Genomic DNA, 57516 nt, shown 5'->3' on the forward strand with positions numbered 1-57516 from the left:
TGGATAACTCCAATACCCTGCCTCTTGGGTCGGCGGCTGCGCCGGCGAAAGTACGAACCACTTCCAGCCGTATCAAATCGATTTTCAGCGGCTCTGTCGGCAACATGGTCGAGTGGTATGACTGGTACGTCTACGCCGCTTTCTCGCTGTATTTCGCCAAAGCCTTCTTTCCCAAGGGCGACACCACCGCACAGCTTCTGAATACGGCGGCGATCTTCGCCGTGGGCTTCCTGATGCGTCCGATCGGTGGCTGGCTGATGGGTCTCTACGCCGACCGCGTCGGCCGTAAAGCCGCGTTGATGGCCTCGGTGTATCTGATGTGCTTCGGCTCACTGCTGATCGCCCTGAGCCCGGGTTATGAAACCATCGGTATCGGCGCGCCGATCCTGCTGGTGTTCGCTCGCTTGCTGCAGGGCCTGTCGGTCGGCGGCGAGTACGGCACCTCGGCGACTTACCTCAGCGAAATGGCGACCAAGGAACGTCGCGGCTTCTTCTCCAGTTTCCAGTACGTGACGCTGATCTCCGGCCAGCTCATCGCCCTGGCGGTACTGATCGTGCTGCAACAAACCCTGACCACCGAACAGCTGTACGCCTGGGGCTGGCGCATCCCGTTCGCCATCGGCGCGCTGTGTGCCGTAGTCGCGCTGTACCTGCGTCGCGGCATGGAAGAAACCGAGTCGTTCACCAAGAAAGTGAAGGCCAAGGAAAGCGCGATGCGCACCTTGATGCGCCATCCGAAGGAACTGATGACCGTGGTCGGTCTGACCATGGGCGGTACTCTGGCTTTCTACACCTACACCACTTACATGCAGAAGTACCTGGTGAACACCGTCGGCATGAGCATTTCCGACTCCACCACCATCTCGGCAGCGACGCTGTTCCTGTTCATGTGTCTGCAACCGCTGGTGGGCGGGCTTTCGGATAAAGTCGGGCGGCGGCCAATCCTGATTGCCTTCGGTATTCTCGGGACCCTGTTCACCGTGCCGATCCTCACCACCCTGCACACCGTCCAGACCTGGTGGGGTGCGTTCTTCCTGATCATGGCCGCGCTGATCATCGTCAGCGGCTACACCTCGATCAACGCGGTGGTCAAAGCCGAACTGTTCCCGACCGAAATCCGCGCCCTGGGCGTCGGCCTGCCGTATGCACTGACCGTATCGATCTTCGGCGGCACCGCTGAATACATCGCGCTGTGGTTCAAGAGCATCGGCATGGAAACCGGTTACTACTGGTATGTCACCGCTTGCATCGCGGTTTCGCTGCTGGTCTATATCACCATGAAAGACACCCGCAAACACTCGCGGATCGAGACTGACTAACGCTACAGGCGGTAAAAAGAAGGGGCAGACCTTGCAAGGGTTCTGCCCCTTTTTCATGAGTTTTGGATAGCAGCCCCATCGATTAATGCTCGGTTAATTCCCACCGCGCATCCTCAGCATCAATCGAATTCAAGCAACGCTTATCTATGCCAGTGCGAACCGGCCAAGCAAAGCGCTCGCATAACGCATCTATTAATTCGATAAATATAAGCATTTATTTGCGCTTTTTAATCAATTTAACAAGCGTAACATTCAATCCATACCTAACGCACGCTACGCAAACGAACCGGAGTAACCGCCATGAAAACCAGACTGATCATCGCCCTGACCCTCTCCGTCCTGGCTGCCAACACCTTCGCCGCCGACGGTTATGACCGCACCATCGCTGCTGATGGCTTCGACCGCACCGGCGCTGCCACCCTCGCCGCTGATGGCTTCGACCGCACCGGCGCTGCCACCCTCGCTGCTGATGGCTTCGACCGCACCGGCGCTGCCACCCTCGCCGCTGATGGCTTCGACCGCACCGGCGCTGCCACTCTCGCTGCTGATGGCTTCGATCGCACCGGTTCCGCTTCTATCAGCTAACCCTTGAATGCGGACTCACAGCCCGGCCCTGGCCGGGCTTAGTTGTTTCTGGAGGAAAGGAAAACTCTGAATCGTCATAGAGGCTTCACATTAGAAAGCAGTGCATCAGCCCCACATGTTTTCCACCTGACTGGAATTAACCCCCAACGCCCGGCACTATGACCACCTCCCCCGCCATCCCCCTTCAGGAACCTGCGCGCCATGTCCGACGATATCCATTTTTACGAACCCGCCCAGGGCCATGGCCTGCCCCATGACCCGTTCAATGCCATCGTCGGCCCGCGCCCTATCGGCTGGATTTCCTCGCAGGATGCCGAAGGGCGGTTGAACCTGGCGCCTTACAGCTTTTTCAACGCGTTCAACTACATTCCGCCGATCATTGGGTTTTCCAGCGTCGGGCGCAAAGACAGCCTGAATAACATCGAGCAGACCGGCGAGTTCGCCTGGAACCTGGCGACCCGGCCGTTGGCCGAGCGGATGAACCAGAGTTGCGCCATGGTTGCGCCTGAGGTGAACGAGTTCGAACTGGCCGGGCTGACGCCGGTGGCCTCGAAAGTGATCAACGTGCCACGAGTGGCGGAAAGTCCGGTGTCCTTCGAATGCAAGGTCACGCAGATCATTCAACTGCAACGCGCCGACAAGGAGTTGGTGCCGAGTTGGCTGATACTCGGCGAAGTGGTCGCCGTGCATATCGCCAAGTGGCTGCTCAAGGATGGGATTTACGATACCGCCGCGGCAGAGCCGATTCTGCGCGGCGGCGGGCCGGGGGACTATTTCCAGTTGGGGCCTGAGGCCTTGTTCAAGATGTTCCGCCCGGGGGCGGTCAGGTAGTTTCCCAGGACAATTCGCCGTCTTCAGTCACGTCGATCAGTAGCTCGAGCCGTTGCGCGGCTGCCTGATCGGCGTCATGGGCAGTCTTGAATGTCTGGCCATCGAGCACTTTATGAAAACGCGGGGCACCTGAACCGCCCAAGGCCTTGACGGCGATGGCAGCGCTGTACCCCCCCTCTCCCGGTACAACAGCGGAAACTGCTTCGAACTGCGCAAACTCTTTACGTGCCATGTCGCGGATCCTGGCCAATTGAAAGTCGGCCATTCTAAACCTTCAGCTGGCCAGCTGCTGCATCACAAGCCTGTTGTGTTGCGCGCATTCGCCGTGGGCCTGAACCGCCGAGACATCGCTGAAGGTATGAAAATCGAGGCTTTTGATCACCAGTTCCTCCACCAGCTCAGCAAAGATATCCATGGCCGGGGTGCTGAAGTACTCGGTCATCGCTTGCTGGTTGACCCAGTAACCCGAGACCAGCCACAACTCCGGGTCGCACAGTGATTGTTGCAGGGTAAAGTGCAGGCAGCCTGGTGTCCGACGGGTCGGCTCGATCAAGCTGCTCAAACGCGCGCCCAACTCCATCGAGCGTCCGCCGCTGGCCCGAACGAAGGCCATATGACTGACGGGAATTTGCATGGACATATTCGACTCTCCCAAGAGGACTCGATCAGCAGCCGTTAAACCGGCTGCGACAGGATCCAAGATTAAGCTCCGGGTGCATTGGCCGTTAGTCAATTCCTGCCGGCTTATTGCACAATCCTGCGCCAACGCTCCCGTTGCACAGTTCGGCGCAGAAATCACGACATGCAGATGACAGTCGTGTTTCAAGCAACTTTTCCAACGCCGAACCCGTTGTATCTTCGTTGTTCTTCGTCTCCAGGCAGAATCAGGCAAGTTTTATGCAGCAATTGCCTACCTCCCGGCCTTGCACATACTTAAGCTGTACCGATCCGACAAGCCGCGCAGAGGATGCAAGTCCATGTCATCACTCGATCACACCCAAGCCCCGCTGGGCGCCGACATGGAAAAACAGCGCGCAGAACTCTGCACCATCATCGGGCGTAACACCGGCGAGGATGGCAACTACGCGACGGCCATCGGCTCGTTGTTTCTGTCGCGGTATGGCTGCTCCCACGACTTTGCTCCGGTACTCGCACAGCCGGCATTGTGCATCCTTGCCCAAGGGCGCAAGGAAGTGCGTCTGGCGGACGAGTACTTCAACTACGATCCGCTCAATTATCTGGTGGTTTCGGTTTCTATGCCGCTGAGCGGACGGGTGGTGGATGTTTCGCCAGAACATCCGATCCTGGCCTTGCGCCTGGATATCGACCCGACCGAGATCACCTCGCTGATTGCCGATGCTGGCCCCTTGGGTGTGCCCAGCCGGGCCTCGGGCCGCGGCCTTTATGTAGAGCGGCTCGACCAGCCGATGCTAGATGCGGTGTTGCGTTTGGCCCGTCTGCTCGAACACCCGAAAGATATCGCCATGCTGGCACCGCTGATTCGTCGAGAAATTCTTTACCGATTGTTGCGAAGCCACCAGGGTCATCGGCTGTATGAAATTGCCATCGCCAATAGCCAGGGCCATCGGATCAGCCAGGCGATCAAGTGGCTCAACGGTAACTTCGAGCAGCCCTTGCGCATTGATGATCTGGCGAAAGAAGTGAACCTCAGCGTGTCGACCCTGCATCACCGTTTCAAGGCGATGACGGCCATGAGTCCCCTGCAATACCAGAAGCAACTGCGCCTGCAAGAGGCGCGGCGCTTGATGCTGGCTGAAGGGCTGGATGCGTCGGCGGCGGGCTATCGGGTGGGTTATGAAAGCCCGTCGCAATTCAGTCGTGAATACAGCCGGTTGTTTGGTGCACCACCGTTGCGGGATCTGGCGCGGTTGCGGTTGAGTGTCTAGCTGAGTTTGCAGGGCTGTGCCGGCCTCATCGCGAGCAAGCTCGCTCCCACAGGTTGTGCGCGGTCCTTGTGGGAGCGTGGCTTGCCCGCGATGGGCTGCGCAGCAGCCCCAAAACCAGACATCGAAATTCTTCAGATAGAATGCGTCAGCTGGTTTTGGGCCTGCTGCGCAGGCCAGCGGGAGCAAGCTCCCTCGCCACAAGGGATCAGTGTCGCAAGTTAAGCCCCCAACACCCGGCAAGCCTCGGCCGGAATGGTCACCGACACCGGATTGCCGATGCTCAAGCCGAAGCCCTGACTCGGCGTGCTCAATGCGGTAAACGAAACCCCGGAACACTCGACCGTGGTTTCGATGGTCGCGCCGATATCCCGAACGAAGGTCACCTTGCCCAGCAGGCGGTTGCCTGCCGTTGCCAGGGGCTGCGACAGTTGCAAGTCCTCGGGACGCACCAGCATTTTGATCTTCTCGCCGACCACGATGCTGCTGCAAATCGGTACATCAATCGCATCGCCACCCGGCAAACTGATCTGACCATTGCCCAAGGCTGTGGCCGGGAAAATATTCCCTGAACCGATAAAATCGGCGACAAACTCGTTGGCCGGATGCCGATAGATTTCAATCGGCGTCCCCACCTGCTGCACCCGATGTTCACCCAACACCACCACGATATCGGCCATGGTCATGGCTTCGCGCTGGTCATGGGTAACCAGGATGGTGGTGATGTTCAGGCGTTGCTGCAGTTGGCGGATTTCCACCTGCATCGATTCACGCAGCTTGGCGTCCAGTGCCGACAGCGGTTCGTCGAGCAGGAGAATTTTCGGGTGCGAGGCAATCGCCCGGGCAATCGCCACGCGCTGGCGCTGGCCACCGGAGAGTTTCGACACCGGCCGGTCGACCATTTGCTGCAACTGGATCAGTTGCAGCAATTCGGTGACCCGCGTTTGCTGGTCGGCCTTGCTGACTCCACGCAGTTTCAGTGGATAGGCAATGTTTTCGCCTACGGTCATGTGCGGAAACAACGCCAGGGACTGGAAGACCATGCCAAAGTTGCGCTGGTGCGCCGGGGTATGGCCAATGTCCTCACCGTCCAGCCGAATTTCGCCGCCCGACAGGGTCTCCAGGCCGGCGATCATCCGCAGTAAGGTGGTCTTGCCGCAACCCGAAGGGCCGAGGAAACACACCAGTTTGCCCTCGGGCAAATGCAGGTTGACGTCCTTTACCGCGCAGGCCGAGCCGTAAAATTTCTCGACGTTTTCCAGAATCAGTCCAGTCATGTTGCACCTCACAATCAAAAGGAAACGCCACCTTCGCCAACCAGCTTCTCCAGCGCCCAGATCAGGACGAAGTCGATCAGCACGATCAGCACGGCAAACGAGAAAACGGTCGGGTCGAGCGACGACACGGTGCGGCTGTACATCCAGATCGGCACGGTCATCACATCAATGGTGTAGAGGAAATAGGTCACGGTGAATTCGTTGAACGAGACGATAAAGGCCAGCAGCATCCCGGCAAGAATCCCAGATTTCATCAACGGCACCACCACATCGATAATCGCCCGCAGTGGTGAGGCGCCGAGCATTTGCGCGGCCTCTTCCACTTCGCTGCCGATGGACAGCATCGCCGCCGTGCAGTTTTTCACCACGAACGGGAGCGCGAGGATTACGTGGGCAATCACCAACCGCGAGGTGTTCATCTGGAACGGCAGGCTATCGAACACCAGCAGCAACGCCAGCCCCAACACCACCATCGGGAACACCAAGGGCAAAGACATAAGCTGCAGCGCCACGGCCTTGCCACGGAATTCGCAACGGGTCAGTGCATAGGCTGCCGGTACCGCGATAATGGTCGCAAAGACCATGGTCAGGCACGCCACCATCAGGCTGGTGGTCATGGCTTTGCCCAGGCTCAGCACATCGCTGCTGTCCGGTGAAACAAAGGTATTCCAGGCGGCCTTGTACCATTGCAGGCTGTAGCTGCTGGGTGGGAAGTCCAGGTTCGACGCGCCGCTGAAGGACATGACGATCATGGTCAGGATCGGCAACACCGCCAGCAGCAGAATGAAGCCTGAAAGGATCCCGGCAAACCGCCCGGTTTCGCCAGGCAGCAGCGACTGACGCTTCTTGATTAGCGTGCTCATTGCGAAGCCTCCAGCATGCGCCGACGACGGCCCGTGATGTATTCGGAGAGGGTCATGATGGCCAGCGTGGTGACGATCAACACCACCCCTGCGGCTGACGCGGCCGGCCAGTTCATCAACGGCGCGATCTGGTCATGGACCATCACCGCGAGCATCGGCACCCGCCGACCGCCGAGCAGCAAAGGCACCACGAAGCTGCTGGCGTTGTAGGCAAACACCAGGGTCGCGCCGGTGATGATTCCCGGCAGGCTCATGGGCAAGACCACCTGGCGGAACACCTGCAAGCGGCTGGCACCCAGGGTTGCTGCGGCCTCTTCGTAAGTGCGGGCGACGCCGCGCATGGCGCTGGCAATCGGCAGCACCGCCAATGGGAACGCGGTCTGCACCAGCCCCATCAACACGCCGTTCTGGTTGTACAGCATCATGATCGGGCGTTTGATCAGGCCCATGCCCATCAACGCCTGGTTGAGCATCCCGCCGGGGCCGAGGATCACCAGCCAGCCATAACTCTGCAGCAGCAGGTTGACCAGTAACGGCAAGAGCACTGCAGCGAGAAATACCCGCCGCACAAAGGGTGAAGTCAGGCGCGACATGGTGTAAGCCACCGGGATCGCCAACACCACCGCGATCACCGCGCTGATCAAGGCCAGGCGCAAGGTCAGCAGCAATGACTTCAGGTAATAGGGTTCCAGCAATTGGGCGTAACTGGCCAGGCTGAAGCCGGTCCATTCCGCGCCCTTGGTGCCCACGCTCATGCGCAGTACCAGCAGGCTGGCGGCAATCAGCACACCGAGAAACAGCATCGACGGCGTCAGGAAAAACCAGGCGCGGGTCGTTGGCGATATACCGCGGCGTGGGCGCGGTGCAGCGGCGCCAACGGGGTGGGTCAGGGGTTGGTGTTCCATAGCAATGGTCTCGTCAATGGAAGATCAGAAATATCCGCACGCCCGGCCCCTGTAGGAGCTGCCGCAGGTTGCGATCTTTTGATCTTTTCAGAGCCGCCGAAGAGCACGATCAAAAGATCGCAACCTTCGGCAGCTCCTACGGATCAGGAAGAAAAGATTTCCGTGTAACGACGAATCCACTGGTCGTGCACCGACGCCAGGAAGGCGTTGTCGTGCATGATCGCTTTCTCGGCAATCTGCTCTGGCGTCAGGATGTACGGGCTCTTGCGCGCTTCGGCGGAGATGATCGCCTTGGAGTTGACCGGACCGTTGTAGATGTCTTCGGCCATCTTGCCCTGTACCAGCGGGTCGAGAGAGTGGTTGATAAAGGCATAGGCCAGATCAGTATCGCCGGGACGATTTTTCGGCATGACCGAGAGCATCAGGTCAGTGTAGAAGCCTTCCTTCATGCCGAAGGTGGCGCCCAGGCCGTAGGCCGGATCCCGGATCTGTTTAGGGAAAAACGCCGGGGCGTAAAGGCCGCCCATATCCAGCGAGCCGGTGCGGAACAGTTCGGCGATCTGGTTAGGGTTTTCACCCAGGGTGATCACACGATCCTTGAGTTCTGCGAGTTTCTTGAAGCCCGGCTCAATGTTGTGTTCGTCACCACCGGCCAGTTTGGCGGCGATGATGATCAGGTCCATGGCCTCGGTCCAGTTCGGCGGCGGCAGGAAGATGTTCGGCGCCAGGTCCGCGTCCCACAAAGCTGCGTAGCTGTTCGGCGCTTCCTTCACGGTGCGGGTGCTGTAGACCAGACTGTTGCACCACAACAGGTAACCGATGCCGTGACCGTTGGCGCCGGTGCGGTATTGCTCCGGCACGTCGACCAGGTTGGGAATGCGATTCAGATCGGGTTTTTCCAGCAGCCCGGCGGCGGCCAGGCCTTCAGCGCCGACCCCGGCCAGGGTGATGATGTCGTATTGTGGGCGATCACCGGCAGCCTTGAGCTTGGCGACCATTTCCGAGGTGCTACCGGTACGGTCAGCGATGACCTTGGCACCGGTCTTGGCTTCGAAGGTCGCGGCGATGTTGCGCAGCGCTGCCAGCCCGGTGTCATCCGACCAGGTCAGCAGGCGCAGGGTCTTGCCCTGGAACCGCGTGTCGCTGGCATTGGCCCGGATAAAGGGCATGCTCATGGCCGCCGCGGCTACCGAAGCGACGCCTACCGTTTTGATGAACTGTCTTCTGTTCAGATCATGCTCGCCCATTACGGACTCCCTTTATTCTTGTAGGTATGAGATTGGTCGCATCCCAACGCCCGGTTCGATCTAGCTCTGGCCCCCGCAAACACGGGATGTAGCTGAATCGTTGGTTCATCCTGAGGTCGCGCAGAACGCGCAACAATCGAAAATTTGTCATTGAAGCCATGTGTCCAGCGCATGCCTTGTTTGGAGGCATGCGCGGACCCATTTCGGACCGTCAGACAGCCCGAATCACATGCTTGATTTCCTGAAACGCCTGCAGGCCCCACGGCCCCAGCTCACGGCCGATGCTGCTCTGCTTGTAACCACCCCAGGCCGTCTGCGGGAAGATCACTTGCGGCGAGTTGATCCATACCAGCCCGGCCTGCAAGGCATTGGCGACCCGTTCGGCAGCCTCGCCATCACGGCTGACCACACTGGCGACCAGACCGAATTCGCTGTCATTGGCCAGGGCGATGGCCTCTGCTTCGCTGGCAAAACTGCGGACACAGAGCACTGGGCCGAAGATCTCTTCACACCACAACGCACTGTCGAGGGGCACTTGGGTGAAGATTGTCGGCCGCAAAAAATATCCGCGCGGCAGATCTGCCGGGCGCTCACCGCCGCAAATCAGCTTGGCGCCGGCACTCAGGCCACGATCAATGTGGCCAAGCACCCGTTGGTATTGCGCCTGATTGACCAGCGCGCCCATCTCCACTTCCGGGTCAAACGGGTCGGCCACGCGAATCGCTTCGGCCCGCACCTTGAGCCGCAGCAAAAACTCGTCGGCCAGTGTATCGGCGACCAGCACTCGGCTGGTGGCCGAGCACATCTGCCCGGCGTTGAAGAAGCCACCACCACTGGCCAGCTCTACCGCCAGCTCCAGATCGGCATCGGCGAGCACCAGCAGCGAGGACTTGCCGCCCAGCTCCAGGCTCACACCCTTGACGGTTTCCGCCGCCCGCTGCATGACCTGGACACCCACCGCATTGCTGCCGGTAAAGGAGATCTTCGCTACCCGCGGATCGGCCGCCAGCGGTGCGCCGACTGCCAGGCCGGTACCGCAGACCAGGTTGAATACGCCCTTGGGCAAGCCGCTTTCGGCAATGATCGCCGCCAGTTCCAGCTCCGGCAGCGGCGTGACCTCCGACGGTTTGAGCACCACGCAGCAACCGGCCGCCAGCGCTGGTGCGAGTTTCCAGGCGGTGGTGACCATCGGGAAGTTCCACGGCACGATCAGACCGACCACGCCGCAAGGCTCGCGACGTACACGGGCGGCGAAGTCTTCGCTGGGCAAGGCCACGCTGCGGTCTTGCTGAGCATCCAGACCTTCGGCCAGACCGGCGTAATAGTCGAAGGTGGCGATCACGTCATCGACATCGATGGCCGCTTCAAACAGCGGTTTGCCGTTGTTGCTCGACTGCAACTGCATCAAATGTTCACGGCGCGCCTGCACGCCACTGGCGATCTTGCGCAGTACCGCACCACGCTCGGCACCGCTGGTTTTGGCCCACTGCGAAAACGCCGCGCTGGCGGCATTGACCGCTTGATCGACCGCTTGCTCATTGCCACCGCTGACGCTGGCCAAGGGTTCTTCGGTGGCCGGGTTGATGACCTTTAAGTCTTCGCTGCCGGCGCGCCATTGGCCGTCGATGTACAGGCCATTCAAGGTCGAAGAATTGCTCATGCCTGCACCGCCTTCATCCAGGTGGTCTGGTCGATTTCGATCAGAGTCGGTCCTTGACGATCACTCGCAGCCCGCAAGGCGCTGCGCAGTTGCTCGACACCATTGATGGCTTCAGCGGCACACCCCAGGGCCTTGGCCACGCCAATGAAGTCCGGGGTGTAGATGTCCACGCCGACCGGTTCAATGGCGCGGTTGACCATGTACTTCTTGATCTCTTCGTAACCCTGGTTATTCCATAGCAATACGATGATCGGCGTTTGCGCTTCCACCGCGCAGGCCAGTTCCGACAAGGTGAACTGCAACCCACCGTCACCGATCAGGCACACCACCGGGCCCCGCGCAGCGCGTTCGGAGCCACCGCCGAGCCAGGCGCCAATGGCGGCCGGCAAGGCATAGCCGAGCGTGCCGTAACCGGTGGATGAGTTGAACCAGCGACGTGGTTGCTCAGGATTGAATGTCAGGTTGCCGGTGTACACCGGCTGGGTCGAGTCGCCGACAAACACCGCTTCCGGCAGCTCGTGCAGAACGGTCTCCAGGAACAGCGTCTGGGCGCGGGTCGGGGCGTCCCAGGTGGTCTCGAGCTCGGCACGCAAGGTGGCGGCACGGACCTGGCCCCAGTCGGCGCGACGCTCGGTCAGGGTGTGTCCGGAAAGCTCGGTCAGCAAGGCTTGCGCCGCCGTTTGCGCGTCGGACACCAGCGCCACGTGTGGCGGGTAGTTGCGTACGGTCTGGTCCGGGTCGATATCGACGCGCAACAAGGCACCCGGAATCTCGAAGCCGCCGGCAAAGGTGATGTCGTAATCGGTTTCGGCCAGTTCGGTGCCGATCGCCAGAACCACGTCGGCGTCAGCCACCAGGGCACGGGTCGCGACCAGTGATTGTGTAGAACCGATCAACAGCGGATGGCGCGACGGCAACATGCCCTTGGCGTTGATGGTCAGCGCCACCGGTGCGTCCAGCAATTCGGCCAGCTTGGTCAGTTCTGCCGCCGCATCGATGGCACCGCCACCGGCGAGAATCAACGGACGTTTGGCAGTGGCCAGCAGTTGGCCCATTTGCGCGATGGCTGACGGCGCTGCACCCGCGCGGTTAATGCTGACCGGCTGGCTGGCGAGCAGTTCATCGGCGTCTTCGACCAGTACGTCGAGCGGAATTTCGATATGCACCGGACGCGGACGCCCGGCCTGGAACAAGGCGAACGCCCGCGCCAGCACGCCTGGCAGTTCGGCGGCGGACATCAGCGTATGGGAGAATGCTGCGACTCCACCGACCAGCGCGCTCTGGTTCGGCAGCTCATGCAGCTTGCCGCGACCGCCGCCCAACTGGCTGCGCGATTGCACGCTGGAGATCACCAGCATCGGGATCGAGTCGGCATAGGCCTGGCCCATGGCGGTGGTGATGTTGGTCATGCCTGGGCCGGTGATGATGAAGCACACCCCTGGCTTGCCGCTGGTGCGAGCGTAGCCGTCGGCCATGAAACCGGCGCCCTGTTCGTGGCGTGGCGTCACATGGTTGATGCTCGAGCGGGCTAACCCGCGATACAGCTCAACAGTGTGTACGCCCGGAATGCCGAACACCTGTTCGACGCCATAACCTTCGAGTAACTTGACCAATACTTCGCCGCACGTCGCCATTTCTGCTGCCCTTCTTATTTGTTGGAGCTGCACCCCGATGGCGTTTTCAGGCACGCGTCGGAGCACAAAGGTGACGCAATTGGACCCGTCGGCGTATAGCGGTGACAAACCAAAAATAGTCATACTAGGCATGTCCTCCACTCATGCCTGAGCACCCATGAAACGTCTTCCGCCCTTGCCCGCTCTGCATACATTCATGATCACCGCCCAGTGCTGCAACTTCACTCGGGCGGCGGACCTGCTGCACATCACCCAGGGAGCGGTGAGCCGACAGATCGCCGGGCTGGAGAGCCATCTCGGTTATGCGTTGTTTCAGCGCCAGGCCCGCGGCCTGAGCCTGACGGCACAAGGACGTGAGTTGTATCCGCGCATTCAACAGGTCTTCAACCTGATCGACGAAGCCGTCGAACACGTCGGCGCCAAGCGCGAAGCCCTGCAATTAAAGGCGCCGACCTGCATGATGCGCTGGCTGCTGCCGCGTCTGTTGCAGTGGCAAAAGGAACGCCCGGACGTGCCGGTGGAGCTGACCACCACCGTGCAGCACGCGGTGGATTTTCGGCGCGAAGAGTTCGATGCGGCGGTGGTGTATGGCGCGGCACCGGGCAATGCGGCCTTCCATCACCTGTTCGATGAACAGCTGACGCCGGTCTGCTCCCAGCAACTGCTCAACGGCACAACGCCGCTCAAGACCCTCACCGACCTGGAACAGCACATGTTGCTGCACCCGACTCGCGACGAACGGGATTGGGAAGCCTGGCTCAAGGCCGCCGGAACCCAAGTCCGCAACATCGGCAAGGGGCAGCATTTCGATACCCTGGACCTGGCGATGTCCGTCGCCTCTCAAGGGACAGGCGTGGCGATCGGCGATTGGTCGTTGATCGGCGAAGACCTCAGCGCTGGACGGCTGGTCATGCCCTTTGAACTGAAAGTGCGCACCGGCCAAGCCTATTACCTGGTCTACCCGGAACGGCCGGAGCCGTCGGAACAATTGCGCGAATTGATGGATTGGCTGGTGGAGCAGGCGCAGGAGCGTCAGGTCTGAGCCGACGCGCGACTTGTAGCAGTGATCTAACTGGCTCTCGATCAACCTGCTGAATACCCCATCAATGGCATGGCCTACCTCCATGGCAACTCACTCCAGCTGACCTATGCTGATAGTAATACCCCCGCCCAAGGGGTATTCGTTCAGAGGTCAACGCCATGAACATCAAGACCCGAAGATACCTCGCGATCTTCCTCACCTGCGCCGCGACGCTCGCGCTGTATGGAACCGCTGCCTATCGTGTCGAACAGGCCCGTCAGCAGCCAGGCAGCGCATCAGCCGCCTGCAACTTCGAGCGCTGCATCCCGCACAATGCGACACTGAACGCGCTCAGATAACCAGTGCCTCAGGCCTGGTTATCCTGATCGGCCTTCAACCTGTCCCGAAACGCCTTGGGTGAGATCCCCACTCGTCGGCGGAACAGTCGCGTGAAGTTGGTCGGGTCAGAGAACCCGAGAAGCTCGGACATTTCGTAGATAGTCATGTTGGTGTAGGTCAACAGCCGCTTGGCCTCCAGCAATTGCCGCTCATGCATGATCTGCAAGGCTGGCTGACCGGCCAGCTCACGGCAAGTGCCGTTCAGATGCGAGACGGAAATTCCCAGTTTGTGCGCCAGGTCTTCGACCTTCACGTGCTCGCGATAATGCTCTTCGACCAGCTGGATAAAACCATTGAGGTATTCGCGTGCCCGTTGCGGACGCTGGCTCGCAGCACGCCGCTGGATCACCTGGCGACTGACCCATACCAGGATCACACTGACCAGCGAGTGCATGAGCATTTCTCGCGCTGGCTGATGGCCCACGTATTCGCTTTGCAATGCCGAAAACAGACTATTGAGGTAATGGCTGTCGGCGGCCGCCGGGTAGCTTTCGGCCACCGCCAGCGCATTCACCGAATTGCCCAGCTGCGCCTGAAGGTGCGCCACCAGCGGCGCGGCCAGGGTCACGACATAGCCCTCGACATCTTCTGAAAAACGAAAGCCATGCACTGACAAGGGCGGCAAAATCTGGACCGCCGACTCTGCGAGCAGCGTGCGCTTGCCGTCGATCTCAAGTTCCACTTGCCCCTTGTAAACGAAGAGCAATTGACACAGATCGGCATGCCGGTGGGGTTTGATTTCCCACTGATGTTCACGACTGCGTTTGGAAATGGTTTCACAGTGCAGCAAATCCGGTGTTGGCCAGTCCAGGCTTTCGCCATAGAGTTTGAACAGCGGAATCGAAGGAAGGGCAGGCTTGTTCATAACTGCAGTCCAGGCCTCAATGAGTTGGGCGATAATCGCACTGATTGGCAAAATGTACAGCTATCGGCTCAGTTTTCACCTTCATTTGACGGGCTCTCAAGCGAAAAATGCAAGCACTCAGAGCCCATTCACCGATTTATTCGCGTGAAGTTTGCGAGCCATAAAAATAATGAAAATCCTGAAACCCCAAATTGCCATTATCGGTGCCGGAGTATTTCGTCGACTCCGAAGCCGGTCGCAAACCATTTCGGAAAATGACCTCGGGTTTCCTTACGAGGCTATCGAGTAGGTGCCTATCGAGTACACTGGTAGTACTCCCGCTTGTCCATAAACCTGCGGGTCAACCACTGCTCGCAGGTTTCACCGTGACCAATCTCAATCAGCCTGGCAAACCGGCCATTCGCAGCGTGCTGATCGCCCTGATGCTGGCAATCTTCCTCGGCGCCCTGGACCAGACCATCGTCGCCGTGTCGATGCCGGCCATTTCGGCGCAGTTCAAGGATGTCAGCCTGCTGGCCTGGGTGATCTCCGGCTACATGGTGGCGATGACCGTGGCGGTGCCGATCTACGGCAAGCTCGGCGACCTGTATGGCCGGCGCCGGCTGATGCTGTTCGGCATGGGCCTGTTCACCCTCGCTTCGTTGTTTTGCGGCATGGCCCAGAGCATGGAGCAGCTTGTCCTCGCAAGGATCATCCAGGGCATCGGTGCTGGCGGGATGATTTCGGTCAGTCAGGCGATCATTGGCGACATCGTGCCACCTCGTGAGCGGGGTCGTTATCAAGGCTATTTCAGCAGTATGTATGCGGTGGCCAGTGTCGCCGGCCCGGTGTTCGGCGGTTACATGACTGAGTACCTGTCCTGGCGTTGGGTGTTTCTGATCAACCTGCCGCTGGGCCTTGGGGCCTGGCTGATAGCCAGCCGCACGCTGGTCGGCTTACCCGTGCCACAGCGCAAACCAGTCATCGATTACTTCGGCACGCTGCTGATGATTATCGGCCTGACCGCGCTGTTGCTGGGCATCACCGAAATCGGTCAGGGCCATCATTGGCGCGACACTGAAGTGCTCGGTTTACTGATCGCTGCGGTGGTGGCGCTGACGTTGTTCGTCTGGCATGAACAACGAGCACCCGAACCCCTGCTTCCCATGCATCTGTTCGCCAACCGCAACGCGGTGCTGTGTTGGTGCACGATTTTCTTCACCAGTTTCCAGGCCATCTCATTGATCGTGCTGATGCCGCTGCGCTTTCAGAGTGTCACCGGCGCTGGCGCCGACAGCGCCGCGTTGCACCTGTTGCCACTGGCGATTGGTTTGCCGATCGGTGCCTATTTCGCCGGACGCCAGACCTCGGTGACCGGTCGCTACAAACCGATGATTCTGGCCGGAGCACTGCTTACCCCACTCGCTATTCTCGGCATGGCCTTCAGCCCGCCACAAGCGCTGGTGCTGAGCAGCCTGTTCATGCTGTTGAGCGGGATCGCCTCCGGCATGCAATTCCCGACCTCGCTGGTGGGCACGCAAAATTCGGTGGAGCAACGGGACATCGGCGTGGCAACCAGCACCACTAACCTGTTCCGTTCTTTGGGCGGCGCCATGGGCGTGGCGTTGATGTCAGCGTTGCTGCTGGCCTTGCTGCAAGACTCCAGCTTCGCCCACCTGGCCGGCTCGACGCTGATCGCCGAGGGCAGCTCGGGGAATGTGCTGCTCGATGGTTTGAACGCGGCACCGGGTGACGCGCAGAACGCCTTGCGCGCCGAGTTGTCGCTGACCTTCCGGCATCTGCTGATGGTCAGCGCGGCAGTGTCGCTGCTGGGGTTGGCTGCGGCGATTGCCATGCCGAACAGGGTATTGCGGGGGCGAGAGGATCGTCAGGTTTAATGGATTTGCGTACATCCGACATGTCACCGTGGTCGTGGTAGTAAGCCAAGGCTTTTTCCAGCAGGGCTTTGGCGGCTTGCCCGTCGTCAGCTGCCTGCGCGGCGGCCTGGACCTGGCTGACACACAGCAGCAGGAGCCAGCCCAGCAAGGTAGTTTTGAGAAGAACCCTCATCGCGCATCCCTCGTTTCTGGTGATGACTCAAGAGCGTAGACGGCTTGGGGCTATGTATGAGTATTCAGCAAAGTTCGGGGCAGACGCAGACCTGTGGCGAGGGGGCTTGCCCCCGTTCGGCTGCGAAGCAGTCGTAAAACCGGTACATGCGGTGTGCCTGACAGAACTGGATTTGCAGGTTTTAGGGCCGCTTCGCAGCCCAGCGGGGGCAAGCCCCCTCGCCACTGGAAGCTCCCTCACCACAGGGGTAGGCGCTCGACTCAAAGCGCCTGAAGGCCCATCAAGGACGGGCGCTGATCTGCTGTTGCAGGTTGCGGATCTGGCTTTGAAGGGTGTTGATGTTGCGTGTGACCTGGCCACGGAAGGCGTCGAACTCGGCGGTGTTGCTACCCCCCTGAGGCGCAGCCGGACGGTTGTCCTGTTCACTTTTGAGAACAATCATGTCCTGCTCCAGGCGCTCGATGGCGGCGCTTGGGTTGCCTTGTTTCTTCAACGCGGCGATCTCGGCGCTGAGACTTTTGAGTTCCGCGTCGACTTTACTGGTGTCGGCCGGGGTGCTTTTCAGCGCGGCCAACTCACCGGACAGGGCTTTGACCTGGGCTTGCAGCTGAGTATTGGCGGCTTGCTGTTCGGTAGTCTGTGCGGTCATTTGCGCCAGGCGCTTGTCCAGGCTAGTGGCCTGGCCTGCGACGCCCTGCTGTTGCCTGGTCTGCTCAAGCAATTTGCTTTCCAGCTGCTTGATCTGCAGTTTCAGCGCTTCGCTGCCGTTGTTGACGCTGGATTCACTGGCGACCACCTTGCCGGAAATAGCCTGCAGACGCCCCGCCGCTTCCTCGCTGATGCGGGCGAAACTTTCCTGGGTGGCGACCAGTTGCTGCTCCATCAGCGAGATCTGCTGAAAGCTCCACCAGGCAAGGCCGGCGAAAGCAAAAAACATCGCCCCGACCAATGCCCACAGCGGCCCGGTGCTCGGGCCTTTGACCTTGACCAACTGAGTGGGCCGCGAATGCACGCTGGTGCGCTCACGAACGGCGGCAGTATCCGGAAAATCATCGTCCAGAGCATCGGCCCGCAGGCTGGGTACATCATCGAAGTCGTCGTTAGCATCGTTACGCATGGGTCAACCTTTCTGAACCGCAGTGATGGCTTGATCCGGCGAGTATAAACCGCTACTCGCCGCACTGATCGACCCTGAACCCCAAACTCGGTTCAGTGTTTATTTTCAGCGAATGCCCTGAGCCTTCCACCAACCGCAGAACTCATCAAGGGCCGTCCACAGGCTGACCTTCGGGTCATAGTCCAGGTAATGGCGGGCACGGCTGATATCCAGGGTGAAGTTTTTGCTCATCACCTGCATCCCCAGGCGCGACAGCGTTGGCTCCGGACGCCCCGGCCAGAGCTTGCAGAAACCTTCGTTCAGCGCGGCAACGCTATAGGCCAGACCGAAGGAACGGTAGCGGGTGACTTGCGGGACTTGCATCTGGCGCATCACATAATTCACCACATCCCACAGCGGCACCGGCGCGCCGTTGCTGATGTTGTAGGCCTTGCCCAGGGCCGAACCGCTGGCCAGCAAACTGCTGAGCAAAGCCTCATTGAGGTTCTGCACACTGGTGAAATCGACCTTGTTCAGGCCATTGCCGATAATCGCCAGACGCCCTTTGCGCTGCATGTTCAGCAGCCGCGGGAAGATGCTCGTGTCACCGGCACCGGTGACGAAACGCGGGCGCAGGGCCAGCACTTCGAGGCCGAACTCCTGGGCGCCGAAGACCTTTTGCTCGGCCAGGTACTTGGTGGCGGCGTAGGGATGCTTGAAGCGCTTCGGGACCTGCTCTTCAGTCAGCCCCAGATGATCACGACCATCGAAATAGATCGACGGCGAAGACAGATGCACCAACCGCCGAACGCGCTGTTTCAGACAGGCTTCGACCACGTTCTCGGTGACCAGCACGTTGCCTTGATGAAAGTCCTGATAACGTCCCCACAACCCCACCGCGCCAGCACAGTGCACCACCGCGTCGACGTCACGGCACAAACTGCGAACCAGTTGCGGATCACTCAAGTCACCCTGGACAAACTCGGCACCGCGGCGCACCAGATGCTCGACACCCTCGGCCCGACGCCCATTGACCCGCACGTCCAGGCCCTGCTCCAGGGCGAAACGCGAGAAGCGCCCGCCAATGAAGCCGCTTGCGCCGGTGACCAGAATTTTCATGTATTGCTCCGTCTTCTTTCGTTTTTCATGCGTATCGCACTGCGTATTGCCTCAAGCCCTGACGCTTTCAATCACGCCAACGGCACCAACCATTGCTTTGATAATCGCGCCAGATGCTCGGTCAGCTGCCCGAGCAATTGCCCGCCGTTGCGCCAATAATGCCAGTACAGCGGCACATCGATCGGCTTATCTGGCAACAGCTCCACCAACACGCCACGTTCCAGCTGCCCGCGAACCTGCAATTCGGGCACCAGTCCCCAGCCGAGTCCCGCCTCGGCCAAGCGAATAAAGCCCTCGGAAGACGGACATAAATGGTGTTCAAAACCACCGTCGACGCCCAATGAAGCCAGGTAGCGATGCTGCAAAAAGTCATCCGGGCCGAACACCAGGGCCGGCGTGTGCGCCAACTGCTCGGCACGCACGCCCTGCGGAAAATGCCGGGCGATAAAGGCCGGGCTGGCCAGGGCACGATAACGCATGGCCCCCAGCAACAGACTGCGCGCCCCGGCCACCGGTCGCTCGCTGGCACACACACACGCGGCCACTTCACCCGCACGCATACGCTTGAGGCCGACGGTCTGGTCTTCCACTATCAGGTCCAGCAGCAGATGCTGCTCTGCGCAGAAATCACCCACCGCTTCTGCCCACCAGGTCGCCAGGCTGTCGGCGTTGAGCGCAATACGTAGACGTTCCGGCAAGCCTTCTTCATCCAACGCCGGCACCAGCGTTTGCAAATCACGTTCGAGCAAACGCACTTGTTGCACATGGTTGAGCAGACGCCGGCCAATCTCCGTCGGTGCCGGTGGCGTGACCCGTACCAGCACCGGCTGGCCGACCCGAGCCTCCAGTAGTTTGATCCGCTGCGAGATGGCCGATTGCGACAATCCCAATACCTGGGCCGCCCGTTCGAAGCCGGCCTGTTCGACCACTGCGGCGAGGGCGGAAAGCAATTTATAGTCGAACATCAGTTTTCCTAATGGGCGATCAGCAATATTGGTTTTTCTTATACCGCTTCTGCCCGGAGAATAGCCAGCAAGCCTCTTCGATCAAGGACACCTTTCATGGCTGGTGAAACTTCTCTGGCAACCCTGCTGCACGGCATGAGCCCGCAATTGAACGACGGCGAGTACGTATTCTGCAGCATCCGCGACGGCCATCTGCCCAAGGACTGTGACGTCATCGGCAGCTTCCGCGAGCAGGAAGGCCTGACGGTCATCCTCGGGCGCGGGCAAGCCGAAAAAGCCGGTTTCAGTTTCGATTATGTGGCGGCCTGGATCACCTTGAATGTGCATTCGGCACTCGAAGCCGTAGGCCTCACCGCTGCATTCGCCAGCGCCCTGGGCCAGGCCGGGATCAGTTGCAACGTGATTGCCGGCTACTACCACGATCATTTGTTTGTCGGCCAGGCCGATGCCGAGCGCGCCATGACGGTGCTGCGGCAATTGGCGGCGGGCGCGGAGTAAACCCTATGTGGCAAAGCTATGTGAACGGCCTGTTGGTCGCCGCGGGACTGATCATGGCGATCGGCACGCAAAACGCGTTCGTGCTGGCGCAAAGCCTGCGCCGCGAACATCACCTGCCGGTGGCCGCGCTGTGCGTGACCTGCGATGCCTTACTGGTCGCTGCCGGAGTTTTCGGCCTGGCGACCCTGCTGGCGCAAAACCCGCTGCTGCTGGCTGTTGCCCGCTGGGGCGGCGCAGCGTTCCTGCTGTGGTACGCCAGCCTGGCGCTGCGCCGGGCGTGTTCCCGGCAAAGCCTGCAACAGTCCGAAAACCAGACCGTGCGTTCGCTACGTGCAGTGATGCTCAGTGCCCTGGCCGTAACCTTGCTCAACCCCCATGTGTATCTGGACACCGTGTTGCTGATCGGCTCACTCGGGGCCCAGCAAACCGTACCCGGCGCCTACGTGGTCGGCGCGGCCAGCGCCTCGTTGCTGTGGTTTTTCACCCTGGCCTTGGGCGCGGCGTGGCTTGCGCCATGGTTGGCGCGGCCGAGTACCTGGCGAATTCTCGATCTGATGGTAGCGGTCATGATGTTTACCGTAGCGTTCCAGTTAATCAGCGCCGGGTGATTTATTCCAAAAGGCTTAAGGGGGTGCCCTCACTAAATGGCGATCCGCCATTTAGTGAAGGCACCCCCTTAAACCTCTATTCCACACAGTTGTTGCGTGGTTATGCCGCACCCCCGGTGCTATGATCCAAAACCTGCGCCGCAAAGAGTACAAACTCTCCGGCGCTAGTCTGGCCGCCCGTGATCGGCCGTGCGCTCACCGCAACTGACCTGATTAGGAGAATCATCATGGCTTTCGAATTGCCGCCGCTGCCTTACGCACACGATGCCCTGCAGCCGCACATTTCAGAGGAAACTCTGCAGTATCACCACGACAAGCACCACAACACCTACGTCGTGAACCTGAACAACCTGGTGCCAGGCACCGAGTTCGAAGGCAAGACACTGGAAGAAATCGTCAAAACTTCGTCGGGCGGTATCTTCAACAACGCCGCTCAGGTCTGGAACCACACTTTCTACTGGAACTGCCTGGCGCCAAACGCCGGCGGTCAACCAACCGGCGCACTTGGCGACGCCATCAACGCGGCTTTCGGTTCGTTCGACAAGTTCAAAGAAGAATTCAGCAAAACCTCCATCGGCACCTTCGGTTCCGGTTGGGGCTGGCTGGTGAAAAAAGCTGACGGTTCCCTGGCCCTGGCCAGCACCATCGGCGCCGGTAACCCGCTGACCAGCGGCGACACCCCGCTGCTGACCTGCGATGTCTGGGAACACGCCTACTACATCGACTACCGCAACCTTCGTCCAAAGTACGTCGAAGCGTTCTGGAACCTGGTCAACTGGAAATTCGTGGCTGAGCAATTCGAAGGAAAAACCTTCACTGCTTAAGCTTCGCGCCAGTCAAAAAACCCGGCTTTTGCCGGGTTTTTTTATGGACTTTTGGAATGTTGGCTGGCGGCGTTTCAGGGGGCTGAATCTTTTTTGACTGGGTACATATCCGTTACCGCAGAAATGGATATGTACACCGCCCTCAAGAGCGAGGCCGGTTGTCAGGCCGCCTTCGCGACAAAGCCCGCACAAGGAACCAATTTGCCCTTGCCCCAACACCACGGCACGCTAACATCATCCATCTGGGGAAAAACTCCCGCACACCCCTCAAGTTCTACAGGGTTGCTACCGACACAGTACTAATCGCTTGAACAAGCCCGGAATCAGCTCTTTGGCCAAGCAGATAGACAAAATATCCAGTGCTTGATTGTCCCTTTGACTGCCATCACGGGATTGCCAATACTCATGGCAACTTGACGCTACCCGCACGGAACAAGGAATAGCCTTTTGAAGCTGGAACTCAAAAACAGCTTGTCGGTGAAGTTGCTCCGGGTTGTGCTGTTGTCGGCATTGATCGTCGGCGTGGTTCTGAGCTGCGCGCAGATCGTTTTCGATGCCTACAAGACACGGCAAGCGGTGGCCGGCGATGCCCAGCGCATCCTCGACATGTTCCGCGACCCATCGACCCAGGCGGTGTACAGCCTCGATCGGGAAATGGGCATGCAGGTGATCGAAGGCCTGTTTCAGGATGACGCAGTGCGTATGGCGTCCATCGGCCATCCCAATGAAACCATGCTCGCGGAAAAACACCGCGAACTGCAGAAGTCAGCCAGTCGCTGGCTGACCGACCTGATTCTTGGCCAGGAACGCACCTTTACCACGCAACTGGTAGGCCGCGGTCCCTACAGCGAGTATTACGGCGACCTCAGCATCACCCTCGATACCGCCACCTATGGCCAGGGGTTTATCGTCAATTCGGTGATCATTTTTATTGCCGGAGTGCTTCGCGCCCTGGCCATGGGTCTGGTGCTGTATCTGGTCTATCACTGGCTGCTGACCAAGCCACTGTCGCGAATTATCGAACACCTGACCGAGATCAACCCCGACCGCCCCAGCGAACACAAAATTCCGCAGCTCAAGGGCCACGAGAAAAACGAGCTGGGCATCTGGATCAACACGGCCAATCAGCTACTCGAGTCCATTGAACGCAATACCCACCTACGCCATGAAGCGGAAAACAGCCTGCTGCGCATGGCCCAGTACGATTTCCTTACGGGTCTGCCAAATCGTCAGCAGTTGCAGCAGCAACTCGACAAGATCCTGGTGGATGCCGGACGTTTGCAACGCCGGGTCGCGGTGATCTGTGTCGGCCTCGATGACTTCAAGAGCATCAACGAACAATTCAGCTACCAGACCGGTGACCAATTGCTGTTGGCCCTGGCCGACCGATTGCGCGCTCACAGCGGGCGCCTGGGCGCCCTCGCCCGGCTGGGTGGCGACCAGTTCGCGCTGGTTCAGGCTGATATCGAACAGCCTTATGAAGCCGCAGAACTGGCGCAAAGCATTCTCGATGACCTGGAAGCGGCGTTCGCCCTCGATCATCAAGAGATCCGTCTGCGGGCCACGATCGGTATCACGCTGTTTCCGGAGGACGGCGACAGCACCGAGAAGTTGTTGCAGAAAGCCGAACAGACCATGACCCTGGCCAAGACCCGTTCGCGCAACCGCTACCAGTTCTATATCGCCAGCGTCGACAGCGAAATGCGTCGCCGCCGGGAGCTGGAAAAAGACCTGCGCGAGGCCCTGGCTCGCGAGCAGTTCTACCTGGTCTACCAACCGCAGATCAGCTACCGCGATCACCGTGTGGTCGGGGTTGAAGCGCTGATTCGCTGGCAGCACCCGGAACACGGCCTGGTGCCGCCGGATCTGTTCATCCCGCTGGCTGAACAGAACGGCACCATCATCGCCATCGGCGAATGGGTACTCGACCAGGCTTGCCGCCAGCTACGCGATTGGCATGATCAGGGTTTCGCCGATTTGCGCATGGCGGTCAACCTGTCCACTGTGCAACTGCACCACGCCGAGTTGCCACGGGTGGTCAATAACCTGCTGCAGATGTATAGGCTGCCGCCGCGTAGTCTGGAACTGGAAGTCACCGAAACCGGCCTGATGGAAGACATCAGCACCGCCGCCCAGCATCTGCTGAGCCTGCGCCGTTCGGGAGCGTTGATCGCTATCGATGACTTCGGTACCGGCTACTCGTCCCTCAGTTATCTGAAAAGCCTGCCCCTGGACAAGATCAAGATCGACAAGAGCTTCGTCCAGGACCTGCTGGATGACGACGACGATGCCACCATTGTTCGGGCGATCATTCAGTTGGGCAAGAGCCTGGGCATGCAGGTGATCGCCGAAGGCGTGGAGACCGCCGAGCAGGAGGCCTATATCATTTCCGAAGGCTGCCATGAGGGTCAGGGCTATCACTACAGCAAGCCTCTGCCGGCCAGGGAATTGAGTGCTTATCTGAAGCAGGCCCAACGCAGTAATGCCGCCATCTTCTGACCCACCGACCGACCGTAGCAGCTGGCGGAGGCTGCTACGAAGTGCCACCACATCGTGAATAAGAAATAATTACAAACGCAACCCTTTACACATAATGCAAATCTTTCGCATTATGTTGCAGTTTTGCGCGCCCGCGCGCCTGTCCACCTCTCTCGAAGCAGGATGTTCGCCATGATTCGTATGCCTCTGGCTACCGCCAGTCTGTTGGCCATCGCTATTTCCCTCGCCGGTTGTGGCGAAGGCAAAGACAAGGCCGCCGCTCCGCAAGCGCCTACTCCGGCTGCCAGCACTGCAGCTCCAGTTGCTCCTGCTGCTGCCGGTAAAGTTGACGAAACTGCTGCCAAGGCCGTTGTCGCGCATTACGCCGACATCGTCTTCGCCGTCTACAGCGATGCCGAATCCACCGCGAAAACCCTGCAAACCGCCGTCGACGCGTTCCTCGCCAAACCGAACGCCGACACCCTGAAAGCCGCCAAGGCTGCCTGGGTCGCTGCGCGCGTGCCTTACTTGCAGAGTGAAGTGTTCCGCTTCGGCAACACCATCGTCGACGATTGGGAAGGCCAGCTTAACGCCTGGCCACTGGACGAAGGCCTGATCGACTACGTCGACAAATCCTACGAACACGCACTGGGTAACCCGGGCGCCACCGCCAACATCATCGCCAACACCCAAGTTCAGGTCGGCGAAGACAAGGTCGACGTGAAAGACATCACCCCGGAAAAGCTCGCCAGCCTCAATGAGCTGGGCGGTTCCGAAGCCAACGTCGCCACCGGCTACCACGCCATCGAATTCCTGCTCTGGGGCCAGGACCTGAACGGCACCGGCCCTGGCGCCGGCAACCGTCCAGCTTCCGACTACCTGGAAGGCAAAGGCGCCACCGGCGGTCACAACGATCGTCGTCGCGCTTACCTGAAATCCGTCACCCAACTGCTGGTCAACGACCTGGAAGAAATGGTCGGTAACTGGAAGCCGAACGTGGCTGACAACTATCGCGCCACTCTGGAAGCTGAACCCACCGATACTGGCCTGCGCAAAATGCTCTTCGGCATGGGCAGCCTGTCCCTGGGTGAACTGGCGGGCGAGCGCATGAAGGTTTCCCTGGAAGCCAACTCGCCGGAAGATGAACACGACTGCTTCAGCGATAACACCCATTACTCGCAGTTCTACGATGCCAAAGGCATTCGCAACGTGTACCTGGGCGAATACACCCGTGTCGACGGCACCAAGATGACCGGCGCCAGCCTGTCCTCGCTGGTCGCCAAAGCCGACCCGGCCGCCGACACCGCGCTGAAAGCTGACCTGGCGGCCACCGAAGCCAAGATGCAAGTGATCGTCGACCACGCCAACAAGGGCGAGCACTACGACCAGTTGATCGCCGCGGGCAACTCCGCCGGCAATCAAATCGTTCGCGACGCCATCGCTTCGCTGGTCAAGCAGACCGGTTCGATCGAACAGGCTGCCGGCAAACTGGGCATCACCGACCTGAACCCGGACAACGCTGATCACGAGTTCTGATCACGAGTTGTTTGAGTGAAAAACAGAGGCGACCTTCGGGTCGCCTTTTTTGTGAACGCTTGTGGGAGCGGGCTTGCTCGCGATGGACTCAAGGGCGGCACGTTTATTCAGAAAGCACGCGCTATCGTTCACGACCATCGCGAGCAAACGGAACGCCGCCCGGCTGCTCCTACAAGTATCACAGTGCCTCCAAACACTGCCCCACATCAAACTAAACGCTAATTCCTCTTATTCAAATTCCGCTGCCCTGTTAGACTTTGCGCCCTTGTTTTGCTCGTCCTGCAGGAAGTCTGATGCTCTCGCTGCCGCTTCGCTTGTCCACTCTGTTGCTGGCCTTGGGCCTGAGTGCCTGCGACGACGTCCCGCATTTCACCAAGGCCGAGCCCGGTGAAGCCCGCTCCGGTGGCAGTACGACGGTGAGAAAGACTGATCAGAACGCCTTTTCCCTGCCCTCGGCCAACCTGTCGCCGAGCCGGCGCCTGGATTTCAGTGTCGGCAACAGCTTCTTTCGCAGCCCCTGGGTGATTGCCCCAGCGACCACTACCGCGCGCGATGGGCTGGGGCCGCTGTTCAATACCAATGGCTGCCAGAACTGCCACATCAAGGACGGCCGCGGTCATCCGCCAGCCCCCGATGCGAGCAACTCGGTGTCGATGCTGGTCCGCCTGTCGATCCCCAATGCCCCGGAGTACGCCCAGGTCATCGAACAACTGGGCGTGGTACCGGAGCCGGTCTACGGTGGGCAATTGCAGGACATGTCGGTTCCCGGCGTCGTGCCGGAGGGCAAAGTACGGGTCGACTACGACCCGGTGCCGGTTCGCTTCAAGGACGGCAGCGAAGTCGTACTGCGCAAACCGAAACTGCACATCAGCCAACTCGGCTACGGGCCCATGCACCCGGACACTCGATTCTCCGCCCGGATCGCACCGCCGATGATTGGCCTGGGCCTGCTCGAAGCCATCTCCGATGCCGACATTCTGCGCAACGCCGACCCACAAGATGACGACAACAACGGCATCGCCGGGCGACCGAATCAGGTCTGGGATGATGCGCAACAGAAAACCGTGCTTGGGCGCTTCGGCTGGAAAGCCGGCCAGCCCACGCTCAATCAACAGAACGTCCACGCATTTTCCGGTGATATGGGCCTGACCACCCGCCTGCGACCTGTTGATGATTGCACCCAGACTCAGACCGGCTGCCTGCAGGCACCCAATGGCAATGGCCCGGACGGTGAGCCGGAAGTCAGTGACAACATCCTGCGCCTGGTGCTGTTCTACAGCCGCAACCTCGCCGTTCCGGCCCGCCGTGACGTCAGTTCGCCGCAGGTGCTGGCCGGTAAAAACCTGTTCTATCAGGCCGGCTGCCAGTCCTGTCACACGCCGAAATTCACCACGGCAGCGAATGCCGCAGAACCCGAACTGGCCAATCAGGTGATTCGCCCTTACAGCGACCTGCTGCTGCACGACATGGGTGATGGCCTGGCCGACAATCGCACGGAATTCCAAGCCAGTGGCCGCGACTGGCGCACGCCGCCGTTATGGGGTATCGGCCTGACGCAAACAGTCAGTGGCCATACCCAGTTCCTGCATGACGGCCGTGCCCGCAACCTGCTCGAAGCGGTGCTCTGGCACGGCGGCGAAGCCCAGGTGGCACAGCAACAGGTTTTGACTTTCAATGCCGAGCAACGCGCCGCGTTGCTGGCATTCCTGAATTCTCTATAACGCTTTCTCTAAGCTTTTCACCCAAAGAACGGGAGCCCGACATGTTCCGCCCCAAACTGTTGTTCACCAGCCTTGCCGCGCTGGCCTTGAGCGCCTGCTCGCCGCAGGATCCTCAAGCAGTCACTTCGGCGGCCATCGCCAAACAAGTGATCCTTCCGACTTACAGCCGCTGGGTCGAAGCCGACCGCCAATTGGCGATCAGCGCGCTGGCGTTCTGTGAAGGCAAGTCAAACCTGGACACCGCGCGGGCCGATTTCCATCACGCACAAAAAGCCTGGGCCGAGTTGCAACCGCTGCTGATCGGCCCGCTGGCCGAGGGCAACCGGGCCTGGCAGGTGCAGTTCTGGCCGGACAAGAAGAACCTGGTCGGCCGTCAGGTCGAGCAACTGGTCAGCGCGCAGCCGCAGATCGACGCCGCCGCCCTGGCCAAGTCCAGCGTTGTGGTGCAAGGCCTGTCGGCCTACGAATACATCCTGTTCGACAGCAAGGTCGACATGGCCGATAGCGCGCAGAAAGCCCGGTACTGCCCCTTGCTGACGGCCATTGGCGAACGCCAGAAAATCCTCGCCGAAGAGATCCTGTCACGCTGGAACACTACTGACGGCATGCTCGCGCAGATGAGCAAATTCCCGAACCAGCGCTACGCCGATTCACATGAAGCCATCGCCGATCTGCTGCGAGTGCAAGTCACCGCGCTGGACACCCTGAAGAAAAAACTCGGCACCCCGATGGGCCGTCAGAGCAAGGGCATTCCACAACCCTTCCAGGCCGATGCCTGGCGCAGCCAGTCTTCGCTGCTCAGCCTGGAAGCCAGCCTCTCCGCGGCCAAAAGCGTGTGGGTTGGGGTCGACAACAAGGGCCTGCGTGGCCTGCTGCCTGCCGAGCAGAAGCCATTGGCCGAGAAGATTGATGCCGCCTACGCCGCCGCGCTGAAACTGTTCTCCAGCAGCCAGCGTTCATTGACTGAAATGCTCAGCGACGATGCCGGTCGCCAGCAACTCAATGACCTTTACGACAGCCTCAACGTGGTCCACCGCCTGCACGAAGGCGAACTGGCCAAGGCGCTGGGCATCCAACTGGGCTTCAACGCCAACGACGGTGACTGATGAGGGTTAGCTCCATGCTGCGACGCCAGGCTTTGACTTTAGGCAGTTTGTTGCTGGGTGCAGTGACGCTGGGCGGCTGGACGCTGTTTCGGCAAAAGGACCAAAGCCCGCTGCTGCTCTCGGCGCGCAACGATGGCGACGGCCAGCATTATGCCGTCGGCTATCGGCTGGATGGCAGCCAGGTGTTCGCCACCCAGGTCGGCCAGCGCTGCCACGACATCATCAATCATCCAACGCTGCCAATGGCCCTGTTCGTCGCTCGGCGCCCCGGGACCGAAAGTTACCTGATCGATCTGCGCGACGGCACGCTGTTGCAGACTGTCGTCTCGCAGCCGAACCGGCATTTCTATGGTCACGCGGTGATTCACCAGAGCGGTGATTGGCTCTACGCCACCGAAAACGACACCACCGATCCGGGTCGCGGCCTGCTTGGCGTGTACCGCTTCGAAGGTGAACGATTGGTTCATTCCGGCGAGATTTCCACCCATGGCATCGGCCCCCATCAGGTGTCATGGATGCCCGACGGTGAAACCCTGGTAGTGGCCAATGGCGGAATCCGTACCGAGGCCGAAAGCCGGGTCGAGATGAACCTCAATGCCATGCAGCCAAGCCTGGTGCTGATGCAGCGCGACGGCAGGTTACTGAGCAAGGAAACCCTCGCCCAGTCGATGAATAGCGTGCGTCATCTGGGCATTGCCAGCGACGGCACCATCGTCGCCGGCCAGCAGTTCATGGGCGATGCCCACGAGTCCTCCGAGCTGCTGGCAATCAAGCGTCCCGGCCAGCCTTTTGTGGCCTTCCCGGTTGCCGAGCAGCAGTTGCAGGCGATGGGGCACTACACTGCCAGCGTCGCTGTGCACAGCGAGTTGCGCCTGGTGGCGCTCACTGCACCGCGAGGCAACCGCTTCTTTATCTGGGACCTGGACACCGCTCAACTGCGCCTCGACGCGCCGTTGCCCGACTGTGCCGGGGTCGGCGCCGTGGCCGATGGCTTCGTCGTCACCTCGGGTCAGGGGCGTTGCCGATTCTACGATTGTCGTCAGTCACCGCTGGTTGCCAAACCCCTTGAGTTACCCGCAGGGCTCTGGGACAACCACCTTCATCTGATCTGACGCCTTCGGCGCAAAAGATCGCAGCCTGCGGCAGCTCCTACGTGGATCGGGGACGCCTCGATATTGAGCCAAACCACATTCCGTAGGAGCTGCCGCAGGCTGCGATCTTTTAGGGCTCTATGCACAATCCTTAGACGAGCATATAGAATCAGCGGCATGCCGGGCGTAATGTCCCGTCTGTCTCATCTTGTCTGTTTCAGCTTTTTTTCCAAGGAACCGGAATATGCTGCGCCGCCGCATGCTGATCATGTTGGGTGTTGTCCTGCTTATCGTACTGATGCTGGCCGGCTATAAAGCCTTCTCCATCTATCAGCAGATCCAGGTGTTCTCTGCGCCACAACCGCCGGTGAACGTGGCGGTGGCCACTGCCACTGAACGTCCGTGGCAAGGCCGTCTACCCACAGTCGGCACGCTCAAGGCATTGCAAGGGGTCGATTTGAGCCTGGAGACCGCCGGGACGGTCAAGGAAGTGCAGTTCCAGTCCGGTCAGAAGGTCAAGGCCGGCCAGCCGCTCGTGCAACTCGACAGTGCAGTGGAAAGCGCCCTGCTGGAAACCGCCCAGGCCGACCTCGGTCTGTCACAACTGGACTATGGCCGAGGCAGTCAGCTGGTGGGTAGCCAGGCCATTTCCAAAGGCGAATTCGACCGGCTCTCGGCACTGCTGCACAAGAACAAAGCCACGGTCAACCAACTCAAGGCTATCCTGGCGAAGAAACACATCGCTGCGCCCTTCAGCGGCACCATCGGCATCCGTCAGGTGGATGTCGGCGACTACCTGCCCAGCGGCACGGTGATCGCCACCTTGCAGGACCTGAGCAGCCTCTACGTCGACTTCTACGTGCCGGAGCAGGCGATACCGAAAATTGCCCTGGAGCAGCCGGTTCAGGTCACCGTCTCCGCCTACCCGACCCAGAACTTCCCCGGGACCATCAGCGCGATCAACCCGAAAGTTGAAGACAGCACCCGCAACGTGCTGGTGCGGGCGACCCTGGCCAACCCGGATGGCAAGTTGCTGCCAGGCATGTTCGCCAGCCTGCAGGTCCTGCTGCCGCACCCTCAACCGAAGATCGTGGTACCGGAAAGCGCGATCACCTACACCCTCTATGGCAACTCGCTATTTGTGGTGGCGCAGAAAAAAGCCGCCGACGGCAGCGCCGAAAAGGACGCCAACGGGCAACCGGTGCTGATCGCCGAGCGACGCTTTATCGAGACCGGCGAGCGCCGCGACGGGCTGGTGCTGATCACCAAAGGCCTGCGGAACGGTGAACAAGTGGTCAGCGCCGGGCAGATCAAACTGACCAACGACGCTCACATTGCCATCAGCCCCGACAAAAATTTGCCAGCCGAACAGAACAGCCCGCCGCGCGCCGACTGATCAAGGAATCCCCATGGCTTTTACCGATCCGTTCATCCGCCGCCCTGTGCTCGCCAGTGTGATCAGCCTGTTGATCGTGCTGCTGGGCTTCCAGGCCTGGAGCAAGCTGCCGCTGCGCCAGTATCCGCAGATGGAAAACGCCCTGATCACTGTGACCACCGCCTACCCTGGGGCGAACGCCGAAACCATCCAGGGTTACATCACCCAACCGATGCAGCAGAGCCTGGCGAGTGCCGAAGGCATCGACTACATGACCTCGGTCAGCCGGCAGAACTTCTCGGTGATTTCAATCTACGCGCGGATCGGCGCCAACAGCGACCGGCTGTTCACCGAGCTGCTGGCCAAGGCCAACGAGGTCAAGAACCAGCTGCCTCAGGATGCCGAAGACCCGGTGCTGAGCAAGGAAGCGGCGGACGCCTCGGCGCTGATGTACATCAGTTTCTTCAGCAATGACCTGAGCAACCCGCAGATCACCGACTACCTGTCACGGGTGATCCAGCCGAAACTGGCGACCCTGCCGGGTATGGCCGAAGCGGAGATTCTCGGCAACCAGGTGTTCGCCATGCGCCTGTGGCTGGATCCGGTCAAGCTCGCCGGCTACGGCCTCAGCGCCAGTGATGTAACCGATGCGGTACGCCGTTACAACTTCCTCTCCGCCGCCGGCGAGGTGAAAGGCGAGTACGTGGTCACCAGCATCAACGCCAACACCGAGCTCAAGTCCGCCGAGGCTTTCGCCGAGATCCCGCTGAAAACCGAGGGCGACAGTCGGGTGCTGCTCAGTGATGTCGCGCGAGTGGAAATGGGCGCCGAGAACTACGACACCGTCAGCTCTTTTGGGGGCACGCCGTCGGTGTACATCGGCATCAAGGCCACCCCTGCCGCCAACCCGCTGGACGTGATCAAGGAAGTGCGCAAGATCATGCCGGAGCTGGAAGCCCAGCTACCACCGAACTTGAAAGGAGAGATCGCCTACGACGCCACGCTGTTCATTCAGGCGTCGATCAATGAGGTGGTGAAAACCCTGTTTGAAGCGGTGCTGATCGTGATCGTCGTGGTGTTCCTGTTTCTCGGCGCGCTGCGTTCGGTGCTGATTCCGGTGATCACCATCCCGCTGTCGATGATCGGCGTGATGTTTTTCATGCAACTGATGGGTTACTCGATCAACCTGCTAACCCTGCTGGCGATGGTACTGGCCATCGGGTTGGTGGTGGACGACGCAATTGTGGTGGTGGAGAACATCCATCGGCATATTGAAGAAGGCAAGACTCCGCTCGACGCCGCCATCGAAGGTGCCCGGGAAATCGCCATGCCGGTGGTCTCGATGACCATCACCCTGGCGGCGGTCTACGCGCCAATCGGTTTTCTCGAAGGCCTGACCGGGGCACTGTTCAAGGAGTTTGCGCTGACCCTGGCCGGCGCGGTGGTGATCTCCGGAATCGTCGCCCTGACCCTGTCGCCAATGATGTGCGCCCTGCTCTTGCGCCACGATGAAAACCCGACCGGCCTGGCCCATCGCCTCGACTTGATTTTCGAGGGTTTGAAAAGCCGCTATCAGAGCCTGCTTCATGGCACCCTCAACACCCGGCCGGTGGTGCTGGTGTTCGCCGTCATCGTCCTGTGCCTGATCCCGGTACTGCTGAAATTCACCAAGTCGGAACTGGCGCCGGACGAAGATCAGGGAATCATCTTCATGATGGCCAACGCACCACAGCCGACCAACCTCGACTACCTCAACACCTACACGGACGAATTCGTCACCATCTTCAAGGAGTTCCCCGAGTACTACTCATCATTCCAAATCAACGGCTTCAACGGCGTGCAATCGGGGATCGGCGGTTTCCTGCTCAAGCCGTGGAGCGAGCGCAGCCGAACCCAGATGGAAATCCTTCCCGAGGTTCAAGCCAAGCTCGCCGCCATCACCGGGCTGCAGATCTTCGGCTTCAACCTGCCATCCTTGCCAGGGACCGGTGAGGGCATGCCATTCTCGTTCATCATCAACACGCCGAATGATTACGAGTCGCTGCTGCAAATCGCCGATCGAGTGAAAAAACGCGCGGTGGAATCCGGCAAGTTTGCCTTTCTCGACATCGACCTGGCCTTTGACAAGCCTGGGGTAGTGGTCGATATCGACCGCGCCAAAGCCGCGCAGATGGGGGTTTCGATGCAGGACCTGGGGGGCACTCTGGCGACATTGCTCGGTGAGGCGGAAATCAACCGCTTCACCATCGAAGGCCGCAGCTACAAGGTGATTGCCCAGGTAGAACGCGCCTACCGCGACAATCCAGACTGGCTGAGCAACTACTACGTGAAAAACACCGCAGGCGTAGCACTGCCACTGTCCACCCTGATTACCGTCTCCGATCGAGCTCGACCGCGGCAGCTGAATCAGTTCCAGCAGCTCAACTCGGCGACGATCTCGGGCGTGCCGCTCGTCAGCATGGGCGAAGCGATCGAGACCGTGCGCCAGATCGGCCAAGAGGAAGCAGGGCCGGGGTATGCCTTCGATTATGGTGGCGCTTCCCGGCAATTCGTTCAGGAAGGCAGCGCGTTGTGGGTGACCTTTGCCCTGGCGCTGGCCATCATCTTCCTGGTGCTGGCGGCGCAATTCGAAAGCTTCCGCGACCCGCTGGTGATCCTGGTGACCGTCCCGCTGTCGATCTGTGGTGCGCTGATCCCGCTGTTCCTGGGTTGGTCGAGCATGAATATCTATACCCAGGTCGGATTGGTGACCTTGATCGGACTGATCAGCAAGCATGGCATCCTGATCGTCGAGTTTGCCAACCAGTTGCGCAAGGACAAAGGACTGACCGCTCGGGAAGCCGTGGAAGAAGCCGCGGCGATTCGCTTGCGCCCGGTGTTGATGACCACCGCGGCGATGGTGTTTGGCATGGTGCCGTTGATCATCGCCACGGGTGCGGGTGCGGTCAGCCGGTTCGATATCGGTACGGTGATCGCCACCGGGATGTCGATTGGTACGCTGTTCACTTTGTTCGTGCTGCCTTGCGTCTACACCTTGCTGGCCAAGCCGGACAAACGCTGAAATGCTTTTTTACGGGTACATATCCGTTACCGCAGAAATGGATATGTACACCAGCGAGAGATGAGTACATCCGCAAAAGAGCCACGCACAACCAAAAAGGCCTCGCAATGCGAGGCCATTTATCTGGGCTTCATTTTCTTCAACTCTGTGGCCTAATTCCCTGAGATATACCGAACATGAACAGCAGAAAATCCTGGTCGGGTTTTGTTACCACGGATGCCTTGGCTGCCCGTGGCAAAGGGCAATGCGCATCGCTGTGCATTGCACTGAGGACCTGTGTGCGGGGCTGTTCCCAAGCGGCCACCGCCCAAGAAGTGACTGCCAAGGCTCCCATCAAGAACAAACCTCGAGCAATTTCTAGTTTCATTACTCTAAACCCTTGATAGCACTGCCAAACGCCGTCCTATAAAAGTAGCTGAGTTTTTGCCAGTCCGTAGGGCTCCACGACGAATGGCGACGCAGTTGTTTCATGTCGTGGACGGCGGCAAGGGTACTGCTCAGACGCCGTCGGGACTTCTCCAGATCCAGCAAGGCCACCTCGACTCGGGCCGCTTCATCTTCACCCGTCACCCGGACGAAAATATGCTTGGCATAGAGACATCCATGCTGCCATCGGCCTTTATGCATACGCGCCAGGATCACGGCCAACTCTTGCAACAGACGATCATGCACCCCCTCGCCATGGCGCTCGCGCCCACCGGCGGTATACCAATTGTCTATTTCCAGGAAACCATCCAGTGCCGCGGTCACCAACAGCGCTCGCCATTGATGCCGAGCGTCGCGTTGCGCACCGCAAAACACCAATTCCGGTACCCGCACATCCAGTAAACGCAGGCCATTGAGGGCATCACGCTCACGCAGTACCGTGGGTCGCCCGAACGGGTGCAACCAACTGCGGTAGATATGCCCGATCTGACGTTTCGCATAGAGCAATCGACCATGACTGCTCAGAATCCGTTGTACGCCGCTTTCCCCGCCGCGGCGCTGGTTGGGCTCTTCTACCCACTCACCGCGCAGATTCCAGAAGTAGTCAAAGCGGTCTTCAGAAGGGATATCCGCTTCTGAAGCATGTTTAACAGCCATCCGGTTACCTCTTGCGTAATACGTACACTCGCCACATCGCGTAGAGCGGAATAAAGTCCAAATGTTCCTGAATCCGGAAACCGGCCTGTTTGAACTCTTCCTCTACCGTAGCAGCGGGTAACACAAATCTATTTTGGTAACTCTCCTGCCCACCTTTCTCCAGGCGTTTTTGCTCCATCCGCTTGCGTTTCCAGGCCTTGAAGTTGCCATCGACCCAGAGGGAGATGATGACGCTATCGCGGGTAACACGCTGAAACTCGCGCAATAGGGCCATTCGATGACTGGACTCACCGATGTGATGGAGCAAACGCATGCAAAAAATGCTGTCGACGGCGTTATCCGGCAAGTCGATGGCGAATGCTGATGTTTGCAAGGGTTGTACCCTTTTCACCACGTCGGCTGGCTGGGCCAGCGTGGCGATCTGCAGCATGGCTTCGGAGTTGTCCGCACCAATGATGACGCGATTCGGTTTTTTCGCCAGCAACGGCCAGAACCGTCCGGCGCCGCACGGCAGATCGAGCACCAGACCGGGCTCTCCGGCCAGCGCAAGCGCCCGTGAGGCCAGTTGTTCGTCGCGTGTATGCGACAACTTGCGGGCCAGGCCGTCCTGGTGCTTGAGCAAATACTCGCGCGCATGCTGTTCGGTGTATTTTTCGGAAAATTCAAGTTTGATCGGTGTCGCCATCATCAGGGTCTCCTGTCATTGATGGCCCCACCTTAGGCCATGACATGTCGCCGTCAGGTCATCGAGTTGTGAAAACTTTGTCCCGTCTAATCCTGTTTTATTTCCAGATTTTACAAGCGGCCAGCAATGGCTCTAGGCCACTGCCTGCTAAAGCTGAGGGTTATTGCAGGCCCAGGGGAACCGGGCACAGGAAGGTGTCAGGCGTTGTATGGATTGAGCCGAACATGGAAACGACAACCATTGGGCTGCATGGTGCTGAGGCTGACGCACCAGCCCTGGTTTTCACAGATCCGCTGCACCAGTGACAGGCCAAGGCCCAGCCCCTCACCGCGCTTCTCGTTGCCGCGCACGAACGGCTCGAACATTGCCTCGCGTTTTTCTTCGGGAATTCCCACACCGCTGTCCTCGACCACAAAGCCGCTCGGTTCCAGCGTCAGGCGAATATACCCACGGTCGGTGTAATGCAATGCATTGCGCAACAGATTGCTCATGACGGCGTGCAGGAATGTCGCGTTATAGCGGGTATCCAGCGGGTCGCCCGGCTCATAGATAAGCTCGAGCCCCTTGGCCTCGATGGATTCGCGCCACAGTGTAATGAGATCTTCGGCCACCTGACTCAAGGTCAGCTGCGGCGACATACTGGCATCTTCGTGCTGGGCACGGGCCAACATCAGAAAAGTCTGCACCAGTTCGCGCATTTCCTCACAGGCGCGGGCAATCCGTTCGACCTGGGCCCGCCCGCGCTGGTCGATGCCGGGGTTTTCCAGCAGCAGTTCGCAAGAGCTGGCCACCACCATCAACGGGGTACGCAGTTCGTGACTGACGTCGCTGGTAAACAGCTGTTCACGGCTCAATGCCTGGCGTAAACGCCCCAGGGTGGCGTCGAAGGCTACCGCCAGCTCACCCACCTCATCCGCGGCGTAGTCCGGCGCCAGGGGCGGTGCCAGGCCGAGCAACTGATCGCGATGCCGTACCTGACGGGCCAACCGTACCACCGGCGCCATGACCTTGCGCGCCAGTACCCAACCGAGGAACACCGCCAGCGCCAGGCTCAGCACGAAGCCCACCAGCACCACGGCGAACAATACCCGTTCACGCTCTTCGAAATCACTCTGGTCCTGCATCAACACATATCGCCGCTCGTCGACTATTTCGACCATGGCGTGATACGACAGCTGGTCGCGAAACACCTCGTGAAATCCCGTGCTCAGATTGCGCAGGTCCCTGGGTACGTCAAAGTCGCCGGGGCCACCGCTGAAGTAAAACAGTTGGTCCGGCTCCGGTCGATGGCTCCAGTCGGCGACGCTGTCCATCAGCAACAGACGCTGCAGATCGCCGCCCAGACCTGCGGAAATCAACTTCTCTTCCACCAGGTGCACGGTCGCCACAATGCCCATGGCGAATGCCCCTGCAACCAATGCGCTCATCAACGCAAAGGCGATGATGATTCGTTGAGCAAGGCTCTGTCTAAACTCCATCACGGCCCTCGGCCAAGCGATAGCCGACACCATGCACAGTGTGTAACAGCGGTTTGGCGAAGGGTTTGTCGATCACCTGGCGCAACTGGTGGACATGGCTGCGCAGGCTGTCGCTGTCCGGGCAGTCATCGCCCCACAGGGCCTCTTCGAGAATCTCGCGACGCAACACGTGCGGGCTCTTCTGCATCAGCACCGCCAGCAGCTTGAGGCCCACCGGATTGAGCTTGAGCAGACGCCCTTCGCGGGTCACTTCAAGGGTGTCGAGGTCATAACTCAGATCGCCGACTTGCAGAGCCCGGCGACCGCCACCCTGAGTACGACGCATGACCGCCTCGATCCGCGCCGCAAGCTCCGACAGCGCAAAGGGCTTGACCAGATAATCATCGGCCCCGGACTTGAAACCCTGCAGACGGTCATCCAGTTGATCGCGGGCGGTGAGCATGATCACCGGGGTGTCGCGCCGGGCATCTTCACGCAGTCGTTTGCACAGGGTGTAACCGTCGATGCCTGGCAACATGATGTCGAGCACGATCAAGTCGTAATGCTCGGTCGCTGCCAGGTGCAAGCCCGACAGTCCGTCCTGCGCGCAATCCACGGTGTAGCCTTTAAGCCCCAGGTAATCAGCCAGATTGGCGAGGATATCGCGGTTGTCTTCAACCAATAGAATTCGCATGGGCACTCCTCCGTACACAGTAACAGCCGTCTTGGCTCGCGCAGCTTAAGGCCAAGCGTGGCCCACGGCTAGGACTGTCTCCCGCGCCAGGGACTGTTGGTCAATCGTTGAAACGGCTTGACGAGTTTTTCACCATCGATTCACAACCTGACGACAGGGCCCGGCCCAGACTCCGCGCGCAGCCGCTTCCCGAGCACGTTTATCCAAGAAGGATTTGCCATGGCCTCAACTGTTGCCCGCCCCGACTCACGCCCGCTGAACTTCTGGCTATGCCTGGGTGTGCCCGCCCTTGCAGCGGTGATCCTGATCCTGCTGGAGTTGACGTCTTTGGACATGGACCTTGCACGGCTGTTTTATAACCCTGTTACAGGCGGTTTCGTCAGGCACAGTCACCTTCTGGAAGACATCCTGCATGACCGGGCCAAGCAGGTGGTCATCGGTTTCTCGGTGTTGGCGATTCTCGGTTTCATTGGCAGTTTTTTTCTGCCGCGACTCAAACCCGTCAAGCGCGAACTGGGCTGCCTGGTGCTGTCGCTGGCCCTGGCGACGTCTTTCGTCACCCCGCTCAAGGCCGTGACGGCCGTGCAATGCCCCTGGAGTCTGAAGGAATTCGGTGGCAAGGAAACCTACAGCGAGCTGCTCAGCCCGCGTCCACAGGCCGACAAACCCGGTCGTTGCTGGCCTGGAGGCCATGCGGCTACGGGGTTTACGTTGTTTGCGCTGTTTTTTGTATTGCGTGATCGTCGCCCGCGAATGGCTCGCGGTGCACTTGTCTTTGCTTTCGGGCTGGGTACGGTATTTTCCATCGGCCGGATGATCCAGGGTGCGCACTTCTTTTCCCACAACGTGTGGACGGCGATTTTCTGCTGGTTGATTTGTCTGGGATCGTATTACTACCTTCTGTATCGGCCAGCTTCCAAGGCTGAGCGGGTGATTCAGGCAGAGCCTGTCGGCGTCTGAATTCAAGATCAAAAGATCGCAGCCTGCGGCAGCTCCTACGGAGTACGCCGCCCCTGTGTAGCAGCTGCCGCAGGCTGCGATCTTTTCGGGGCTGCGCAAACTCCGGACATTAAAAAACCCCGCCGGCTTAACGCCGACGGGGTTTTTCAGTACAGGGTAAGGCTGGCTTACATCATGCCGCCCATGCCACCCATACCACCCATGTCTGGCATGCCGCCGCCAGCTGGTTTGTCATCCGGAGCATCAGCGATCATGGCTTCGGTGGTCAGCATCAGGCCACCAATGGACGCCGCGGCCTGCAGAGCAGAACGAGTCACTTTGGTAGGGTCCAGGATGCCCATTTCGATCATGTCGCCGTATTCGCCGCTGGCTGCGTTGTAACCGAAGTTACCCGAACCTTGCTTGACCTTGTCGACCACTACGCTTGGCTCGTCGCCGGAGTTGGCAACGATCTGGCGCAGTGGCGATTCGATCGCGCGACGCAGTACAGCAATACCGACGTTCTGATCAGCGTTGTCGCCTTTCAGATCGCTGATGGCTTGCAGAGCGCGAATCAGCGCTACGCCACCGCCAGGTACCACGCCTTCTTCAACGGCTGCACGGGTAGCGTGCAGGGCGTCTTCAACGCGGGCTTTCTTCTCTTTCATTTCAACTTCGGAACCAGCGCCAACCTTGATCACTGCAACGCCGCCGGACAGCTTGGCCAGACGCTCTTGCAGTTTTTCACGGTCGTAGTCGGACGAAGTATCAGCCACTTGCTGACGGATCTGCAGAACGCGAGCCTGGATATCAGCTTCAACGCCAGCGCCGTCGATGACGGTGGTGTTTTCCTTGGTCACGGCGACGCGCTTGGCATTACCCAGGTGTTCCAGGGTAGCGCTTTCCAGGCTCAGACCGATCTCTTCGGAGATAACGGTACCGCCGGTCAGGACAGCGATGTCCTGCAGCATGGCCTTGCGACGATCACCAAAACCTGGAGCCTTGACGGCAACCACTTTGACGATACCGCGCATGTTGTTCACAACCAGAGTCGCCAGGGCTTCGCCTTCAACGTCTTCGCTCACGATCAACAGTGGACGACCTGCTTTGGCAACGGCTTCCAGTACTGGCAGCAGTTCACGGATGTTCGAGATTTTCTTGTCGACCAGCAGGATCAGTGGACCGTCGAGCTCGGCAGTCATGGTCTCTGGCTTGTTGACGAAGTACGGGGACAGGTAACCACGGTCGAACTGCATGCCTTCAACAACCGACAGTTCGTTTTCCAGGCCCGAGCCTTCTTCAACGGTGATCACGCCTTCTTTACCGACTTTTTCCATGGCTTCGGCAATGATGTCGCCGATGGAGTTGTCGGAGTTGGCCGAGATAGTGCCGACCTGAGCGATGGCCTTGGTGTCAGCGCAAGGCTTGGACAGGGCTTTGAGCTCTTTGACGATGGCGATGGTCGCTTTGTCGATACCGCGCTTCAGGTCCATCGGGTTCATGCCGGCAGCGACGGCTTTAAGGCCTTCGTTGACGATCGATTGAGCCAGAACGGTAGCGGTGGTGGTGCCGTCGCCTGCGTCATCGTTGGCACGGGAGGCAACGTCTTTGACCAGCTGCGCGCCCATGTTTTCGAAGCGATCTTTCAGCTCGATTTCTTTGGCAACGGACACGCCGTCCTTGGTGATGGTCGGAGCGCCGAAGCTCTTCTCGATGATCACGTTACGGCCTTTAGGGCCCAGGGTCGCTTTTACTGCGTCAGCCAGGACGTTGACACCGGCGAGCATTTTCTTACGGGCGGAGTCGCCGAATTTAACTTCTTTAGCAGCCATGATCGATATTCCTTAAATACTTTGTAGTAGCGGGAAATTGAGCGGAAATCAGCCTTCGATAACAGCGAGGATTTCGTTCTCGCTCATTACCAGCAGGTCTTCGCCGTCTACTTTCACAGTGTTGCTGCCGGAGTAAGGGCCGAACACAACCTTGTCACCCACTTTCACGGCCAGTGCACGCACTTCACCGCTGTCCAGCACGCGGCCGGTACCTACAGCGAGGATTTCACCGCTGTTGGCTTTTTCAGCAGCCGAACCTGGCAGAACGATACCGCCAGCGGTTTTCTTTTCTTCTTCGCTGCGACGGATTACGACGCGGTCATGCAGAGGACGAAGCTTCATTGTCGATCTCTCCTAATTGTGGTTTTCATCGGCCGGTGTATTCCCGGCGGGTTAGCAAATCCGGCGGTGCCGGTTGCGGCTCGCCAAGCGAACCGCGGAAGTCTGTCTGGTGTCGCCACCAAAACCTTGCGGTGACCGTTACATAAGGGCGCATAAGCTTATTACAAGAGCTGGTGAGCGAATTTTTTTACCTGGAGCCTGGGCCTGAGAAACAAACATGGCACCCGCAGGTGCCATGCCGACCAGCAAAACGGGTTACGGGTCGCGATGCTCGAACTCACCCTCGATCACGTTCGGCTGGCGCCCAAGCGGCTGCTGTGGAGCCGGACCGCCACGAGCCTGCATATCCTCGGCAAAAGCACGCTGACGAATCGCCTGCTCCTCGGCACGTTTGCGCATCTTGTTGGCCAGCAACCGACGAGTGATCGGCAACAGCATGATCAAACCAAACACGTCGCTGATGAAACCCGGCAGGATCAACAGACCGCCACCCAGGGCCATCATCAGGCCTTCAAGCATTTGCTGGGCTGGCAACTCGCCGCGGTTCAGGCTTTCACGCGCCCGCAGGGCCGTGGCCAGGCCGGCGACGCGCAATACCAGCACACCGAGCATCGAGCCAAGAATAATCAGCAGCAGGGCCGGGAAAAAGCCGATGGCCGAGCTGACTTTGACAAACACATACAGCTCTAGCACCGGAAACAGCAGAAAGAGCAACAAAAAAGCGCGCATCAAATGGTTCCTCAACGGAAGAATGTCTTCCAAGTTCACATTAGATGACGTCGCTGTTTCGTGAATTCAAGCGTCAGCCGCCTCATTTTTTGGCCAATGCTCGGCGTGAGCCAGAAAAACCAAGGCTTCGCGCACTTGTGTCGGCGTATTACAAGGACTTGGGAAGGACAACCAGTACAGGCCCTGGCCAATACGCAAGTGCATACCTTCGCTGTCGATCCCGGCCAGTTGTGCCGGCGCGGTTTTCGGCAACCCGGTCAACTCGACGTAGTGGGCGATAGCCTTGGCGTGGTCGCGATTCATGTGCTCGACCATGCTCACTTCCGCCTTACCGGCGAAGGGATTGGCCAGGGTCAACTGATCGACCCAGTGAATCGCACCGAAACCGCCGATATAGCGATGACGCACCGGCTTGAGTACCCAGAAGTCGAAATCATGGGCCTGGTGATAATTCTGCGACTCAGGGAAGTACCGGTAGTACCGCTCGGCCGCAGCCTCGATCGCCTCGGGGTCGCCAAGCTTTTCGGCCTCGGCCAGGTAGGTCAGGCGACCGACTGCTTGGACGTCCTGGGCTTCGCGCTCACCGACCAGCAGTGAACATTTCGCATCTTTGAGCAAGTTGTGGGTGTGCTGGGCGATCCGGCTGATCAGGATCAGCGGACGGCCCTGCTCGTCCAGACAGTAAGGAACCACCGAGCCAAACGGAAAACCGGGCATTGCCCTGGAGTGCGTCGACAACACTCCACGGTATTCCTTGAGTAACAATTCTCGGGCATGCTTAGCGGCTTCAACGCTCAATTTATGACTCCTTATATAGTGTCCGTCGAAAAAACGGACAGGCAGCTGGTGAAAGTCTGCAGTGACGCCATCGGAGCAGTTCTCATATGCAGCCAGGCCACATCAGGCGCGCAGGAGAGGCTATATAAAAGGGAACCACTCTCATCTGCTACCGGGGGCATGCGAATGCAACTCACTGACAAAGTAATCATTATCACTGGCGGTTGCCAGGGTTTAGGCCGCTCCATGGCTGAGTATCTCGCCACCAAGGGCGCGAAGCTGGCCCTGGTCGACCTGAACCAGGAAAAACTCGACCTCGCCGTGGCGGCCTGCCAGGCCGCTGGTGTCGAAGCCCGCGCTTATCTGTGCAACGTCGCCAATGAAGAACACGTGAGCCATATGGTCGCGCAGGTCGCCGAAGATTTCGGCGCGATCCACGGTTTGATCAACAATGCCGGAATTCTGCGTGATGGCCTGTTGATCAAGGTCAAGGACGGTGAAATGAGCAAAATGAGCCTGGCCCAATGGCAGGCAGTGATCGACGTCAACCTGACCGGCGTGTTTCTCTGCACCCGCGAAGTGGCGGCGAAGATGATTGAGCTGGACAATCACGGCGCAATCATCAATATCTCGTCGATTTCCCGCGCCGGTAACGTTGGCCAGACCAACTACTCCGCGGCCAAGGCCGGGGTCGCAGCAGCCACCGTGACCTGGGCCAAGGAACTGGCGCGTTACGGGATTCGCGTAGCGGGCATCGCGCCGGGCTTTATTGAAACCGAGATGACGCTGGGCATGAAGCCTGAGGTACTGGAGAAAATGACCTCGGGCATTGCGCTCAAGCGCATGGGCAAACCTGAAGAGATCGCCCACTCGGCGGCCTACATCTTCGAGAACGACTATTACACTGGCCGGATTCTGGAATTAGATGGTGGTTTGCGGATTTAAGGCCAACCTAAAACCACTGTGGGAGCGAGCCTGCTCGCGATGAGGACCTGACATTCACCCGATGGTGATTGTCAGATCGCTATCGCGAGCAGGCTCGCTCCCACAGTTAGTCAGCGTTGGCTGATAGATATCAATCGTCGCTGATGGTGATGTTCGGCATCGCCGGCGTTGCGGCTTCCTGCAACACAATCCGTGCCCCGACGTGACGGGCCAGTTCCTGGTAGACCATGGCAATCTGGCTGTCCGGTTCGGCAATGACCGTTGGCTTGCCACCGTCGGCCTGCTCGCGGATGACTATCGACAGCGGCAGCGAGGCCAGCAGTTCGACACCGTATTGGGTGGCCAGCTTCTCGCCGCCGCCTTCGCCAAACAGATGCTCGGCGTGGCCACAGTTGGAGCAGATGTGCACGGCCATGTTTTCCACCACGCCCAGCACCGGAATGTTGACCTTGCGGAACATCTCCACGCCCTTGCGCGCATCCAGCAGAGCCAGGTCCTGCGGCGTGGTGACAATCACCGCACCGGCCACCGGGACCTTCTGCGCCAGCGTCAGCTGGATGTCGCCGGTGCCTGGCGGCATGTCGATCACCAGATAATCCAGATCACCCCAGGCCGTCTGTGTCACCAGCTGCAACAACGCCCCCGAGACCATCGGACCGCGCCAGACCATCGGCGTGTTGTCGTCGGTCAGGAAGGCCATGGACATGACTTCGACTCCGTGGGACTCGATCGGCACGAACCATTTCTGGTCCTTGATCTTCGGGCGGGTGCCTTGCGCAATACCGAACATGATGCCCTGACTCGGACCGTAGATATCCGCGTCGAGAATCCCGACTTTGGCACCTTCGCGAGCCAGTGCCAGCGCCAGGTTGGCGGCGGTGGTGGATTTACCCACGCCGCCCTTGCCGGAAGCCACTGCCACCACATTCTTGACATTGGCCAGCCCCGGAATCTGCGCCTGAGCCTTGTGCGCGGCAATCACGCTGGTGATCTCGACCCTGGCCGTCGCTACCCCGTCCAGACCTTCGATGGCCATTTGCAGCATCTGCGCCCAACCGCTCTTGAACATCCCGGCGGCGTAGCCCAGTTCCAGCGCAACGCTGACGCGATCACCCTGGATATCGATGGCGCGGACACAACCGGCGCTGACCGGATCCTGGTTCAGATAAGGGTCGGTATATTGGCGAAGGACGGCTTCCACCGCTGCGCGATTGACGGCGCTCATGGGCAACTCCGATAGCAAGGCTTTAGAAAATCAGGGGGCTATCCTACCTGTTCTGGAGGGTGGACGGCATGCTTTCAGGATGTGACAAAGATCATAGGGCCGCCCCCTGACCTGTAGCAGCTGGCGAAGCCTGCGTTCGAGCGCGGAGCGGTCGTAATACCAGACACCGCGGTGTGTCAGGTAAATAACGTGGGCAGGATTGGCGACTGCTTCGCAGCCGAACGCAGGCTTCGCCAGCTGCTACGGGGGTGAAAAATATGCGCCAGCGCTTTATAGTGGCCGACCTCCGTTTCATCAAGTAGCCGAGCCCCATGTCCGAGCCACGCAAGATCCTCGTCACCAGCGCCCTGCCCTATGCCAATGGTTCAATTCACCTTGGCCATATGCTTGAGTACATCCAGACCGATATGTGGGTGCGCTTCCAGAAGCATCGCGGCAATCAATGCATCTATGTCTGCGCGGACGACGCTCACGGTTCGGCGATCATGTTGCGCGCGGAAAAGGAAGGCATCACCCCGGAACAACTGATCGCCAACGTCCAGGCGGAACACAGCGCCGACTTTGCCGAGTTCCTGGTGGACTTCGATAACTTCCACTCGACCCACGCCGAAGAAAACCGCGAGCTGTCGAGCCTGATCTACCTGAAGCTGCGCGACGCGGGGCACATCGCCACGCGCTCGATCACTCAGTATTTCGACCCGGAAAAGAAAATGTTCCTGGCCGACCGCTTCATCAAGGGCACCTGCCCGAAATGCGGCACCGAAGACCAGTACGGCGACAACTGCGAGAAATGCGGCGCGACCTACGCGCCAACCGACCTGAAAGATCCGAAGTCGGCGATTTCCGGCGCCACCCCCGTCCTGAAAGATTCGCAGCACTTCTTCTTCAAGCTGCCGGACTTTCAGGAAATGCTGCAGAGCTGGACCCGCAGCGGCACCCTGCAAGACGCGGTCGCCAACAAGATCGCCGAATGGCTGGATGCCGGCTTGCAACAGTGGGACATCTCCCGCGATGCGCCGTACTTCGGTTTCGAGATTCCCGATGAGCCAGGCAAGTATTTCTACGTCTGGCTGGACGCGCCAATCGGCTACATGGCCAGCTTCAAAAATCTCTGCGCGCGTCGTCCGGAGCTGGACTTCGACGCGTTCTGGGCCAAGGACTCCACCGCCGAGCTGTACCATTTCATCGGCAAGGACATCGTCAACTTCCACGCGCTGTTCTGGCCAGCGATGCTCGAAGGTGCAGGCTACCGCAAGCCAACCGGCATCAACGTGCACGGCTACCTGACCGTCAACGGGCAGAAAATGTCCAAGTCCCGTGGCACCTTCATCAAGGCCAGGACCTACCTCGATCACCTGTCGCCGGAATACCTGCGCTACTACTACGCAGCCAAGCTCGGCCGTGGCGTCGACGACCTGGACCTGAACCTCGAAGACTTCGTACAAAAAGTCAACTCGGACCTGGTCGGCAAAGTCGTCAATATCGCCAGCCGTTGCGCCGGCTTCATTCATAAAGGCAACACTGGCGTACTGGTGGCTGGCAATGCCGCGCCGGAGCTGACCGAAGCCTTTCTCGCTGCGGCTCCGAGCATCGCCGAAGCCTACGAGGCTCGCGACTTCGCCCGCGCCATGCGCGAGATCATGGGCCTGGCCGACCGCGCCAACGCCTGGATCGCCGACAAGGCGCCGTGGTCGCTGAACAAGCAGGAAGGTAAACAGGAAGAAGTTCAGGCGATCTGCGCCTTGGGCATCAACCTGTTCCGCCAGTTGGTGATCTTCCTCAAACCGGTATTGCCGCTGCTGGCCGCCGACGCCGAGGCGTTCCTGAATGTCGCGCCGCTGACCTGGAACGACCATGCGACCTTGCTCGGCAATCATCAGCTGAACGAGTTCAAGCCGTTGATGACCCGTATCGACCCGGTAAAAGTGCAAGCCATGACCGACGCCTCGAAAGAAGACCTGACCGCCAGCCAGACCGATACCGGCGATGCTGCGGCTCAGGGTAACGGCGAACTGGCCAAGGATCCGCTGTCGCCGGAAATCGAGTTCGATACCTTTGCCGCTGTCGACCTGCGCGTCGCCCTCATCCTCAAGGCCGAAGCCGTGGAAGGCGCCGACAAACTGCTGCGCCTGACCCTGGATATCGGCGACGAGCAGCGCAACGTGTTCTCCGGCATCAAGAGCGCCTACCCGAACCCGGCTGAGCTGGAAGGTCGTCTGACCATGATGATCGCCAACCTCAAGCCACGCAAAATGCGCTTCGGGATCTCCGAGGGCATGGTGATGGCGGCCGGTCCCGGCGGTGAAGAAATCTACCTGCTGAGCCCGGACAGCGGCGCCAAGCCAGGTCAGCGAATCAAATAAGCGACCCTGCTCGATCGATCCCACCGCCATGTTGTTTTGTGGCGGTGGGATTTTCATATCTGGCCCACCCTCCTTCCTTGCCGGATAATGCCTAATCTGTAGGCAGACAGACCTGCTCGCACAACCCGGCACGATCATGACCGACCTGCTTCTCACACTGCTCAGCGCTGCCCTGATCAATAATTTCGTATTGCACTGGCCGCTGGGTGTCGATTCGCTGCTGCAGACCACCCGCGAGCCGGGGGCCGAGCGTCAACAAGTGCATGCCCTGGGTATTGCCACCACCTGCCTGATGCTGGTCAGTTGCGTACTGAGCTACGGTCTCTATCACTACCTGCTGGCCCCCCTGACGCTGACCTCGTTGGGTTTGTTCATCTTTTTGCCTTTGAGCGTGGTGTTGATCAAGCCGATCCTGAGCCTGCTTTCGCGTTGGCTTCCACAGCTGTCGTTCAGCGGTCTATGGCCCTTGCTGCTGGGCAACGCCGGCGTTCTCGGCCTGGCCCTGCTCAGCACCCAGGACAACAAAGGCCTGGGCTACACCACTGCGCTGAGCCTCGGCGCGGGCCTGGGTTTCTGGCTGGTGTTGAGCCTGCTCAACGATTTGCGTCAACGCACCTCCAACAATGATGTGCCCCTGCCCTTTCGCGGCTTGCCGATCGAACTGATCAGCGCCGGGCTGATGGCAGTGGCATTTCTCGGATTCAGCGGACTGATCAAAACATGAGTCTGATTCAACGCATCGATGCCCTGCTGCCGCAGACCCAATGCGGCAAATGTGGCCACCCCGGATGCAAGCCCTACGCTGAAGGCATTGCCAATGGCGAGCCCATCAACAAGTGCCCACCGGGCGGCAAAGAGACCATTTCGGCGCTGGCCGAGTTGCTGAAAATACCGGTACTGGAACTGGACGCGGAACGTGGTCCGGCGCCGGCGCAAATCGCCTTTATTCGTGAAGCGGAATGCATCGGCTGCACCAAATGCATCCAGGCTTGCCCGGTGGATGCGATTGTCGGCGCGGCCAAATTGATGCATACGGTGATCATCGACGAATGCACCGGTTGCGACCTGTGTGTGGCGCCCTGCCCGGTGGATTGCATTGAAATGCATCCGTTACCGCTAGCCAGCGTACTGCCGATTGTCGGCGGACTGGCATTCAGCCTCGAGGAACAACGTGCCCGCGCCGAAAAGCGTAATCACGCACGCCAGCGTTTCGAACAGCGCAATGCCCGTCTGCACCGCGAAGAACAGCAAAAGCAGACTGAGCGCCTGGCGCGAGCCCAGCGTCCAACGCAGCACAACGAAGTGCCCGCCAACCCGCTTCAGGCCGCTATTGAGCGAGTTCAGGCGCAGAAAGCCGCCGCTGCCGATGCCGCCTTGAAAAAAGCCAAAATCGATCTGGCAATGAGCCGCGCACAACTGAACAAGTCACTGAAAGCTTTCGGGCATCCCCCGACCTTCGAGCAGCAATCGCAGCTGATCATTCTGCAGCACCAGTTCGAGGCCGCCGAGCAAGCACTGGCGCAGCTTGAAAGCAATGCTGCGCCCGCGCCGCAGCCGGTTCTGCTCAAGGATGCCGAGCTTAAACGAGCGAAAATCCAACTGGCCATGCGCCGCGCCGAACTGAAAAAGGCCCAGAGCAGCGAAGCCCCCGGCGAGCAGATTTCAGCCCTGGGGCAAGCGTTGGCTGAAGCCGAGCAAGCCTTGCACCGCGCCGAAGCCGCCAGCGAACAACCCGCCCCCGATCTCGTGCGAATCGAGAAACGTCCCATCGACACCCAACTGCGGCGGTTGAAAACCGAACTGGCATACGCTCGCGCAGATGTCAGCAAACTTGAGCGACAGCCCGAGACATCAGCAGAACTGATGACCCAGGCGCGCACTCGGCTGGCTGAAGCCGAGCGCCAGGTAGATGCCTATGACGCCTCTTGAAACGGTCGACGAGCGCCTTCAGCAGGCAATGAAGCTGGTGCTGCTGGCAACCCTGCCGGGTATCTTTGTTTTACTGTGGTTGTATGGCTGGGGCGTGCTGATCAACCTGTTGCTGGCCGGTTCCACGGCCCTGGCCGTCGAGGCTGGCGTCCTCAGCTTGCGCAAGCGCCCGCTGAAACCCTCCCTGAGCGATGGCAGCGCCTTGGTCAGCGCGACATTGCTGGCTCTGGCGCTACCGCCCTACTGCCCCTGGTGGTTGACCCTGTGCGCCACCGCGTGCGCGCTGTTTTTTGGCAAACATCTGTATGGCGGAGTCGGCAAAAACCCGTTCAATCCGGCAATGCTGGGCTATGCGCTGGTCCTGGTGTCGTTTCCACAGCAGATGACTCATTGGCCGGCGTCCCATGGCATGGACCTGTTTGGCGGCCTGCAGCAGATTTTTGGCCTCACTGCCCAGCCTGTCGATGCCTGGGCCCGGGCCACTGCCCTGGATAGCTTGCGGATCAATAAAAGTCTGACCATGGATGAACTGTTCGCCAGCAATGCGGCGTTCGGCCACTGGGGTGGCAAAGGCGTCGAGTGGGTCAATCTGGCGTTCCTCGCCGGTGGCGCGTTTTTGCTGCAACGGCGGGTATTCAGCTGGCATGCACCGGTCGGTATGCTGGCCAGTCTGTTCATCATCAGCCTGCTCTGCTGGAACGGTTCGGGCTCCGACTCCCATGGCTCGCCCCTATTCCACTTGCTGACAGGGGCGAGCATGCTCGGTGCGTTCTTCATCGTCACCGAGCCGGTCTCAGGCGCCAAAAACCCAAAAGCCAGATTGCTGTTCGGAGCAGGCGTGGGGTTGCTGACCTATCTCATTCGTACTTGGGGTGGTTATCCCGACGGCATTGCGTTCGCCGTGCTGTTGATGAACCTCAGCGTGCCCGCACTGGAGCGCCTCTTCGCCCCGCAACCAGAGCCGTCTGTGCCATGAACCGAAACATCGGTGTGCTGATCCTGGTGTTGCTGGCCGGTCTGGGGGCGACCGCGGCCTTCCTCGCGCAACAGATTGCCGCGCCGCACATCGCGGCAGAACGACGGGCGATAGAAAATCGTAACCTGTTGGAGATCCTGCCCCAAGGCAGCTACGACAATCAGCCACTGGATCAGCCGCTGCCGATCAACGACGTGCAGCTTGGCAGCAGCACGCTACTGGGCGGCTATCTGGCGACTCTCAGCACTCAACCCAGCGCGGTGATTCTGCGCAGCCAGACAGTGGGCTACGCCGGCCCCATCGAACTGTTGATCGGGATCGGGGCCAACGGCAAGCTGCTGGGGGTGAAAACCCTCAAACAGGCGGAAACCCCTGGCCTGGGAGGGAACCTTGCCGTGACCCCGAACCCTTGGCTACAGGGTTTTTCCGGGAAATCGCGCAATGAGCCGGCCGACTCAGGCTGGGCCCTGAAAAAGGATAATGGCCAGTTCGATCAAATGGTTGGCGCCACGATCACCTCAAGGTCGGTGATAAGCGCCATTCATAATGCCTTGCGTTATTTCGACGAGCATCAGGCGCAACTCACAGGAAAGCCTGCTCATGACTGAGACCTCGACACTGCGCAACTCGCTGATGCTCGCGCCATTGATTGGCGTCAGCGACACCCTGGTCAAGGCCATTGGCTTGTGGCTGATGTTCGTTCTGGTCATTACCCTCTATGGCATGACCATGAAAGCGATTCGCCGCTGGCTCAGTCCGAACCTGCGCCTGGCGGCCAGTATCCTGCTGGCGACCACTATCGTCAGCTGTGCAGGGCCGGCTCTGCAGGTCTGGTCGTTGGAGCTGCATCAAAGCCTGGGAATCTACCTGGGGCTGATCGCGCTCCAATGCGTGCTGCTCGAACTCGGCGGCTTTTTCGAACACAGCCCAATGGCTGAGCGTGTAAGACTGTCTGGCCTGTTCGGTGCACTGTTGCTTGCACTGGGCACGCTGCGTGAAGTTCTCGGTACGGGTTCGCTGGGCAGCCACCTGGCCTGGCTGGCCGGATCCGCCGACACTTACAGGCAGCTCTGGTTTTGGGCTCAGGACACAGGACCGCGTCTGCTCACCCTAGCACCGGGCGGGTTTATCTTGCTTGGGCTGCTGATTGCCGCAAAACAGGCTTGCGCCGCCTTCTCCAAACCACACTGACCGCCTTCAAGGAAACGCTTTACTCATGAATGCCGCAAAACGTCTGGAAATATTCCGTCGGCTTCACGAAGACAATCCGGAACCGAAAACCGAGCTGGCCTATTCCTCGCCGTTTGAATTGCTGATAGCCGTGATCCTTTCGGCCCAGTCCACCGACGTCGGCGTCAATAAGGCCACCGCGAAACTGTTCCCGGTCGCCAATACTCCCGAAGCGATCCATGCCCTGGGTGTCGAAGGCTTGTCGGAATACATCAAGACTATCGGCCTGTTCAACAGCAAGGCCAAAAACGTGATCGAAACCTGCCGATTGCTGGTGGAGCGCCATGCCGGCCAAGTCCCGCAAACGCGAGAAGAGCTGGAAGCGCTTCCCGGCGTCGGCAGGAAAACCGCCAACGTGGTACTCAACACTGCTTTTCGCCAGCTGACCATGGCCGTCGACACGCATATTTTTCGGGTCAGCAACCGTACGGGCCTGGCGCCGGGAAAAAATGTCGTGGAGGTAGAAAAAAAACTGATGAAGTTCGTGCCCAAGGAGTACCTGCTCGACTCCCACCACTGGCTCATCCTCCACGGCCGCTATGTATGCCTGGCCCGCAAGCCACGCTGCGGCAGCTGCCGGATCGAAGACTTGTGCGAATACAAGCAAAAGACCTCTGACGATTGAGGGGCTATTAGATTTATTGATAAACCGATTGAAAAAATCTTTTTTACCCGCACCCGGTTTATCGATATAAGGAGCGCCAATGGCAGTCGAAGCCTGGAGTTAACCTTATGAGCAATGGCAAAGAGCAACTGGACGTAGAAGACGACTTCATCGCCGTTGAAGCAGACGACGCCGAGCCTGTGGTGGAGGTCGCGAAGACCAATCTCAGCAAACGCCGCACCATTGACAACCTGCTGGAAGAACGGCGCCTGCAAAAGCAACTGGCCGATTACGACTTTGACCTTTAACACTTGAAAGCCTCCCGAAACGGAGGCTTTTTTGTGGGTAATCCAGCACATTTGTTTCGCCACAGGCGTCCTGTGGACCGATGAAGCAGTGTCCGGACCATCACCAGCGAAAGCATCGTTTGCAGGAGCTCAGGGAGGGCAGCAGCGCGGGTACAGTCGCCCTTGGTTACAACATCCCTGCCACTTGGGTACTCGAACTCAAACCAAGCCGTTGCGTTGCGCCAGCTCGATCAGGTCAACCAATGAGCGAGCGTTGAGCTTCAATAGCAGGCGGGTCTTGTAGGTACTCACGGTTTTATTGCTCAGAAACATTCCATCGGCGATTTCCTTGTTGGTCTTTCCTCGTGCCAGCTGTTGCAACACCATCATTTCCCGACCCGACAGACGATCCACCATGTCTGCTTCGCTGGCATTGCCCAGATTCGATCGCACGGTATGCAACGCCTGATTGGGGAAGTAGCTGTAACCGGAGAGTACCGCCTTGATCGCACTCAGCAACTCGGTGAGGTCTTGTTGCTTGCACACATAGCCCGCGGCACCGGCCTGCATGCAGCGCATGGAAAAATGCCCGGGTGCCTGCGAGGTCAACACCAGTACCTTTAAAGGCATCGGATTTGAGGTCAAACGCGCAATAACTTCCAGACCGTCCAGCTTTGGAATCCCAATATCCAGAATAATAATATCCGGCATATGCTCACGGGCCAGTTGCAACGCATCCACGCCATTACCCGTCTCCGCAATGACTTCATAGCCATGACGTTCCATCAGCATACGTACAGCAAGACGGATGACGGGATGATCATCCACGATCAGCACTTTATTCATGGGCAGTCCAATTTTCGCTGTTCGAATTTTCAGAGTCAGCACAATAGCCTAGTCATTTCCACCTTGGCATCGTGCCCCACCCGCTCATCAGCACCCAGAGACCATCCCTACAAACAACACGGATTAGGCCTACAAAAAAACACTATAAAAGGATGTGTATTCACGCTGAATCGACTTGCCGGTTGCCCTTGGTCAACGTTCATTTCCCACGAAGCATTCACCCAGAAACAACCCCGAGTCCTACCTGGCGCATTATCGATCGTTTTTCACCTAACAATTGCTTACAGTAACTCACCCTGCAATTTAATACCTGTGAGAAACACAGGGAAACAAATTTATTATCCACTAACAACCTACCGAGCTCATGTTTATTTCCGCGAAATCATAGCGGCCATTACATGGCTCTACCCACACTACGCACAGGAGCAATCAGAAAACCACTCCATAAGATACAGAATAAACCTAACACTCAGCGCACTGCTAGGTACCGGCTTGGCTATTCCGTCCTTCAAAAAAAATCCCCGTAGTGTTTTTTCGAGTCTAGAATCAATAAAACACTCACGCTATTTGTACTTCGTCATCTGGCCATGTTCAATTCACTCATAAAATTCACAACAACGTTGAACCTGGTGAATTACCCCTCATTGAGAGCCAAGGATAAAAACGCACTACATCAAGGTGAAAACCAATGAATAGACGCCCAAAAAAAATAACCAATCCAATGACCATCATTGCGATTTTCGCTGCCATAACAGAAACTTCGGCAGCTGTATCGCTTCCGTTCCTTGATAACGACGACCGGAATGTCTACATCTGGTTTCTGATCAGTTTCCCGTTCTGCCTGATCCTTTTGTTTTTTGTCACGCTTAACTTCAACTATAAAGCACTGTATTCGCCTTCCGACTTCGGAAAAGCAAAGCACTTCCTGAAAATTATCCATGAAGCCGTGCTTCTGAAAGAAGCCAAGGCTGCGCCTCCCCTCTTTGAACAGGGTCATCAAAACCATGACAGCTTTCCGCTGGGGAAAGACTCACGCCCACCTGAAAGTATGTCTAAATACCCGTCGCAGAGCTTTATTCGTCTTTCACCGATGCGCTACATCTCACCCTGCAACGCCCAGGCGCCACCGGTAATTATCAACCTATTTGCGAATAAAGCCGTACAGGACAGCGTTGAACTTGAGCATAGACTGCACCACCTGCACATCATCGACACCCGACGGATCGAGACAAAAAAAGGCTTGGAGACTCTAGTTAACGAAATGGATAAAACATTCGACAATGCGTCCGAGACCTATGAACTTATTGTTTTTCTTGCCAACCAGAAATCGGTAAAGCTTATAAGTCAAAGCGAACTCGAAGAACTGAACACTGGAAAACAAAGAAGATCGTCTTATATCATTTACAACTTGAGCACGCTGACCTTGACACCGCCCCAACCACTGCATAGCTGACACTGGCGAACACCTACAGAACAACGAAATCCCGTGCAGCCTGTGTGAACAGGGTCAGAAAAAGCAACATGGTTACATCGATCAAGTACTCACACCGAAGATGACAGCGAGAATTCAATGTCTCAAGCAAAAAAAATGGCCCTGCTTTTATGCAGGGCCATTTCTTGAGTCGCGCTCAAACAATCAGAACAGTTTCCGACCTTTGTTTGCGGCAATACGCATGCGCAGTGCATTGAGTTTGATGAAGCCAGCCGCATCCGCTTGATTATAAGCGCCGCCATCTTCTTCAAACGTCGCAATGTTCGCATCGAACAATGACTCATCGGACTTGCGGCCGGTGACAATGACATTGCCTTTGTACAGTTTCAGACGAACCACACCGTTCACGTGTGCCTGAGAAGCGTCGATCATCTGTTGCAACATCAGACGCTCAGGGCTCCACCAGTAGCCGGTGTAGATCAGGCTGGCGTATTTAGGCATCAACTCGTCTTTGAGGTGAGCCACTTCGCGGTCCAGAGTAATCGACTCGATCGCCCGGTGAGCACGCAGCATGATGGTGCCGCCAGGGGTTTCGTAGCAGCCACGGGACTTCATGCCCACGTAACGGTTCTCGACGATGTCGAGACGGCCGATACCGTGTTCGCCACCAATACGGTTCAGGGTCGCCAGCACGGTAGCCGGGGTCATTTCGACGCCGTCCAGTGCGACGATGTCGCCGTTGCGGTAGGTCAGTTCCAGGTATTGCGCTTTATCTGGAGCCTTCTCCGGGGAGACGGTCCATTTCCACATGTCTTCTTCGTGCTCGGTCCAGGTGTCTTCCAGCACGCCGCCTTCATAGGAGATGTGCAGCAGGTTGGCATCCATCGAGTACGGGGATTTCTTCTTGCCGTGGCGCTCGATCGGGATGTTGTGCTTTTCAGCGTAATCCATCAGCTTTTCACGCGAGAGCAGGTCCCATTCGCGCCACGGAGCAATCACTTTCACCCCTGGCTTCAAGGCATAAGCGCCCAGTTCGAAACGGACCTGGTCGTTGCCTTTACCGGTGGCGCCATGGGAAATGGCATCGGCGCCGGTTTCGTTGGCGATTTCGATCAAACGCTTGGCGATCAACGGGCGAGCGATGGAGGTACCCAGCAGGTACTCACCTTCGTAAACGGTGTTGGCGCGGAACATCGGGAAAACGAAGTCGCGTACGAATTCTTCACGCAAATCGTCTATGTAGATCTCTTTGACGCCCATGGCTTGTGCCTTGGCGCGTGCAGGTTCGACCTCTTCGCCCTGACCCAGGTCAGCGGTGAAGGTCACCACTTCACAGTTATAAGTATCCTGCAGCCACTTGAGGATCACCGAAGTGTCCAGGCCGCCGGAATATGCCAGAACGACCTTGTTTACGTCCGCCATGCCATCACTCCACCGGGTTGTACGGAAAGCCGTCAAGTCTACCGTCCCAACAGGATAATTTACAGAGGCGCGACAGCTTATGACGACGAAGCGACAGATTATGTCGAGTGCGCGACCACTACAGCCGTTTCAGGAAGTCGTCGCGCTATTGCTCGCGGAACTGACCTGCGGTGCCGGCTTTTCGCTGGGCGCCACACGCTCCAGATGAACATTGACCCGGCGGTTCTTCGCCCGATTGGAAGAATTGGTATTGGGCGCCAATGGGTAGCGCTCGCCATGGAAGCGCAAGGTAATTTGCGCCTCGGGAACGCCATTGGCCTTGAAGAACTCCATGACTGCCAAGGCCCTGCGTCGCGACAGATCGCGATTGGTCAGGCGGTTACCGCCGTTGTCCGAATGGCCGTCGAGCTGAATATGATTGACCGTCGGATCAGCCTTGAGGAACTCAAGCACATTCTGCAACCTGGCCTTGGCCTGCGTATCCAGCTCGATCCCGCCACCAGGAAACCCGACCTGGGCCTGCTTCACTTGTTCGAAGTTCATCGGTAACAGCTTGGCGGTGCAGGCTTGATAGTCGCCATAGGCCTTGCCGAATTTGACCGGCAATAAACGGACCTCAGAGACTGCGCCATCATGGGAATACTGACGAATCAACGGGCTACGACCGTCCAGCAGACCGCGGAACAGTCGGCCGGCCTGAGCCTGGGAACTGTTGAACAGCACATCGCCGCTACCGACTTGCACTGCCCCCAGGTTGATATCACCCCGCCCCGGCTGCCAGGGCGCAGCCGCCGCCAACAGGGTGGCCGAGCCGCCGCCGAGGGAGTTGTTATAAGCCTTCAATCGAAAAGTCGCCTGCTCACCGGCGCGCCGCACGAACTCCCCCGAACCGAAATCGGTGATGGGCTGGATCAGGCGGCACTCGAATTTATCGCCTTCGACCGTCCACTCGATGCTCTCCAGACGTGTCTGGTAAGTCAGGGCCATCGCGGGCAGGCTGGCAAACACACTGAGCAAGGCTAAATAACGCTGGCGCACGGGGGGCTCCACTGGCTTCTACACAAAAGACCGACACACATGTTTGCGGCATGACACTGGTTTATCGAATACCTAAGGGATATCGGTTGCTTGCTGCAAAACTTGATAGCGAGTGCCTGAGAGAGTCTTTTCCGGTAGCATTCGCCTCAGTTTGACCCGCCTGGAATTCCCAATGTCCGACCGCCTGACCCTGCTGCGTCCCGACGACTGGCATATACACCTTCGCGATGGTGCTGTGCTACCCAATACTGTTGCGGATGTTGCGCGCACCTTTGGCCGCGCCATCATCATGCCCAACCTGGTACCACCGGTGCGAAATGCCGCTGAAGCCGACGCCTACCGTCAGCGTATCCTCGCTGCGCGTCCGGCCGGCAGCCATTTCGAACCGCTGATGGTGCTTTACCTGACCGATCGCACTACCGCTGCAGAGATTCGAGAGGCCAAGGCCAGTGGATTCGTGCATGCCGCCAAGCTCTATCCGGCCGGTGCGACCACCAACTCGGACTCCGGTGTCACCAGCATCGACAAGATCTTTCCTGTGCTTGAGGCCATGGCCGAAGTCGGACTGCCCTTGCTGGTTCACGGCGAAGTCACCCGTGGCGAAGTCGATGTCTTCGACCGTGAAAAGCTGTTCATCGACGAAC

54 protein-coding genes and 1 pseudogene (1 of these 55 only partly in view) are annotated in these 57516 nt (G+C 59.0%); 29 read left to right on the plus strand and 26 right to left on the minus strand.

The features are described 5' to 3' along the window. Positions 1-17 precede the first annotated feature (17 nt). From F8N85_RS12575 to F8N85_RS12585, 3 genes are all read left to right on the plus strand, one after another. Positions 18-1319, plus strand: a complete 1302-nt coding sequence (locus F8N85_RS12575) for an MFS transporter (RefSeq protein WP_191636173.1) — start codon at positions 18-20, stop codon at positions 1317-1319. Between the two features lie 300 nt (positions 1320-1619). Next, positions 1620-1904, plus strand: a complete 285-nt coding sequence (locus F8N85_RS12580; RefSeq protein ID WP_150803931.1) for a hypothetical protein — start codon at positions 1620-1622, stop codon at positions 1902-1904. A gap of 201 nt (positions 1905-2105) precedes the next feature. Further along, a complete protein-coding gene (locus F8N85_RS12585) occupies positions 2106-2735 on the plus strand; it encodes a flavin reductase family protein (RefSeq protein ID WP_150803932.1) in 630 nt (209 codons plus the stop codon). On the opposite strand, the gene F8N85_RS12590 is transcribed toward F8N85_RS12585, so the two are convergent. Then, entirely contained in the window at positions 2728-3000 is a 273-nt protein-coding gene (locus F8N85_RS12590) for a hypothetical protein (RefSeq protein ID WP_150803933.1), read from the minus strand. The two genes, F8N85_RS12585 and F8N85_RS12590, sit on opposite strands and share 8 nt — an antisense overlap. Positions 3001-3009: 9 nt before the next feature. Further along, on the minus strand, positions 3010-3375 hold the full coding sequence (locus F8N85_RS12595) for a putative quinol monooxygenase (RefSeq protein WP_150803934.1): 366 nt from the start codon (positions 3373-3375) through the stop codon (positions 3010-3012). Positions 3376-3712: 337 nt separating this feature from the next. Between F8N85_RS12595 and F8N85_RS12600 the strand changes: the two genes are divergently transcribed. Then, positions 3713-4642: an AraC family transcriptional regulator gene (locus tag F8N85_RS12600; RefSeq protein WP_150803935.1), complete on the plus strand. Its 930-nt coding sequence runs from the start codon at positions 3713-3715 to the stop codon at positions 4640-4642. 218 nt (positions 4643-4860) lie between these two features. Here F8N85_RS12600 and F8N85_RS12605 read toward each other — a convergent pair whose 3' ends face one another. The 6 genes from F8N85_RS12605 to F8N85_RS12630 form a co-directional block, all read right to left on the minus strand. After that, complete coding sequence (locus F8N85_RS12605) at positions 4861-5916, minus strand: ABC transporter ATP-binding protein (protein ID WP_150803936.1); 1056 nt, start codon at positions 5914-5916, stop codon at positions 4861-4863. A gap of 14 nt (positions 5917-5930) precedes the next feature. Next, the gene (locus F8N85_RS12610; RefSeq protein ID WP_150803937.1) at positions 5931-6779 is read right to left on the minus strand and encodes an ABC transporter permease; all 849 of its coding nucleotides are present in this window, start codon (positions 6777-6779) and stop codon (positions 5931-5933) included. Beyond that, complete coding sequence (locus tag F8N85_RS12615) at positions 6776-7684, minus strand: ABC transporter permease (protein ID WP_150803938.1); 909 nt, start codon at positions 7682-7684, stop codon at positions 6776-6778. Before F8N85_RS12615 ends, F8N85_RS12610 begins: the two co-directional genes overlap by 4 nt. Before the next feature lie 143 nt (positions 7685-7827). Further along, the gene (locus tag F8N85_RS12620) at positions 7828-8931 is read right to left on the minus strand and encodes an ABC transporter substrate-binding protein (RefSeq protein WP_150803939.1); all 1104 of its coding nucleotides are present in this window, start codon (positions 8929-8931) and stop codon (positions 7828-7830) included. Positions 8932-9142: 211 nt separating this feature from the next. Further along, the gene (locus F8N85_RS12625) at positions 9143-10591 is read right to left on the minus strand and encodes an aldehyde dehydrogenase family protein (RefSeq protein WP_150803940.1); all 1449 of its coding nucleotides are present in this window, start codon (positions 10589-10591) and stop codon (positions 9143-9145) included. Beyond that, on the minus strand, positions 10588-12225 hold the full coding sequence (locus F8N85_RS12630) for a 5-guanidino-2-oxopentanoate decarboxylase (RefSeq protein WP_150804095.1): 1638 nt from the start codon (positions 12223-12225) through the stop codon (positions 10588-10590). The genes F8N85_RS12625 and F8N85_RS12630 overlap by 4 nt, the downstream gene beginning before the upstream one ends. Before the next feature lie 157 nt (positions 12226-12382). On the opposite strand from F8N85_RS12630, the gene F8N85_RS12635 reads away from it, so the two are divergent. Both F8N85_RS12635 and F8N85_RS12640 read left to right on the plus strand, forming a co-directional pair. Continuing rightward, complete coding sequence (locus F8N85_RS12635) at positions 12383-13267, plus strand: LysR substrate-binding domain-containing protein (RefSeq protein ID WP_150803941.1); 885 nt, start codon at positions 12383-12385, stop codon at positions 13265-13267. Positions 13268-13425: 158 nt separating this feature from the next. Next, positions 13426-13605 (plus strand): hypothetical protein, encoded by a 180-nt coding sequence (locus tag F8N85_RS12640; protein ID WP_150803942.1) that lies wholly within the window; start codon positions 13426-13428, stop codon positions 13603-13605. Between the two features lie 8 nt (positions 13606-13613). On the opposite strand, the gene F8N85_RS12645 is transcribed toward F8N85_RS12640, so the two are convergent. Next, on the minus strand, positions 13614-14510 hold the full coding sequence (locus tag F8N85_RS12645; protein ID WP_150803943.1) for a helix-turn-helix domain-containing protein: 897 nt from the start codon (positions 14508-14510) through the stop codon (positions 13614-13616). A 365-nt stretch (positions 14511-14875) separates the two neighbouring features. On the opposite strand from F8N85_RS12645, the gene F8N85_RS12650 reads away from it, so the two are divergent. Then, a complete protein-coding gene (locus tag F8N85_RS12650) occupies positions 14876-16387 on the plus strand; it encodes an MDR family MFS transporter (RefSeq protein ID WP_150803944.1) in 1512 nt (503 codons plus the stop codon). A 22-nt stretch (positions 16388-16409) separates the two neighbouring features. Here F8N85_RS12650 and F8N85_RS35585 read toward each other — a convergent pair. The 4 genes and pseudogenes from F8N85_RS35585 to F8N85_RS12675 all read right to left on the minus strand — a co-directional run. Then, positions 16410-16559 (minus strand): annotated as a pseudogene (locus F8N85_RS35585) (calcium channel protein); the annotation flags it as partial. 280 nt (positions 16560-16839) lie between these two features. Further along, the gene (locus F8N85_RS12665; protein ID WP_150803946.1) at positions 16840-17676 is read right to left on the minus strand and encodes an ATPase; all 837 of its coding nucleotides are present in this window, start codon (positions 17674-17676) and stop codon (positions 16840-16842) included. Positions 17677-17781: 105 nt separating this feature from the next. Then, on the minus strand, positions 17782-18774 hold the full coding sequence (locus tag F8N85_RS12670; protein ID WP_150803947.1) for an NAD-dependent epimerase/dehydratase family protein: 993 nt from the start codon (positions 18772-18774) through the stop codon (positions 17782-17784). Positions 18775-18845: 71 nt separating this feature from the next. Next, entirely contained in the window at positions 18846-19739 is an 894-nt protein-coding gene (locus F8N85_RS12675) for a LysR family transcriptional regulator ArgP (RefSeq protein WP_150803948.1), read from the minus strand. 96 nt (positions 19740-19835) lie between these two features. Here F8N85_RS12675 and F8N85_RS12680 point away from each other — a divergent pair, with 96 nt between their 5' ends. The 10 genes from F8N85_RS12680 (at position 19836) to F8N85_RS12725 (ending at position 34037) form a co-directional block, all read left to right on the plus strand. Next, the gene (locus F8N85_RS12680; RefSeq protein WP_150803949.1) at positions 19836-20237 is read left to right on the plus strand and encodes an ACT domain-containing protein; all 402 of its coding nucleotides are present in this window, start codon (positions 19836-19838) and stop codon (positions 20235-20237) included. Between the two features lie 5 nt (positions 20238-20242). Then, complete coding sequence (locus F8N85_RS12685) at positions 20243-20845, plus strand: LysE/ArgO family amino acid transporter (RefSeq protein WP_150803950.1); 603 nt, start codon at positions 20243-20245, stop codon at positions 20843-20845. 227 nt (positions 20846-21072) lie between these two features. Then, a complete protein-coding gene (locus F8N85_RS12690) occupies positions 21073-21669 on the plus strand; it encodes a superoxide dismutase (protein WP_150803951.1) in 597 nt (198 codons plus the stop codon). A 447-nt stretch (positions 21670-22116) separates the two neighbouring features. Continuing rightward, a complete protein-coding gene (locus tag F8N85_RS12695) occupies positions 22117-24168 on the plus strand; it encodes a putative bifunctional diguanylate cyclase/phosphodiesterase (protein WP_150803952.1) in 2052 nt (683 codons plus the stop codon). Positions 24169-24339: 171 nt separating this feature from the next. Further along, positions 24340-25683, plus strand: coding sequence for an imelysin family protein (locus F8N85_RS12700; RefSeq protein WP_150803953.1), 1344 nt, complete (start codon positions 24340-24342; stop codon positions 25681-25683). Between the two features lie 293 nt (positions 25684-25976). Continuing rightward, on the plus strand, positions 25977-27404 hold the full coding sequence (locus F8N85_RS12705) for a di-heme oxidoredictase family protein (RefSeq protein WP_150803954.1): 1428 nt from the start codon (positions 25977-25979) through the stop codon (positions 27402-27404). 41 nt (positions 27405-27445) lie between these two features. Beyond that, entirely contained in the window at positions 27446-28510 is a 1065-nt protein-coding gene (locus tag F8N85_RS12710) for an imelysin family protein (RefSeq protein ID WP_150803955.1), read from the plus strand. 14 nt (positions 28511-28524) lie between these two features. Then, entirely contained in the window at positions 28525-29622 is a 1098-nt protein-coding gene (locus F8N85_RS12715; RefSeq protein WP_150803956.1) for a DUF1513 domain-containing protein, read from the plus strand. A 223-nt stretch (positions 29623-29845) separates the two neighbouring features. Then, complete coding sequence (locus F8N85_RS12720) at positions 29846-30997, plus strand: efflux RND transporter periplasmic adaptor subunit (protein ID WP_150803957.1); 1152 nt, start codon at positions 29846-29848, stop codon at positions 30995-30997. Between the two features lie 13 nt (positions 30998-31010). Further along, complete coding sequence (locus F8N85_RS12725) at positions 31011-34037, plus strand: multidrug efflux RND transporter permease subunit (protein WP_150803958.1); 3027 nt, start codon at positions 31011-31013, stop codon at positions 34035-34037. A gap of 139 nt (positions 34038-34176) precedes the next feature. On the opposite strand, the gene F8N85_RS34970 is transcribed toward F8N85_RS12725, so the two are convergent. The 5 genes from F8N85_RS34970 to colR form a co-directional block, all read right to left on the minus strand. Next, positions 34177-34404, minus strand: coding sequence for a hypothetical protein (locus F8N85_RS34970; RefSeq protein WP_150803959.1), 228 nt, complete (start codon positions 34402-34404; stop codon positions 34177-34179). Then, a complete protein-coding gene (locus tag F8N85_RS12735; protein ID WP_150803960.1) occupies positions 34404-35120 on the minus strand; it encodes a lipopolysaccharide kinase InaA family protein in 717 nt (238 codons plus the stop codon). The genes F8N85_RS34970 and F8N85_RS12735 overlap by 1 nt, the downstream gene beginning before the upstream one ends. A gap of 4 nt (positions 35121-35124) precedes the next feature. Then, entirely contained in the window at positions 35125-35805 is a 681-nt protein-coding gene (locus F8N85_RS12740; RefSeq protein WP_150804096.1) for a class I SAM-dependent methyltransferase, read from the minus strand. 197 nt (positions 35806-36002) lie between these two features. Beyond that, a complete protein-coding gene (locus F8N85_RS12745; protein ID WP_150803961.1) occupies positions 36003-37283 on the minus strand; it encodes a sensor histidine kinase in 1281 nt (426 codons plus the stop codon). Continuing rightward, positions 37273-37956 carry a two-component system response regulator ColR gene (gene colR, locus F8N85_RS12750; protein ID WP_150803962.1) on the minus strand — a complete coding sequence of 228 codons (684 nt, stop codon included), beginning with the start codon at positions 37954-37956 and terminating at the stop codon, positions 37273-37275. The genes F8N85_RS12745 and colR overlap by 11 nt, the downstream gene beginning before the upstream one ends. 219 nt (positions 37957-38175) lie before the next feature. On the opposite strand from colR, the gene F8N85_RS12755 reads away from it, so the two are divergent. Continuing rightward, positions 38176-38916 carry a phosphatase PAP2 family protein gene (locus F8N85_RS12755; RefSeq protein WP_150803963.1) on the plus strand — a complete coding sequence of 247 codons (741 nt, stop codon included), beginning with the start codon at positions 38176-38178 and terminating at the stop codon, positions 38914-38916. Positions 38917-39083: 167 nt separating this feature from the next. Here the strand turns inward: F8N85_RS12755 and groL are convergent, their stop codons facing one another. The 4 genes from groL to F8N85_RS12775 all read right to left on the minus strand — a co-directional run bounded on the left by groL (position 39084) and on the right by F8N85_RS12775 (position 42596). Continuing rightward, on the minus strand, positions 39084-40727 hold the full coding sequence (groL, locus tag F8N85_RS12760) for a chaperonin GroEL (protein WP_150803964.1): 1644 nt from the start codon (positions 40725-40727) through the stop codon (positions 39084-39086). Between the two features lie 48 nt (positions 40728-40775). Continuing rightward, complete coding sequence (locus F8N85_RS12765; RefSeq protein ID WP_150803965.1) at positions 40776-41069, minus strand: co-chaperone GroES; 294 nt, start codon at positions 41067-41069, stop codon at positions 40776-40778. A gap of 255 nt (positions 41070-41324) precedes the next feature. Further along, complete coding sequence (locus F8N85_RS12770; protein WP_150803966.1) at positions 41325-41798, minus strand: FxsA family protein; 474 nt, start codon at positions 41796-41798, stop codon at positions 41325-41327. A 66-nt stretch (positions 41799-41864) separates the two neighbouring features. Next, complete coding sequence (locus tag F8N85_RS12775; protein ID WP_150803967.1) at positions 41865-42596, minus strand: HugZ family protein; 732 nt, start codon at positions 42594-42596, stop codon at positions 41865-41867. Positions 42597-42761: 165 nt separating this feature from the next. Between F8N85_RS12775 and F8N85_RS12780 the strand changes: the two genes are divergently transcribed. Further along, on the plus strand, positions 42762-43520 hold the full coding sequence (locus F8N85_RS12780) for an SDR family oxidoreductase (RefSeq protein WP_150803968.1): 759 nt from the start codon (positions 42762-42764) through the stop codon (positions 43518-43520). 130 nt (positions 43521-43650) lie between these two features. Here the strand turns inward: F8N85_RS12780 and apbC are convergent, their stop codons facing one another. After that, on the minus strand, positions 43651-44745 hold the full coding sequence (gene apbC, locus F8N85_RS12785) for an iron-sulfur cluster carrier protein ApbC (protein ID WP_150803969.1): 1095 nt from the start codon (positions 44743-44745) through the stop codon (positions 43651-43653). Between the two features lie 311 nt (positions 44746-45056). Here apbC and metG point away from each other — a divergent pair, with 311 nt between their 5' ends. The 8 genes from metG to F8N85_RS12825 all read left to right on the plus strand — a co-directional run bounded on the left by metG (position 45057) and on the right by F8N85_RS12825 (position 52155). Then, the gene (gene metG / locus F8N85_RS12790; RefSeq protein ID WP_150803970.1) at positions 45057-47108 is read left to right on the plus strand and encodes a methionine--tRNA ligase; all 2052 of its coding nucleotides are present in this window, start codon (positions 45057-45059) and stop codon (positions 47106-47108) included. A 136-nt stretch (positions 47109-47244) separates the two neighbouring features. After that, a complete protein-coding gene (locus F8N85_RS12795; RefSeq protein WP_150803971.1) occupies positions 47245-47832 on the plus strand; it encodes an Rnf-Nqr domain containing protein in 588 nt (195 codons plus the stop codon). Continuing rightward, complete coding sequence (rsxB, locus tag F8N85_RS12800; protein WP_150803972.1) at positions 47829-49037, plus strand: electron transport complex subunit RsxB; 1209 nt, start codon at positions 47829-47831, stop codon at positions 49035-49037. Before F8N85_RS12795 ends, rsxB begins: the two co-directional genes overlap by 4 nt. Then, positions 49024-50013 carry an RnfABCDGE type electron transport complex subunit D gene (locus F8N85_RS12805; RefSeq protein ID WP_150803973.1) on the plus strand — a complete coding sequence of 330 codons (990 nt, stop codon included), beginning with the start codon at positions 49024-49026 and terminating at the stop codon, positions 50011-50013. Before rsxB ends, F8N85_RS12805 begins: the two co-directional genes overlap by 14 nt. Then, positions 50010-50621: an RnfABCDGE type electron transport complex subunit G gene (locus F8N85_RS12810; protein ID WP_150803974.1), complete on the plus strand. Its 612-nt coding sequence runs from the start codon at positions 50010-50012 to the stop codon at positions 50619-50621. The genes F8N85_RS12805 and F8N85_RS12810 overlap by 4 nt, the downstream gene beginning before the upstream one ends. Then, positions 50614-51204 carry an Rnf-Nqr domain containing protein gene (locus F8N85_RS12815; protein ID WP_150803975.1) on the plus strand — a complete coding sequence of 197 codons (591 nt, stop codon included), beginning with the start codon at positions 50614-50616 and terminating at the stop codon, positions 51202-51204. Before F8N85_RS12810 ends, F8N85_RS12815 begins: the two co-directional genes overlap by 8 nt. Positions 51205-51229: 25 nt before the next feature. Further along, positions 51230-51868: an endonuclease III gene (nth, locus tag F8N85_RS12820; RefSeq protein WP_150803976.1), complete on the plus strand. Its 639-nt coding sequence runs from the start codon at positions 51230-51232 to the stop codon at positions 51866-51868. A gap of 107 nt (positions 51869-51975) precedes the next feature. Then, the gene (locus tag F8N85_RS12825; RefSeq protein WP_150803977.1) at positions 51976-52155 is read left to right on the plus strand and encodes a PA3496 family putative envelope integrity protein; all 180 of its coding nucleotides are present in this window, start codon (positions 51976-51978) and stop codon (positions 52153-52155) included. Positions 52156-52353: 198 nt separating this feature from the next. Here F8N85_RS12825 and F8N85_RS12830 read toward each other — a convergent pair whose 3' ends face one another. Beyond that, positions 52354-52980: a response regulator transcription factor gene (locus F8N85_RS12830; protein ID WP_150643665.1), complete on the minus strand. Its 627-nt coding sequence runs from the start codon at positions 52978-52980 to the stop codon at positions 52354-52356. Positions 52981-53668: 688 nt separating this feature from the next. Between F8N85_RS12830 and F8N85_RS34975 the strand changes: the two genes are divergently transcribed. Further along, positions 53669-54433, plus strand: coding sequence for a hypothetical protein (locus tag F8N85_RS34975; protein WP_224795680.1), 765 nt, complete (start codon positions 53669-53671; stop codon positions 54431-54433). Between the two features lie 183 nt (positions 54434-54616). On the opposite strand, the gene F8N85_RS12840 is transcribed toward F8N85_RS34975, so the two are convergent. Next, positions 54617-55834: an argininosuccinate synthase gene (locus F8N85_RS12840; RefSeq protein ID WP_007898502.1), complete on the minus strand. Its 1218-nt coding sequence runs from the start codon at positions 55832-55834 to the stop codon at positions 54617-54619. A gap of 129 nt (positions 55835-55963) precedes the next feature. Further along, entirely contained in the window at positions 55964-56872 is a 909-nt protein-coding gene (locus tag F8N85_RS12845; protein ID WP_150803978.1) for a flagellar protein MotY, read from the minus strand. A 172-nt stretch (positions 56873-57044) separates the two neighbouring features. Here F8N85_RS12845 and pyrC point away from each other — a divergent pair, with 172 nt between their 5' ends. Next, on the plus strand, positions 57045-57516 hold the beginning of the coding sequence (pyrC, locus tag F8N85_RS12850) for a dihydroorotase (RefSeq protein WP_150803979.1). The gene runs 575 nt beyond the window's last position; 472 of the gene's 1047 nt are visible here — the first part of the coding sequence; its start codon is at positions 57045-57047; its stop codon lies off the right edge, out of view.

The organism is Pseudomonas fluorescens (genome assembly GCF_902497875.1).
Taxonomy (GTDB): domain Bacteria; phylum Pseudomonadota; class Gammaproteobacteria; order Pseudomonadales; family Pseudomonadaceae; genus Aquipseudomonas; species Aquipseudomonas fluorescens_BR.

Coding starts and splice junctions, on each gene's coding strand:
- F8N85_RS12580 (WP_150803931.1), top strand. CDS start 1,620: ATGAAAACCAGACTGATCATCGCCCTGACCCTCTCCGTCCTGGCTGCC.
- F8N85_RS12585 (WP_150803932.1), top strand. CDS start 2,106: ATGTCCGACGATATCCATTTTTACGAACCCGCCCAGGGCCATGGCCTG.
- F8N85_RS12590 (WP_150803933.1), bottom strand. CDS start 3,000: ATGGCCGACTTTCAATTGGCCAGGATCCGCGACATGGCACGTAAAGAG.
- F8N85_RS12595 (WP_150803934.1), bottom strand. CDS start 3,375: ATGTCCATGCAAATTCCCGTCAGTCATATGGCCTTCGTTCGGGCCAGC.
- F8N85_RS12600 (WP_150803935.1), top strand. CDS start 3,713: ATGTCATCACTCGATCACACCCAAGCCCCGCTGGGCGCCGACATGGAA.
- F8N85_RS12605 (WP_150803936.1), bottom strand. CDS start 5,916: ATGACTGGACTGATTCTGGAAAACGTCGAGAAATTTTACGGCTCGGCC.
- F8N85_RS12610 (WP_150803937.1), bottom strand. CDS start 6,779: ATGAGCACGCTAATCAAGAAGCGTCAGTCGCTGCTGCCTGGCGAAACC.
- F8N85_RS12615 (WP_150803938.1), bottom strand. CDS start 7,684: ATGGAACACCAACCCCTGACCCACCCCGTTGGCGCCGCTGCACCGCGC.
- F8N85_RS12620 (WP_150803939.1), bottom strand. CDS start 8,931: ATGGGCGAGCATGATCTGAACAGAAGACAGTTCATCAAAACGGTAGGC.
- F8N85_RS12625 (WP_150803940.1), bottom strand. CDS start 10,591: ATGAGCAATTCTTCGACCTTGAATGGCCTGTACATCGACGGCCAATGG.
- F8N85_RS12630 (WP_150804095.1), bottom strand. CDS start 12,225: ATGGCGACGTGCGGCGAAGTATTGGTCAAGTTACTCGAAGGTTATGGC.
- F8N85_RS12635 (WP_150803941.1), top strand. CDS start 12,383: ATGAAACGTCTTCCGCCCTTGCCCGCTCTGCATACATTCATGATCACC.
- F8N85_RS12640 (WP_150803942.1), top strand. CDS start 13,426: ATGAACATCAAGACCCGAAGATACCTCGCGATCTTCCTCACCTGCGCC.
- F8N85_RS12645 (WP_150803943.1), bottom strand. CDS start 14,510: ATGAACAAGCCTGCCCTTCCTTCGATTCCGCTGTTCAAACTCTATGGC.
- F8N85_RS12665 (WP_150803946.1), bottom strand. CDS start 17,676: ATGCGTAACGATGCTAACGACGACTTCGATGATGTACCCAGCCTGCGG.
- F8N85_RS12670 (WP_150803947.1), bottom strand. CDS start 18,774: ATGAAAATTCTGGTCACCGGCGCAAGCGGCTTCATTGGCGGGCGCTTC.
- F8N85_RS12675 (WP_150803948.1), bottom strand. CDS start 19,739: ATGTTCGACTATAAATTGCTTTCCGCCCTCGCCGCAGTGGTCGAACAG.
- F8N85_RS12680 (WP_150803949.1), top strand. CDS start 19,836: ATGGCTGGTGAAACTTCTCTGGCAACCCTGCTGCACGGCATGAGCCCG.
- F8N85_RS12685 (WP_150803950.1), top strand. CDS start 20,243: ATGTGGCAAAGCTATGTGAACGGCCTGTTGGTCGCCGCGGGACTGATC.
- F8N85_RS12690 (WP_150803951.1), top strand. CDS start 21,073: ATGGCTTTCGAATTGCCGCCGCTGCCTTACGCACACGATGCCCTGCAG.
- F8N85_RS12700 (WP_150803953.1), top strand. CDS start 24,340: ATGATTCGTATGCCTCTGGCTACCGCCAGTCTGTTGGCCATCGCTATT.
- F8N85_RS12705 (WP_150803954.1), top strand. CDS start 25,977: ATGCTCTCGCTGCCGCTTCGCTTGTCCACTCTGTTGCTGGCCTTGGGC.
- F8N85_RS12710 (WP_150803955.1), top strand. CDS start 27,446: ATGTTCCGCCCCAAACTGTTGTTCACCAGCCTTGCCGCGCTGGCCTTG.
- F8N85_RS12715 (WP_150803956.1), top strand. CDS start 28,525: ATGCTGCGACGCCAGGCTTTGACTTTAGGCAGTTTGTTGCTGGGTGCA.
- F8N85_RS12720 (WP_150803957.1), top strand. CDS start 29,846: ATGCTGCGCCGCCGCATGCTGATCATGTTGGGTGTTGTCCTGCTTATC.
- F8N85_RS12725 (WP_150803958.1), top strand. CDS start 31,011: ATGGCTTTTACCGATCCGTTCATCCGCCGCCCTGTGCTCGCCAGTGTG.
- F8N85_RS34970 (WP_150803959.1), bottom strand. CDS start 34,404: ATGAAACTAGAAATTGCTCGAGGTTTGTTCTTGATGGGAGCCTTGGCA.
- F8N85_RS12735 (WP_150803960.1), bottom strand. CDS start 35,120: ATGGCTGTTAAACATGCTTCAGAAGCGGATATCCCTTCTGAAGACCGC.
- F8N85_RS12740 (WP_150804096.1), bottom strand. CDS start 35,805: ATGGCGACACCGATCAAACTTGAATTTTCCGAAAAATACACCGAACAG.
- F8N85_RS12745 (WP_150803961.1), bottom strand. CDS start 37,283: ATGGAGTTTAGACAGAGCCTTGCTCAACGAATCATCATCGCCTTTGCG.
- colR (WP_150803962.1), bottom strand. CDS start 37,956: ATGCGAATTCTATTGGTTGAAGACAACCGCGATATCCTCGCCAATCTG.
- F8N85_RS12755 (WP_150803963.1), top strand. CDS start 38,176: ATGGCCTCAACTGTTGCCCGCCCCGACTCACGCCCGCTGAACTTCTGG.
- groL (WP_150803964.1), bottom strand. CDS start 40,727: ATGGCTGCTAAAGAAGTTAAATTCGGCGACTCCGCCCGTAAGAAAATG.
- F8N85_RS12765 (WP_150803965.1), bottom strand. CDS start 41,069: ATGAAGCTTCGTCCTCTGCATGACCGCGTCGTAATCCGTCGCAGCGAA.
- F8N85_RS12770 (WP_150803966.1), bottom strand. CDS start 41,798: ATGCGCGCTTTTTTGTTGCTCTTTCTGCTGTTTCCGGTGCTAGAGCTG.
- F8N85_RS12780 (WP_150803968.1), top strand. CDS start 42,762: ATGCAACTCACTGACAAAGTAATCATTATCACTGGCGGTTGCCAGGGT.
- apbC (WP_150803969.1), bottom strand. CDS start 44,745: ATGAGCGCCGTCAATCGCGCAGCGGTGGAAGCCGTCCTTCGCCAATAT.
- metG (WP_150803970.1), top strand. CDS start 45,057: ATGTCCGAGCCACGCAAGATCCTCGTCACCAGCGCCCTGCCCTATGCC.
- F8N85_RS12795 (WP_150803971.1), top strand. CDS start 47,245: ATGACCGACCTGCTTCTCACACTGCTCAGCGCTGCCCTGATCAATAAT.
- rsxB (WP_150803972.1), top strand. CDS start 47,829: ATGAGTCTGATTCAACGCATCGATGCCCTGCTGCCGCAGACCCAATGC.
- F8N85_RS12805 (WP_150803973.1), top strand. CDS start 49,024: ATGACGCCTCTTGAAACGGTCGACGAGCGCCTTCAGCAGGCAATGAAG.
- F8N85_RS12810 (WP_150803974.1), top strand. CDS start 50,010: ATGAACCGAAACATCGGTGTGCTGATCCTGGTGTTGCTGGCCGGTCTG.
- F8N85_RS12815 (WP_150803975.1), top strand. CDS start 50,614: ATGACTGAGACCTCGACACTGCGCAACTCGCTGATGCTCGCGCCATTG.
- nth (WP_150803976.1), top strand. CDS start 51,230: ATGAATGCCGCAAAACGTCTGGAAATATTCCGTCGGCTTCACGAAGAC.
- F8N85_RS12825 (WP_150803977.1), top strand. CDS start 51,976: ATGAGCAATGGCAAAGAGCAACTGGACGTAGAAGACGACTTCATCGCC.
- F8N85_RS12830 (WP_150643665.1), bottom strand. CDS start 52,980: ATGAATAAAGTGCTGATCGTGGATGATCATCCCGTCATCCGTCTTGCT.
- F8N85_RS34975 (WP_224795680.1), top strand. CDS start 53,669: ATGAATAGACGCCCAAAAAAAATAACCAATCCAATGACCATCATTGCG.
- F8N85_RS12840 (WP_007898502.1), bottom strand. CDS start 55,834: ATGGCGGACGTAAACAAGGTCGTTCTGGCATATTCCGGCGGCCTGGAC.